At 69.6% G+C, this 57,671-nt stretch carries 45 protein-coding genes and 3 pseudogenes (2 of these 48 only partly in view); 16 read left to right on the top strand and 32 right to left on the bottom strand.

All coding sequences use genetic code 11. From position 1 onward, the window contains the following. From pglY to ACWCP8_RS05630, 4 genes are all read right to left on the bottom strand, one after another. Positions 1 to 3,539, bottom strand: partial view of a BREX-2 system ATPase PglY gene (gene pglY / locus ACWCP8_RS05645; RefSeq protein WP_451114354.1) — the 5' portion only. 358 nt of this gene lie to the left of the window's left edge; 3,539 of the gene's 3,897 nt are visible here — the first part of the coding sequence; its start codon is at positions 3,537 to 3,539; the stop codon falls past the left edge of the window. 101 nt (positions 3,540 to 3,640) lie between these two features. Further along, positions 3,641 to 7,264: a BREX-2 system adenine-specific DNA-methyltransferase PglX gene (gene pglX, locus ACWCP8_RS05640; RefSeq protein WP_451114352.1), complete on the bottom strand. Its 3,624-nt coding sequence runs from the start codon at positions 7,262 to 7,264 to the stop codon at positions 3,641 to 3,643. Then, complete coding sequence (gene pglW, locus ACWCP8_RS05635; protein ID WP_451114350.1) at positions 7,261 to 11,922, bottom strand: BREX system serine/threonine kinase PglW; 4,662 nt, start codon at positions 11,920 to 11,922, stop codon at positions 7,261 to 7,263. The genes pglX and pglW overlap by 4 nt, the downstream gene beginning before the upstream one ends. Before the next feature lie 214 nt (positions 11,923 to 12,136). Further along, positions 12,137 to 12,724, bottom strand: a complete 588-nt coding sequence (locus tag ACWCP8_RS05630) for a hypothetical protein (RefSeq protein ID WP_451114348.1) — start codon at positions 12,722 to 12,724, stop codon at positions 12,137 to 12,139. Between the two features lie 224 nt (positions 12,725 to 12,948). Between ACWCP8_RS05630 and ACWCP8_RS05625 the strand changes: the two genes are divergently transcribed. After that, complete coding sequence (locus tag ACWCP8_RS05625; RefSeq protein ID WP_451114346.1) at positions 12,949 to 14,394, top strand: hypothetical protein; 1,446 nt, start codon at positions 12,949 to 12,951, stop codon at positions 14,392 to 14,394. 644 nt (positions 14,395 to 15,038) lie between these two features. On the opposite strand, the gene ACWCP8_RS05620 is transcribed toward ACWCP8_RS05625, so the two are convergent. The 4 genes from ACWCP8_RS05620 to ACWCP8_RS05605 all read right to left on the bottom strand — a co-directional run bounded on the left by ACWCP8_RS05620 (position 15,039) and on the right by ACWCP8_RS05605 (position 19,110). After that, positions 15,039 to 15,308 (bottom strand): hypothetical protein, encoded by a 270-nt coding sequence (locus ACWCP8_RS05620; protein WP_451114344.1) that lies wholly within the window; start codon positions 15,306 to 15,308, stop codon positions 15,039 to 15,041. 930 nt (positions 15,309 to 16,238) lie between these two features. Beyond that, complete coding sequence (locus tag ACWCP8_RS05615; protein WP_451114342.1) at positions 16,239 to 17,462, bottom strand: cytochrome P450; 1,224 nt, start codon at positions 17,460 to 17,462, stop codon at positions 16,239 to 16,241. A 36-nt stretch (positions 17,463 to 17,498) separates the two neighbouring features. Next, positions 17,499 to 18,893: an NAD(P)/FAD-dependent oxidoreductase gene (locus tag ACWCP8_RS05610; protein ID WP_451114340.1), complete on the bottom strand. Its 1,395-nt coding sequence runs from the start codon at positions 18,891 to 18,893 to the stop codon at positions 17,499 to 17,501. After that, entirely contained in the window at positions 18,883 to 19,110 is a 228-nt protein-coding gene (locus ACWCP8_RS05605) for a ferredoxin (RefSeq protein ID WP_382837050.1), read from the bottom strand. The genes ACWCP8_RS05610 and ACWCP8_RS05605 overlap by 11 nt, the downstream gene beginning before the upstream one ends. A gap of 343 nt (positions 19,111 to 19,453) precedes the next feature. On the opposite strand from ACWCP8_RS05605, the gene ACWCP8_RS05600 reads away from it, so the two are divergent. Next, the gene (locus ACWCP8_RS05600; protein WP_451114337.1) at positions 19,454 to 21,409 is read left to right on the top strand and encodes a glycoside hydrolase family 15 protein; all 1,956 of its coding nucleotides are present in this window, start codon (positions 19,454 to 19,456) and stop codon (positions 21,407 to 21,409) included. Between the two features lie 137 nt (positions 21,410 to 21,546). Here the strand turns inward: ACWCP8_RS05600 and ACWCP8_RS05595 are convergent, their stop codons facing one another. The 5 genes from ACWCP8_RS05595 to ACWCP8_RS05575 all read right to left on the bottom strand — a co-directional run bounded on the left by ACWCP8_RS05595 (position 21,547) and on the right by ACWCP8_RS05575 (position 25,890). Continuing rightward, positions 21,547 to 23,628: an FUSC family protein gene (locus tag ACWCP8_RS05595; RefSeq protein ID WP_451114335.1), complete on the bottom strand. Its 2,082-nt coding sequence runs from the start codon at positions 23,626 to 23,628 to the stop codon at positions 21,547 to 21,549. A 12-nt stretch (positions 23,629 to 23,640) separates the two neighbouring features. Continuing rightward, positions 23,641 to 24,237, bottom strand: a complete 597-nt coding sequence (locus tag ACWCP8_RS05590; RefSeq protein ID WP_451114334.1) for a GxGYxYP domain-containing protein — start codon at positions 24,235 to 24,237, stop codon at positions 23,641 to 23,643. Then, on the bottom strand, positions 24,234 to 24,395 hold the full coding sequence (locus ACWCP8_RS05585) for a hypothetical protein (RefSeq protein WP_451114332.1): 162 nt from the start codon (positions 24,393 to 24,395) through the stop codon (positions 24,234 to 24,236). The genes ACWCP8_RS05590 and ACWCP8_RS05585 overlap by 4 nt, the downstream gene beginning before the upstream one ends. A gap of 243 nt (positions 24,396 to 24,638) precedes the next feature. Beyond that, positions 24,639 to 25,121, bottom strand: a complete 483-nt coding sequence (locus tag ACWCP8_RS05580) for a DUF6114 domain-containing protein (RefSeq protein WP_382837062.1) — start codon at positions 25,119 to 25,121, stop codon at positions 24,639 to 24,641. A 151-nt stretch (positions 25,122 to 25,272) separates the two neighbouring features. Then, complete coding sequence (locus ACWCP8_RS05575) at positions 25,273 to 25,890, bottom strand: DUF6230 family protein (RefSeq protein ID WP_451114330.1); 618 nt, start codon at positions 25,888 to 25,890, stop codon at positions 25,273 to 25,275. 748 nt (positions 25,891 to 26,638) lie between these two features. Here ACWCP8_RS05575 and ACWCP8_RS05570 point away from each other — a divergent pair. Both ACWCP8_RS05570 and ACWCP8_RS05565 read left to right on the top strand, forming a co-directional pair. Beyond that, positions 26,639 to 27,283 (top strand): HAD family hydrolase, encoded by a 645-nt coding sequence (locus ACWCP8_RS05570; protein ID WP_451114328.1) that lies wholly within the window; start codon positions 26,639 to 26,641, stop codon positions 27,281 to 27,283. 38 nt (positions 27,284 to 27,321) lie between these two features. Then, positions 27,322 to 27,414: pseudogene (locus ACWCP8_RS05565) on the top strand (IS5/IS1182 family transposase); the annotation flags it as partial. Between the two features lie 151 nt (positions 27,415 to 27,565). Here the strand turns inward: ACWCP8_RS05565 and ACWCP8_RS05560 are convergent. Beyond that, complete coding sequence (locus ACWCP8_RS05560) at positions 27,566 to 28,336, bottom strand: hypothetical protein (RefSeq protein ID WP_451114326.1); 771 nt, start codon at positions 28,334 to 28,336, stop codon at positions 27,566 to 27,568. Positions 28,337 to 28,667: 331 nt separating this feature from the next. Here ACWCP8_RS05560 and ACWCP8_RS05555 point away from each other — a divergent pair. The 6 genes and pseudogenes from ACWCP8_RS05555 to ACWCP8_RS05530 all read left to right on the top strand — a co-directional run. Next, positions 28,668 to 29,286: pseudogene (locus ACWCP8_RS05555) on the top strand (SPFH domain-containing protein); the annotation flags it as partial. 126 nt (positions 29,287 to 29,412) lie between these two features. After that, complete coding sequence (locus tag ACWCP8_RS05550) at positions 29,413 to 29,940, top strand: universal stress protein (protein WP_352268374.1); 528 nt, start codon at positions 29,413 to 29,415, stop codon at positions 29,938 to 29,940. A gap of 909 nt (positions 29,941 to 30,849) precedes the next feature. Further along, positions 30,850 to 31,573 (top strand): annotated as a pseudogene (locus tag ACWCP8_RS05545) (SDR family NAD(P)-dependent oxidoreductase). A gap of 171 nt (positions 31,574 to 31,744) precedes the next feature. Then, on the top strand, positions 31,745 to 32,533 hold the full coding sequence (locus ACWCP8_RS05540; protein WP_451114324.1) for a GNAT family N-acetyltransferase: 789 nt from the start codon (positions 31,745 to 31,747) through the stop codon (positions 32,531 to 32,533). Between the two features lie 329 nt (positions 32,534 to 32,862). Next, positions 32,863 to 33,057 carry an antitoxin gene (locus ACWCP8_RS05535; protein ID WP_352268379.1) on the top strand — a complete coding sequence of 65 codons (195 nt, stop codon included), beginning with the start codon at positions 32,863 to 32,865 and terminating at the stop codon, positions 33,055 to 33,057. A gap of 78 nt (positions 33,058 to 33,135) precedes the next feature. Then, positions 33,136 to 33,483: a DUF427 domain-containing protein gene (locus ACWCP8_RS05530; protein WP_451114322.1), complete on the top strand. Its 348-nt coding sequence runs from the start codon at positions 33,136 to 33,138 to the stop codon at positions 33,481 to 33,483. A gap of 263 nt (positions 33,484 to 33,746) precedes the next feature. On the opposite strand, the gene hypE is transcribed toward ACWCP8_RS05530, so the two are convergent. The 16 genes from hypE to ACWCP8_RS05450 form a co-directional block, all read right to left on the bottom strand. Continuing rightward, a complete protein-coding gene (gene hypE / locus ACWCP8_RS05525; protein ID WP_451114883.1) occupies positions 33,747 to 34,847 on the bottom strand; it encodes a hydrogenase expression/formation protein HypE in 1,101 nt (366 codons plus the stop codon). Between the two features lie 13 nt (positions 34,848 to 34,860). Next, positions 34,861 to 35,985 carry a hydrogenase formation protein HypD gene (gene hypD, locus ACWCP8_RS05520; RefSeq protein ID WP_352268380.1) on the bottom strand — a complete coding sequence of 375 codons (1,125 nt, stop codon included), beginning with the start codon at positions 35,983 to 35,985 and terminating at the stop codon, positions 34,861 to 34,863. After that, entirely contained in the window at positions 35,982 to 36,302 is a 321-nt protein-coding gene (locus ACWCP8_RS05515; RefSeq protein WP_451114320.1) for a HypC/HybG/HupF family hydrogenase formation chaperone, read from the bottom strand. Before ACWCP8_RS05515 ends, hypD begins: the two co-directional genes overlap by 4 nt. A 49-nt stretch (positions 36,303 to 36,351) precedes the next feature. Then, complete coding sequence (gene hypF, locus ACWCP8_RS05510; RefSeq protein WP_451114318.1) at positions 36,352 to 38,763, bottom strand: carbamoyltransferase HypF; 2,412 nt, start codon at positions 38,761 to 38,763, stop codon at positions 36,352 to 36,354. After that, entirely contained in the window at positions 38,760 to 39,680 is a 921-nt protein-coding gene (hypB, locus tag ACWCP8_RS05505) for a hydrogenase nickel incorporation protein HypB (RefSeq protein ID WP_451114316.1), read from the bottom strand. Before hypB ends, hypF begins: the two co-directional genes overlap by 4 nt. Before the next feature lie 3 nt (positions 39,681 to 39,683). Continuing rightward, positions 39,684 to 40,076: a hydrogenase maturation nickel metallochaperone HypA/HybF gene (locus ACWCP8_RS05500; RefSeq protein ID WP_352268384.1), complete on the bottom strand. Its 393-nt coding sequence runs from the start codon at positions 40,074 to 40,076 to the stop codon at positions 39,684 to 39,686. A 129-nt stretch (positions 40,077 to 40,205) separates the two neighbouring features. Beyond that, positions 40,206 to 40,310 (bottom strand): DUF6893 family small protein, encoded by a 105-nt coding sequence (locus ACWCP8_RS05495; RefSeq protein ID WP_382837099.1) that lies wholly within the window; start codon positions 40,308 to 40,310, stop codon positions 40,206 to 40,208. A gap of 19 nt (positions 40,311 to 40,329) precedes the next feature. Then, positions 40,330 to 40,878 (bottom strand): hydrogenase maturation protease, encoded by a 549-nt coding sequence (locus tag ACWCP8_RS05490; RefSeq protein WP_352268386.1) that lies wholly within the window; start codon positions 40,876 to 40,878, stop codon positions 40,330 to 40,332. Further along, the gene (locus ACWCP8_RS05485; protein WP_451114313.1) at positions 40,875 to 42,323 is read right to left on the bottom strand and encodes a hypothetical protein; all 1,449 of its coding nucleotides are present in this window, start codon (positions 42,321 to 42,323) and stop codon (positions 40,875 to 40,877) included. The genes ACWCP8_RS05490 and ACWCP8_RS05485 overlap by 4 nt, the downstream gene beginning before the upstream one ends. Next, entirely contained in the window at positions 42,320 to 43,021 is a 702-nt protein-coding gene (locus tag ACWCP8_RS05480) for a DUF6084 family protein (protein ID WP_355996678.1), read from the bottom strand. Before ACWCP8_RS05480 ends, ACWCP8_RS05485 begins: the two co-directional genes overlap by 4 nt. Next, positions 43,018 to 43,689 carry a DUF5947 family protein gene (locus tag ACWCP8_RS05475; protein ID WP_451114310.1) on the bottom strand — a complete coding sequence of 224 codons (672 nt, stop codon included), beginning with the start codon at positions 43,687 to 43,689 and terminating at the stop codon, positions 43,018 to 43,020. Before ACWCP8_RS05475 ends, ACWCP8_RS05480 begins: the two co-directional genes overlap by 4 nt. Then, positions 43,686 to 44,309 (bottom strand): hypothetical protein, encoded by a 624-nt coding sequence (locus tag ACWCP8_RS05470; RefSeq protein ID WP_451114308.1) that lies wholly within the window; start codon positions 44,307 to 44,309, stop codon positions 43,686 to 43,688. Before ACWCP8_RS05470 ends, ACWCP8_RS05475 begins: the two co-directional genes overlap by 4 nt. Further along, positions 44,306 to 46,090, bottom strand: coding sequence for a nickel-dependent hydrogenase large subunit (locus ACWCP8_RS05465; RefSeq protein WP_352268393.1), 1,785 nt, complete (start codon positions 46,088 to 46,090; stop codon positions 44,306 to 44,308). The genes ACWCP8_RS05470 and ACWCP8_RS05465 overlap by 4 nt, the downstream gene beginning before the upstream one ends. 102 nt (positions 46,091 to 46,192) lie before the next feature. After that, a complete protein-coding gene (locus ACWCP8_RS05460) occupies positions 46,193 to 47,278 on the bottom strand; it encodes an NADH-quinone oxidoreductase subunit B family protein (protein WP_352268394.1) in 1,086 nt (361 codons plus the stop codon). Between the two features lie 59 nt (positions 47,279 to 47,337). Then, positions 47,338 to 49,122, bottom strand: coding sequence for an enoyl-CoA hydratase-related protein (locus ACWCP8_RS05455; protein ID WP_451114306.1), 1,785 nt, complete (start codon positions 49,120 to 49,122; stop codon positions 47,338 to 47,340). A 214-nt stretch (positions 49,123 to 49,336) separates the two neighbouring features. After that, positions 49,337 to 49,861 (bottom strand): DoxX family protein, encoded by a 525-nt coding sequence (locus ACWCP8_RS05450; RefSeq protein ID WP_352268396.1) that lies wholly within the window; start codon positions 49,859 to 49,861, stop codon positions 49,337 to 49,339. A gap of 205 nt (positions 49,862 to 50,066) precedes the next feature. Between ACWCP8_RS05450 and ACWCP8_RS05445 the strand changes: the two genes are divergently transcribed. Then, complete coding sequence (locus ACWCP8_RS05445; protein ID WP_451114303.1) at positions 50,067 to 52,088, top strand: oxidoreductase; 2,022 nt, start codon at positions 50,067 to 50,069, stop codon at positions 52,086 to 52,088. Between the two features lie 65 nt (positions 52,089 to 52,153). After that, positions 52,154 to 52,714 carry a PadR family transcriptional regulator gene (locus tag ACWCP8_RS05440; protein WP_451114301.1) on the top strand — a complete coding sequence of 187 codons (561 nt, stop codon included), beginning with the start codon at positions 52,154 to 52,156 and terminating at the stop codon, positions 52,712 to 52,714. Here the strand turns inward: ACWCP8_RS05440 and ACWCP8_RS05435 are convergent. Then, positions 52,682 to 53,782 (bottom strand): DMT family protein, encoded by a 1,101-nt coding sequence (locus ACWCP8_RS05435; RefSeq protein ID WP_355996700.1) that lies wholly within the window; start codon positions 53,780 to 53,782, stop codon positions 52,682 to 52,684. The genes ACWCP8_RS05440 and ACWCP8_RS05435 overlap by 33 nt on opposite strands. Then, positions 53,779 to 54,639 (bottom strand): phosphatase PAP2 family protein, encoded by an 861-nt coding sequence (locus tag ACWCP8_RS05430; RefSeq protein WP_451114299.1) that lies wholly within the window; start codon positions 54,637 to 54,639, stop codon positions 53,779 to 53,781. Before ACWCP8_RS05430 ends, ACWCP8_RS05435 begins: the two co-directional genes overlap by 4 nt. 158 nt (positions 54,640 to 54,797) lie before the next feature. Here ACWCP8_RS05430 and ACWCP8_RS05425 point away from each other — a divergent pair, with 158 nt between their 5' ends. The 4 genes from ACWCP8_RS05425 to ACWCP8_RS05410 all read left to right on the top strand — a co-directional run. After that, entirely contained in the window at positions 54,798 to 55,427 is a 630-nt protein-coding gene (locus tag ACWCP8_RS05425; protein WP_451114297.1) for a TetR/AcrR family transcriptional regulator, read from the top strand. Positions 55,428 to 55,662: 235 nt separating this feature from the next. Then, positions 55,663 to 56,478, top strand: coding sequence for an SDR family oxidoreductase (locus ACWCP8_RS05420; RefSeq protein ID WP_451114295.1), 816 nt, complete (start codon positions 55,663 to 55,665; stop codon positions 56,476 to 56,478). Positions 56,479 to 56,533: 55 nt separating this feature from the next. Next, complete coding sequence (locus tag ACWCP8_RS05415) at positions 56,534 to 57,547, top strand: SPFH domain-containing protein (RefSeq protein WP_451114293.1); 1,014 nt, start codon at positions 56,534 to 56,536, stop codon at positions 57,545 to 57,547. Next, positions 57,544 to 57,671, top strand: the start of a protein-coding gene (locus ACWCP8_RS05410) for a hypothetical protein (RefSeq protein ID WP_451114292.1). Its footprint extends 772 nt past the window's final position; 128 of the gene's 900 nt are visible here — the first part of the coding sequence; the start codon lies at positions 57,544 to 57,546; the stop codon falls past the right edge of the window. The genes ACWCP8_RS05415 and ACWCP8_RS05410 overlap by 4 nt, the downstream gene beginning before the upstream one ends.

Below are 57,671 nucleotides of genomic sequence, written 5' to 3'. Positions count from 1 at the left end.
CCGCGGGCCACGTTGCGCAGCGAGTCGAGCAAGGCCGCGCCCTCCGCTCCGAGCCCGATGCCGAGTTCCAGAGTGTGCCAGGACGCCTCGGTCACGGCCCGCGCAACGCTGCCGGCCTGCTTGACGGAGGTGCCGTACCGGTCGGCGCTGACCTCACCCAGATCGAAGGCGGCGAGGGCCTCCACGGTCTTCTTGGCCCCGGCTCCGCCCTGCGCCGCGCCGCCGGTGAGCGTCTCCAGGAACTGGAGGGAGCGCCGGGCGAGGGCGAGGCGTCCGGTGTCGTCGGTCTCGTCGAGGCCCAGGAAGGTGGCGTGCTCCTCCAGCCGTCGGACGAGTTCGGCGGCGTCCTCCTTGAGGGAGCGGGCGGACTCGACGATCTGGCGGGCGAACTGGTTGACCATGCGCCCTCGGCGCAGGGTAGGCGCCTTCTGCCCGAAGATCGTCTCGTAGCGCTGCCGTGCGGTGGTCCAGTCGTCCTCGCTGGGCAGGGGCTGGCTGCGCAGCGCGTCGTGGTCCTTGATCGCGGAGAGTTCGGGCGCGGGATCGAGGACGGTGCCGCCGCGCACCCACACCCGGTCGTCCATCTCGGCGAACGAGGCGACGACGAGCCGGGCGAGGAAGTCGGGCAGGCCGCGCGGTTCGGGCTGGTCGGTCCAGTCGGTGAGCGTGATCAGCGTGAGGTCGCCGGTGGCGCCCTGGGCGCTGGCGAGCTGCCGGAAGTGGTCGGCCCAGTAGCGGGACAGTTCGAAGTACGCCTCCTTCTGCTGTCCGAGACGCAGCGGCCCGGCGACGCGCTGCATCAGCTTGCGGTCGCCCGCCGGGATTTCGACACGTCCGTCGCGCGCCTCGGCGGCGGCCCGTACGTGGGTGAACACCTTGCGTGAGTCGATGGGCTTGACGGCGGTGCCGGTCGCGTCGGGGTCGAGGTTGGGGTGGGCCGGGTACTGGTGGGCGAGCAGCTTCCCCGCCACGTGCCGGATGCCGTCGTGCAGGGACTGCCCGAAGGACAGGGTGAGGTCGTCGACGTCGGGCAGGGCCACCAGGTGGTCGTCGAAGTCGACCACCACGTCGGCAGCCTGCTTCTGCGCGAGACCGTACGCCTGCTTGAACGCGCCCTTGACCTGCTTGAGCAGGGCGTCCCGCTGGGTCTCCAACAGGCCCTTGGCGCGGCTGCGGTTGTCGGCGTTGAGGTGGCCGGCGTACTGGGTGTCGAAGCGGTGTTCGTCGGCGAGGGCCTTGTCGATGACGACGAGCCGCCGGAAGTCGGCGAGGCGTTGCGCGGACAGGTGCGCGGGCAGCCAGGCGATGCTGCGGGACCGCTCGCCCTGCTGGCGTTCACGCAGCCGCTGCATACGGTTAGCGTCCTCGACGGGCCCCCACTCGCCCTCGTCGAAGGGGAGGTCTATGGCGATCCGCCAGCAGCCGTCCTGCTGCGGCATCAAGTCGTGGTCGGGCAGCTCGTCCTCGTCGGCGACGTTGCCGAAGACGACCTCGGCGGTACGGGCGGTACCGCGCCAGACGAAGCTCAGCTCGTCGGCGAAGTGACCGTGTTCGACGCCGAGTTCCTCCGACAGCAGTCGTCGGGCGAGGGCGACGCGGTTGCCGGGGTTGTCGTTGACCTGTGCGTTGGCGATGACGGAGTCGACGTCGACGCCGGACAGCTCCAGCCTGACACCGGGGTTGGTGTCGGTGCCGGTCTCCTTGATCTCGGGGAACCGGGCCGCCCACTCAGCGACCTTGTTCTTGATGATGCCGACCTCGCTGCCTGGGATCGGCGCCATGACCGACCCGTGGTTCAGCGCGCCGAGCCGGCGGATCGTCAGCTCGGACAGGGCGGGCACGCTGGGGGCGAGCGCGGACAGCAGCAGAGTGCACACGAGCCGGTTATCGCCTACGAACAGGCGGCAGCGGTTGGTCAGTTGCGGGTCGCCCAGGGTGTCGGGCCGGTTCACGTACTGCTCGACGTCGTCCTCGGTGATGTCGTACGAGCTGAGCAGGTACGGCCGGAGCTTCGTCTTGTACAGCTTGTCGGCGGCCTCGAAGACCACCTTGAGGCTGTCGGTGAACGGCTTGTCGCCGCCCTCCGCGATCACCGGGTACAGGTCGCCGACCGGGATGAGCTGGCCGAGCCGGATCTCGTCGCGGTGGTCGGCGAGGAGCTGACCCATCAGCTTCAGACCGGTACGGGAGCGCTGCAGCGCGGACGAGATGTGGACGAGGGTGTCCATGAAGGCCGGCGAGAACGGGTACGTCAGCCGGAACGACTCCGCGTCCGCACCGGTCGTGCCCTTGTCGGAGCCGAGGAGCGTGTCCCACACCTGGGTGCCGACCCGCTTGGTCTGCTCGAAGGCCGCGTCGATGAGCCGGTCCGCCTCATCGCTCTTCGGCTTGAGGAGACGGGCGTGGGCGATCTGCGGGAGGTTGCGGTCCTCAAGGGTGATCTTGTCGAACCGACCGGAGGCCAGGTTGAGGGTGTCCTGGATGGACGACTCGGCCGCGCCGGACACCTCCTCGCCGACCAACTCGCGCAGGTCGCGCTGACGGGCGATGAACGACACGACCGGGATGGCGCGGCGGGCGTCGCCGCCCTCCACGAAGTTCGTGATCTTGCTGGCCTCGCGGGCCACGAACTTCTCGTCGTGGATGAGGGTGGCGAGCCACAGGATCAGCTCGTCCATGAAGAGGATCAGGCCGTCGTAGCCGAGCGACTTGGCGTGCTCGGCAATGACGGAGAGACCGGCGTCAAGGGAGATGAACCCGTGCTCGTCCTCGGCGGCGTTCTTGGCGAAGCTGGGCGAGAGGCGCGTGATCGCATCCTGAACGAGGCGGGCTCGCAGTTCGGAGGGAGTGGAGGGGTTGACCAGGTTGAGTACCTCACCGGCCTCGTGCACCTCCTCTGCGGCCAACGCCGTGTCGAGGAGGTCCGGGGTCCAAGTGAAGCTTTCGCCCCACTCGTCCTCATCACCGTCGTCGGAGTCTCCAGAGCTGAGGCGGTGGATGACGGCCGCATCGCTGTAGCTGGCGCGGTCGGCCCGGATGTCGTCGAACAGGCCGTCCGTCCGGTACACCTGCGGAGTGGACGCCTCGGGGTGCAGCCGCTTGACGTGACGTACGTAGCCGCCGAGCACGCGCTGTTCGAGGGCCTTGGCACCGAGCATATGGTACGGCACGAGCAGGAACTTCTTGCCGTCCGTGCCGAGCCACTCGTGCTTGGTGAGTACGGAGTCGAACTCGGTACGAGCACGGGCGGCCGGGTTGCCGCTGAGCAACGCGTACAGCACGGCCATGAAGTGCGACTTACCGGAACCGAAGGAACCGTGCAGGTAGGCGGCCTTCGAACGGTCCCCGTCCAGAGCGGCCTTGATGAGGTCGAGGGCCTCGTCGAAGTTCTCCAGCAGCCGCTCCGTGACGACGTAGTCCTTGAGGGCGTGTTCAGCGCCCTCGGGAGTCGTGGCCTCTGCGAGGGACAGCACGAAGTCCGAGGTGGAAATGGACTCCTTGATGTCGATGACATCGCGGAGGAGCGGCTGCTGGGCCATGGTGTGTCTCGCTCTCCTTACGGGTGCGGCGCGGGACGGGACTGCGGATGGGCGGGTGGTGAGAGGCGGCGACCGAGGATCGGTGGCCGCCTCCTCCTCGACTACTTCTTCGGGGCGGCGCGGCGGCCTCGGGTGGCGGCCGGGGGACGCCAGGCACGCAGGTCGTCGTCGGTGAGACCGTGCTCGCCCTGCTGGGTCTGGCGGTAACCGGCGAAGAAGGCCGCCGGAGAACCGCTGTAGAGCATGTCGAACTCGCTGTGCCACTGGTACAGCCACGGCTGCAGTTCCAGCAGGCCGGCGAGGAACGGCGTGATCTCCTCGGTGGTAAGCGCCGTGTTGGTGAAGTACGTAGCCAGGGCCTGAGCCTGCTCGCGGTGGTCCCAGCCGGCCCAGCCGTACAGCTCGGGAGTGGCGGCGTTGGTCTGCCCGTAGGAGATGAACCGCTCCTTGGGTACGTCCAGCTTGCCGCGAGCCTTCCAGTAGGAGGCGCGGAGGAAGTCGGCCGAGGTGTACTTCGGCGGTACGGGGATGGAGTCCCGGATCTTCCGCTTGGCTGGCTCGTCGGGAGCGGCGTCCTCCTTGCGCTGGAGGTCCCACACCTCCTCCCAGTCCGCGCGCTTCTTCAGCCCAGCGAGCTTGTAGCGCAGGGCGGAAAGGAACGGCACGTGCTCGTCGGTGATCAACTCCGCGACGACCTTGGGGAGGTCCTTGCGGGGCGCGTAGAGCTTGGCCACGGAGACAAAGTCTTCGTCACGGGAGAGGGCGTCGGTGAGGCGGGAGAGCGTGAGGATGGTCGGCTGACCGTTCTCGTCGAACCAGAGTTCGCGGTTCTCCATGCGGTCGAGCAGCCAGGAGCGCAGGGCCTTCTCCTGAAGCGCGTCCCAGCCCTCGGTGGCCCAACGTCGCTTGCACTCGGGCCGCTCGATCATGCCGATGGCCCGGTTCGACTCGATCGCGTCGATCCGTTTCTGGACAACCTCGCGGTAGAGGGCGGGCCAGTGGGCGGGGATATCTGTGATGGGCTTGGAGTTGTGCCGCTTGAACCACTCGCCACTGGCCTCGCCTGCGGCTACGCGGCGTGCGAGGACGATCTCGAAGGCGCGCTCGCCAAGGGCGAGTTCGGGGATGTTGGGGTCGTCGGGGTCCTCGGAGACGCGAAGGTCTTCAGGGTGAAGGTTGTAGAGGGAGTAAACCTGCCAGTCCAGTTCCTCTTGAAGGGCGATCATTCGGGCGCGGCTTGAACGCCAGGTCTGCTCTGCTGCGCGGAAAGCGGCAGCATGAGGCGTGATACTCGCCGCTTCTGCGGATGGACCCACCGCCGACAATAGCTGAGCATACTTGTCGAGTTCAGCGGCGATGGAGGTCGGGTAGGCCGAAGGCAACGGCATTCTCTCGACGTTACCACCATTGAACTGATAGAAATCTTCGAAAGGCACTGTACTCTGGCGGGCTCCCTGCATGTCCACCGTACTGCCAGCATTATGACTAACCTGCTTCAGCCAGAAGCACGCAGTTGAACTGTTCAGCACTCCAAGCAGCGCCAGGTGATCTTCCTCACTGGCACCGGAATGCAACTTCACGATCGGCGCAGAGCGATTGAACACCTTTCCGGAACGGTCGAGAACGAAGTGATTATGCGTGGCAACGAAGGCGTACGGGATCGCCCATTCGTGCGAACCCTCGTCCTTGGGGAGCTGATGCCATTCCCACCACATCCGGTTCGAATTGAGATATGTGCCACCAGCCCCGGCCGTACGACGCCACAAGAACGTTCGCATCGGCCAAAAGTGCGACAGAAATGTCGAATTCAACTTGTCAACCGGAAGCAATTTCCGACGCGAGTCATACGGCATGACCATGTACTCATGGTCGATGAACGTCCACTCCCGTGCGTGGTCACCTCGATGACTGCTCACGGCATGGAGTCCCGCGGCATGTGCCGCCAGGGGCCCCGCAGAGGGAAAGGTGAAAGCCTCGTCCGCGTGGGTGTCACCATCGAACCCGATGCGCAGGACAGCACTCCGAAGGGTCGCGCCAGAAGCACTTTCCAACACCTTCCGCACTTCGGTCGCCCCGCCTCCGGTGAGGCTCCAGGGATGCGACGCGAAGTCTCCCCGAGGCACGTCCTGGCAGCTGACCCACTGCGAATCCGTACCCGGAAGGTCGATCTGGCTCTTGATCGCACGCCAAACCAAACCCTGTGCGGGGTTGCGTGGAGTGGACGGCTCCCCCTGGACGCCGAGGACCGCACGAATCGACGGCGAGCGACTCGCTCCACCTCGAGGACGACCAACGAGAATGACCGTAGGAGTTCCATGGCCCGGAATATATGCACCCGAAGTGTCGATCACTTCTGTCAGTTCGACCCCATTGGCAAAGAACGACTCGATCAGACGCTTACCGAACTTCCGCTTCATGAATGAGCTGGCAGTGATCTGCCCAACGAATCCCCAGCCTCTGCGGTCAGGATTCCCCCGAATGGCAAGCTCGAAGAACCGTTGAGCGAATGGCACCGAGAAGCTGTAAAGTCCGAAACAGCTACTATACAGATCCCGGTAGACTTCGTTAAGCACTTTGTCGGTGACCTGAATGTATGGAGGGTTTCCAACCACCACGTGATAGCGCCCCTGTTGCAGAATTCCCGGGTGCTCGTGCACGTCCTCCGTGGCATAAGAGAATGAGGCCAGCGGATCATCCGCCTCCTCCTCACTTAGTGTCAGCTCCAACTGCCGAGCCTTGATGAGTGAGTCCCCCACCGCCAGATGGATCGGCCACTCATACTTAGCCGCCTCCCCCAGCGTCCGCACCCCGCTGGCCGCCATGGCCGCGACCAGCAGCCGAAACCGCGCGATAGCCACCGCGAACGGGTTGATGTCCACGCCGTGCACCGAGTCCAGCGCTTCCCGCACTCGCTCGTACACATCGCGCCCCGGCTGTCCCTCCGCCCACAGCCGAACCAGCCGCCGGAACGCGCCCAGCACGAAGTGCCCCGACCCACACGTAGGGTCGATCATCTTCAGACCCTCGTAGCCGAACTCCCGCACCGCCGGGTTCATCGTCCGGTCGAGGATGAACTCCTCCACGAACTCCGGCGTCTGGAGCAGCGCATACGTCTTCCGCGCGGCCTCGCTCAAGTCCTGGTACAGGTCACCCAGGAACCGCGTGTCCCAGCCCTCTGTACCGTCCTCGTTGAGCGGGTCCGTGAAGTCGTGGACGAGGACGCCCGCCTCGTCCCTGTGCCGCCAGAACTCCACCAACTCCCGTGCACCGTCATGCGACAGCGGAATCTGGTACAGCGGATTGTGCCGCTTGTCGAACAACAGCCGACCCGCCTGGCCCGCGCCCAGTTCATCGAACGCCTTCTCCAGCCACCCACGGTAGGTCGGGTCCTCCTCCGCCTCCACGTACGCGTCGTACCGCGCCCCAGCCAGTTCCCGCCGGTCACCATCCGCACCCGTCAGGTAGGACTCCGGGATCAGCCGGTTGTCCTCGCAGAAGCGGACGAACACCGTGCCCAGCACCCACGCCACCGCAACCTGGGTGACGCGCTCATCGAGCCACGAGGTCCACGTCGCCGCCGTACGCCCCAGCTTGCGCGCCTGGTCGTACTCAGCACGGAGCCGCGCCCCGACACCCACTAGCGCCTTCACCTGCTTGCCGAGGTCGGTCTCGACCGCCTTGACCTGCTGCTTCAGGTCGTCCAACAGAGCCTTGCGGTCGATCACTTCGCGTCTCCCTCGACACTACGCACCACTACCTTGCCGGACCCACGGTGGACGTTGTCCACCCACGTGTCCGGAAGCTGAATCCACTCCCCCAGGCCGGCCTGGTACGGCACGGCCACCTGCCCGAGCCTCGGCTCGCGCGCGGGGTCACTCTGGGGAACGAGCAACCACAGTCCGCGGCCGCCCCGACGAGCAGCCGAAGCAAGCCGGTGCAGGACGCCCATCGCGTCGTACCGGGCGAACACCCCGGCCTCCGTCAGCAGTACCGGGCCGCTTCCGGCGCCAAGTCGTTCCTCGATGCGCGGCGCGACCGCGCCCCACGCCGTCTGCGCGTAGTCAGCGAACCGCAGGGCACCCGTCGAGCCCGGCTTGGCGACGTCCGCCTTGAGCAGCGTCTCCCACGTCGGTTTGGTGCCCGGCGTGACCTGGGCGTGCAGGGCCTCGATGAACAGCTCGGTCACCGAGACGGCCTCGGCGCCCAGCCGTTCGGCGCCAAGTTCCCGTATGGCGTCCCGCACGAGCCGCTGGCTCACGGTCAGCACCCGGTAGCCGTCTCGCCGCGCGGACGTGGCCAGCCGCTCCTCCGTGCGCACCGCGCTCGCGAGCAGCGGGTCGTCGGCGTACCGCGTCACCGCGCCCGTGCGCGTGGACTGCCGCCAGGCACCCGTCGTGAGGTAGCTGGAAGCGTCGTCCACCCGGGTCGGCAGGTAGCGGAGCGTCTTCGTGTCCTCGCGCGTGCCGAGCGACAGCTCGAAGCCGGCCTCGCGCAGCGCCTTGGTCAGCGGGCCGGCGGTCGGCAGGTCGTGGGTCAGCCCGCCGCGACCGTCGGGCACCGCCAGCTCGGGGAAGCGCGCCCGCAACCGCTCGTGCACGTCCTCGCCGGTCAGGCCCGGCTGGCGGCCCTCCGGAACGCCCGGGATCCAGCGCACCAGACCGGCCTGGGTGAGCCGCAGTGCTCGTACTAGCGACAGGTCGCGCGGGTAGATCTCCAGGCGCGGGGTCGCCGCCGCGTTCACCGAGGCCGCGGCGGCCAGTTCGACCATGCGGCGCTCGTCCCAGTCGACGGTGCCGGGCGGCATCTCCAGCGCGCCCAGCTCCGCCAGTACGGTAGCGGCCGTCGGCAGGGTGTCCAGCCGGGCCAGGCGGTCCGCCGTACGGCCCAGACGGCTCGCGTAGTCCAGCAGGCCCGGCGCGGTCGGGGTGTCCGGGGCGTCGTCCTCGCGGACGTCCAGGGCCAGCAGGCCTGCTCCCAGCGACTCCTCCGTCGCCTTGCGGTTGGGCTGATGCTGGAACTCGGCCTCGTCCGGGACGAGTTGCTCGACCTCGACCACGGCCCGTACTGCGGCCAGCGCCAGCGCCCGGCGCTGCTCACGCCCCGCGAGCTGGCTGCCGCGCCGGACGGCGAGAGCATCCGCTATCTCGACAGCGGACGCAACCCGGCCCATGCCCGCGAGCAGTTCGAGGATCTCGGAGCGCAGGGCCTGGACCACCCGGTCGGCCTTCCAGCGCTTGCGCTCCTCCTTGAGCATCTGCGGAATGCGGCCCGCGCTCAGGTTCAGCGCCGCGGCGGCGTCCTTCTGCTTGGGCCAGACACCGATCTCCGGCAGCAGTCCGTGCTCGTCGGGCAGGCGCAGCAGCAGCCGGACCATCTCGGCCTTGTTGCGGTTGGAGCCGTTGTTGTTGACGACCGGGACGAAGATCGTGGCGAGGGCGTCGAGGCTGATGGAGCGCAGGGCTCGCGCGGACAGGCCGCCGGCCGTGTCGCTCGTCGCCAGGGTGTCGGCGAGGGCCGACTCGGCGGCGGTGAGCTGGTTCAGCTCCTCCTGGGCCTCGGCCCGGCCCTCGGGTGTGAGTGGCGAGGCGGGCGTCTCGCGCAGCTTCTCGCCCCACTCCCGCTGGCGCTTCTGCACCTCGTTGCGGGTCTTGGCGCCCAGGCCTGGGGCGTTGACGAGCTTGCGGCGGCTGTAGTCCAGGAGCCCGCCGACCGTGGTGATGCCGAGGCCGTAGAGGAAGGACTGAGCGGCGCCCGTAAGGCCGGAGACGCTCAACGGGGTGTCGAGGGCAACCTCGGCGGCCAGGCGGTCACGCTGCTGCTCAGCGGTCTCCGGTTCGGCGTCCGCGATGGCCCCGCGCTGCACCGCCTCGCCGTCGGCCCCCGCCTCGGAGGACGTCGCCGTATGGCGCGTGCGGTGGCTGGAGGGGACGGTCTCTGAGGCGTCGAGGAAGATCTTGCGCCAGGCGTCCCGCATGGGCTTCAGCTCGGGGAACCGCTTGCTTGCGTCGCGGTGCAGTGCCTTCTGGAAGAAGGCGACGAGCCCGTCCCGTACGGCCGGGTCGAACGCCTCGGCGGCGATCGTCGGGTACGGCCACTCCTTCGAGTCCGTCATCCGAGGCAGCACGCTGCCGTCGCCCCACTTGGGCAGCTCGCGGCTGGCCATCTGGTGCAGGGTGACGGCGACGGCGTACCGCTCGGCGTGGGAGTCGTAAGAGCCGCGGGTGATGACGTCGACGAACGGGTCGAGGTAGCCCTCGGTGCCCGCGTCGGTGTGCTTGGCGGGGTAGCCGGCGAGCGAGAAGTCGATCAGGACCAGTTCGCGTGTGCGGTTGGGGCGGATGCGGATGGCGATGTTGTCCGGCTTGATGTCGCGGTGCCAGACGCCCTCGCCCTCCAGGAAGTCGACGGCGCCGAAGAGGTAGTCGCCGTACGCCTCCAGCTGGTCGACCGGGAGCCGGCCGTCGTCGCGGAGCTGGCGGGCCACCGTCTCCTCGCGGCGGCGCGGGGCCTTCCGCTCGCCCGCCGCGTCCGCGCTGTCGTCGCGCTCGTCACCGACGTACTCCAGTGCGAGGACGGTACGGCCCGCGATGCTCAGCGGTTCCGGTTCGGCGAGGCGGATGATGCCCGAGTGGGGGCGCAGGCGGCCCATCACGTCGGCCTCGCGGATGAGGATGTCGCCCCGGTTGTCGGACAGGGCGATCTTCAGCACGGCCAGCGGGCGCGTCCTGCGTGCCTCCGCTTCCAGGTCACGGACGAGGAAGGCGCGGCTGGTGGAGCCGGTGCCGAGGCGGCGGCGGACCTCCCAGCGGCCGGCGAGCACGTCGCCGGGGACGGCGTCCAGCGGGTCCTTCTCCGGGGCGTCGGCCGCCTCGGCGGCGGTCTCGGCGGCCGGGGCGGTGAGGGAGTCCTCTACGACCTCCAGCATCTCCAGGAAGTCGTCGACGCTGTGCAGGCGCTGGTCCGGGTTGTACGCGGTGGCCGCCTGCACCAGCTCGTCGACGTCCTCCGACAAGCCGTCCACCAGGGAGCTGGGGCGCAGCCCCTCCCCCGCCTCCAGGCGGGCGCGCAGCTCGGCCTGGCTGGCGGCCGGGGCCTTGCCCGTGGCCAGCAGGTAGGTGAGGACGCCGAGGCCGTAGACGTCGAGGGAGACCGGGTCGGGGCGCAGCGCGGTCAGCTCGGGGGCAAGATAAGGGTCCTCGTCGTCGGCGAGGTGCATCGCGGACAGGGCGGTCGGCGCGAGTCGCGTCGCACCCTGCCCTTGAGAGGAGTCCCCGGTGCGTTGGGTGGCGATCTGCCAGTCGGAGATCTTCAGCCGGGGGCTGAGCCAGGCGGCCTCCTCGCCGACAGCCTTGCCGGGACCGCCATCGGGGCGGGGCAGGACGTGGATGGAGCGGGCGGCCAGGGCACGGTGGTGGATACGGCGGGCGTGCGCGGAGCGCATGGTCTCGGCGAGCTGGCGAACCAGGGCCGTCCGTCCGAGGATGTCGAGCTTCTCCCCGTACTGGACCAGGTACTCATCCAGCTTCATGGTGCGGTCGTCGTAGTCGAAGACGAGGGCGGGGCCGGAAGGGTGGCCGGTCGGGAAGTACTGCCGGTAGGAAACGGCCCCGGGGTGCCGGAAGCGCTGCAGGACGGCCGCCTCGCGGCGGGCGGCGTTCTCCACGGACTGCCGCAGCGAGGCGTCCGAGCCGCGCTCGCTGAGGTAGACGCGGACGCGGGCCCGCTCGGGCAAATCGGTGTGGGTGGCCTTGTAGTCGGCCCAGGTCTGGCCGGAGTCGAAGGGGGTGCGCTCCAGCTCGTAGGGGCCGACCTTGTACTGAGCCTCGCTGCGACGGATGCCGATGCGGTCCAGCGCGGTCTTGATCGCGCGCGAGTCGATTGCGGTGATGCGGCGCCGTTCGTCGCGCGGGGGCTGTTTGAGCATGTCGATCAGCTCGGCGACGGTGTAGACGCCGTTCTGGTCATGGGCGGGCAGGCGTACGCGCAGGGCGTCATCGGTGAAGCAGACGGCCTCGCCGACCCACACCCGGCGGGCGCCGTGGCCCTGGCCGAGCAGGCCCGCCAGCTCCTTGGCCTTCTTGTTGACCAGGTGCAGGGGGTTGCCGTGGGTCCGCCGACGACCGCCGGGGGTGGTCTGCACCCAGGTGCCGTTCTCGGACGTGACCGAGCCGTGCCAGTCCTTCAGCTCGATCATGTACATTCCGCCGGGCGCGACGACCAGCAGGTCGACCTCACGGACATGCCCGGTGTTCGCGGTGAACGTGAAGTTCGACCAGGCCCGCCAGGGGTCGGAGTCCGGCAGCTTCTCCCGGATCGCCTCCAGGCCGCGGTGTTCGTGATCGAACTCGGACTCGGTGACCGTGACCCACCGGCCTTCCCGCATGCCTGACCCCACTCGTTCCGTTCCTCTCAGGCCCGCCGTTCCCCTAGGTCGAGCCTGTTGCAGATCCTAGTGGTTGCTTGGTACATGGGAAGAGTCCGTGAAGGACGGGACTATAGGACATTCGACCCATACGAAAGAAATGGCTCGTTCCGCCTCCCGTCGATGCGGGCGACAAGAGCCGCCTGGTCAACGACATGTACGGGCAAACCATCCGTTACGTCGCGCTGTAGGCGAGTTCAGCCAAGGCGAGCGCCTGCTTCAGGGTCTTTTCATCGCGGATCTGGATGCTCACCCTGTATTGGCGATGGCCGGTGGTGAGCGGATAGACGTCCGGTGCCAGCTCCGCGATCTCATCGCTGTGCTTCAGGCGAAAGTTGATCAAGCCCGTGGACGCGAAGGCATAGGCGAAACCGCCGTACTGGCTGCCCTTGCGTCGGAGGCGGAGGTACCCGGAATAGTCGAGGGGATCGCCCTCCTGCCACGTCTTGCGCTTGATGCCGTGCACTCCGACGCTCTCCCAGGAGCCGGCTTCCGCCATGAAGTCGATGAACTGCTGCGCAGCGGGGTTGAAGGCGAGCTGCGCCTTCACCGTCTCCTGCCCCTCGTCCGCAACACCCGGGACGTCACCCTCGACGCGCCATCCGAAGTCCGCGATGTCATCGCTGTCGGGGTCGGCGACCACTCGGGGCGTCCGGCGCGCGGTGTCGACCGTGCCGGGCTGCTGCTGGACGAGTTCGCGGACCACCTCGGACGCTTCGAGTTCCTGCGGCGTGCCCTCGAAGCAGAAGTAGGTGAGCTTCACGGGTCCCCTCCCTATTATACGAACCGTGTCCGAGCGGACACACTACGCCTGACGACAAGCCCAACAACACCGCCGCCGGTACCCGTACGGATCAGACCTCGGCCGCGAACTCGGCCCAGCCGTCCCGCCCCCGAACTGGACCCGGCTCAGGCCCGCGTGCTCGCGCAGCGCCTGCCGGATCGGGTGGGCGCTTGCTGTCCTGGCGGTGTCGATAGGGTCCGCTCGTGACGTACATAGTGACCCTCACCTCGGTCCATATGGCAGAGAACGAATCCGACTGGCTCATCACGGAACGCTTCACGAAAGGGCTGCCCACAGGGCTCGACACGACAGACACCGGTACCCGGTTAGCGTTTCTGGTGTGCGACAACCGGACGCATCCCGCGAACAACAGCCGTAAGGAATTCTCCGAACACGGCCGCTTCATCACCTGGGTCGGATCGGTTCAGCGCTTCAACACCGTGGGGCCGGTCGACAGCAGCATCACCATCGAGCCCATGCGCAGATGTCCGAGGCCGGTGCCTCTGGACGGCCCCGACGGGATCTTGGCCTCCCTTTCCTCGACGCACCGAGCACACGTGGAGCAGGCCCTCTCCGGAAGCGCGGGACACTGCGGCATGACAACCTGGCAGGCTCTCCAGGAAGCGCTCCTGAGGAGTCACCCCGAGTTGGCCCGGTACATCGAGTGGCTGCTCGCCAATCTCAACCCGGTCCGCTTCGACGTCGAGGACGCGGCGGACCGTGCGTGGCAGGAACAGAGGGACGCGGCTCAGTCCCTCACTCGGGTGACCGATTTCCCTCACTCCGCGCTGTCGGCCTGGGGACGCCCTGCCTCACGGGACGCGCCGTACCTCGCGGGGCTCATCCCGGACCCTGTGGAGAACAGCCTGATCGACCACGACGTACGGGCCGGCCTGGGCAGCGAGGCGCCCCTTTTCGACGACTGGCGACGCCTCAGTGACGTGCGATGTGACATTCACGTGCTGGAGGACTCCACCGGACGCCGCCTCGAGGTCGTCAACGTCAATGCCACTCCGGTCGAGAGCCGACTGGGCACGGACATGATCTACTACCACCACCCCACCCACAGCTTCGTCCTCGTCCAGTACAAACGACTGGGCTCCCGGAACAAGGAATACCGGGTGAACAAGCAACTCCTGGACCAGATGGACCGCTTGGAGCAGGTTGCAGAGCTCAGTGTGAAGCCTGCACGCTCCCACGAGTGGCGCCTCTCGCAGGACTCGTGCTTCCTGAAGTTCGCACACTGGCGGGACGCAGCAGCTCCCACCTCCGAGCTGGCCCACGGCATGTACATCCCGCTCTCGTACGCCCGCGTTCTCCTGAACGACGACTGCACGCTCGGAAGTAGGGGTGGGCGCATCTTCAGCTACGAAAGGGTGGGCCGCTACCTCGTCGGCTCAGAGTTCGCGGAGTTGGTGAAGCACGGCCTGGTCGGAACAGTGGGAACCAGTGTCGAGCAGTTGCGGGACTTCGGGCTGCAGCGTGCCCGCGAGGGGTACAGCGTCATGCTGGGGTTCGAGACGAGCGAGGAGACGCCCCGTACACGGGCCACACGCAGCCGCAGCCGCAGCGCGAAGAAGAGGCCGAAGGTCGAATCGTACTCCCCGTCCGACTCGCAGCCACCGAAGTTCGACGTTCCGGGATCCTGATCCACGGCGGATCAACAGCGGCTGCTCACGTTCCCGTTCCGCCGGAGCGGCCGCTTGGGGCACCCTCCTCCTGGACGTACGCGGGACGACCAGCGACGGCACGCAGCTGGACGGAACGGCGCCGTACCACCGACGGAACCCGTCCGCACGGTGACACTGCGTACGCAGCGAGCTGCTGGCACTGAGCACCTCACGCCCGTCACCGTGCCCCAATGAACGCAGCAACACCTCACCTCCCGTTCGCAGTAAGGACGTCCACGCTCCGGGGTGCGGCCCGCCCTGCCCGGCTCCTCCTCCCAGCCGTGCCCGCGTCCGTCCAGTGGGACGTGGCGAGGTCCACCCGCACCATCGAGTTGTAGTCACCGTTCCTCGACCGTCGGCCGGTCCGCACCTGATCGGCACGCTCACCCGTCGACGCAGCCGCTGCGTCCTCTGCCCGAGATCGACCAGGACCAGGCGGGTCCGTCTCGGGTGCGGCCGGGCCCTCCGCAGGGAGCTCCCGGGCACTCGCAGGCGCCTCGGTCTCACGCCGGGTGGCGACCCCTCAGGTCCGCGCCTGCGGTGCCCGCGGGCAGCCGTGGGCGCCTGTCCGCCGAGGGATTCGGCCGCGTGCTCGGCCGCGGCCGTACGGGCCTACGCATCCGTCAGCCCAAGTGCCGAATGTGGTCGGCGCTGAGGGTCGCCGACCTGGTCACGGCGTTCGCTGAGACCGCGAGACCGAACCAGTGCTCCGCCACCTCACCCTGCACTTCGTCCAGCCCACGGTTCGAATTCCGCGAGCGCCCGGCGGTGGATCCCGCACGGACCTCCGCCCCCAGGTACTCGGCGGTCCGCTTGGCATGGCGGCTGCGGGCGATGCCGAGCCTCCACGAGCCGTCGGCGCCGACCGCGGTGTGTGGCTCCGCGTTCGCCATCCCTCGTTGCCGTCCGGGATGGCGTCACCGGTCAGGGCCATCGGCTCCAGCAGGCACTCGGAGTGCTTCCCCATGTGTCCGGCGACCCGGCCGTTGACCGGGTAAAGGCTAGATGTCCACTCGCGTACGGCAGCCGCAGCACCCTGGCCACCTCCGCGGCGGCACGCCGTACCTGGCCAGCAAGCCGGGACGCCTCCGCGTCCCATGCTGAGCACTTGCTGACCCCAGCGGCTCCATCGCGCTTCTGACGTGCACAGATGACCAAACGCTAGATCTTCGACTTGAACATGGTACGAAGCATTGAGCGCTCCCAGAATTCGGCTCCCTGCCTGGTCTTGCAGGTCAAGGGCGTTTCCTTGACTCTACAACGGCCGGATTTCCGGCTGGATTCCGGGCTGTTGTCCCGCATAGACACTGACTGATCACTGAGCTCTCTGACGCCGTGCCAGACAGACGCGGAGGGCCTGATGGGCCTTCCGCTCCACGGCCACGGCCGGCAGGCGGAGCCAGGCTACGGAACCGTGCTCCCGATCGCACCGAGATCCTTGTCACTGTGGCTGTCGCGTGGACGGATCAGCCGTTGTCCGGGGCTCGCCGGGCTGCGGCTACGACGAGGAGCGGGTCGCCGCAGCCGCGCTTGCCGCCGGCCCTTTCGGCATCGTCATCAACAGCGCCGGGTGGCCGGTGGCCCGTACCGGCTCGAGGGTCGTTCGACGGTGTCCGGAGCGAGATGGAGGTCACCTTGAGCGACGCGTCTACGCAGTGCGCCGCCGCAGTGGCGAGTTGGGCGTGACTGGCACGCAGTCGGCAGCCGCACCCCGGTCGGCGGCGTCACTGGAGCCGGGTCGCTGCGGCGAGGATGCGCAGCACCAGGTCGTGGAGTCCGAAGGGCCCAAGGCGTCCGGCTGCCGAGGTGTCACCGCAGTGGCGTCAGGTGGCGAGGCCGTCGATCACCACGGGAAGGTGGCGGGGACCGCGCAGGACGGGGTTGGCGCGGTAGGGCGGCGGGTCCGCCAGTAGCCGTGGGTTTCTGATCCGGCGGAAGAGCTCGGGCAGGGCGAGCTGCGCCTCCATCCGGGCCAACGGGGCGCCGAAGCAGTAGTGGATGCCGGTGTAGAACCCGAGGTGCTGGTTGTCCTCACGGTCGGGATCGAACCGGTCGGGGCCCTCGAAGCGCTTCGGGTCGCGGTTGGCCGACGCCAGCATCAGCCGGACCGACGAACCCTTGGGGATGGTGGTGCCGGCGATGTCTATGTCGGCCAGCGCGGCGGTGAACGGTATGAACTGGACCGGCGGCTCGTATCGCAGCACCTCCTCAATGAGCGGAACGACCAGATCCGGTTCCTTCCGGAACCGCTCGAGGACGTCCGGGTGGCGCAGCAGTGTGAGCGTCGCGTTGCTGATCAGGTTGACGGTTGTCTCATGGCCTGCGATCAGGAGCAGTATCGCGGTGGTCACCACCTCCGTGGCCGACATGCTGCCGCCGGGGCCCGTCTCGCGGGCGAGGGGGCCGAGGATCCCGCTTCCGGGGTGGCGGCGCTTGGTGTCGATCAGGCCGGACAGGTAGGTACCCAGCTCGCGGCGCGCCTTCTGGGCCTTTTCCTGGCCGCTTTCCCCGCCGCTGGGATCGAGCCCGGACGCCACGGTGTCGGCCCAGCCGTGGAAGCGTGGTTCGTCCTCGCGCGGCACGCCCAGGACCTTGCAGATGGCTGTGACGGGAAGGGGGTAGGCGAAGTCGTCGACGACGTCGATCTCGTCCTTGCCTTCGAGCGCGTCGAGCAGGTCGGCGACGACCTTGGCCAGCTCTCCGCGCATGTCGTGGAGAAATCTGGGGCTGTGCGGGGGTCCGAACGGCCGCATCGCCGCATTGCGCAGCCGGTCGTGTCCCGGCGGGTCCTGCAACAGGAAGCTGGGCGGCAGATTCGTGTCCTCCTCGGCGACATCGGGGCCGTCGGCGCCGGGGGTGCAGTTGCGCGGGTCGTTGCTGAGCCGCGGGTCGTTGGCCAGACTCCGCACCTCGTAATAGGTGCTGACCAGGTACGATCCGTCGTCCTGACGGGTGACCGGCGACTTGCGCAGTGCGGCGTAGAGCGGGTACGGATCGGCGCGATTCGCATAGTCGGTGATCTGCTCGAACATGGTGCCCAGAGTCATGGTGTCTCCTGAGGGGCAGACGGTCGGAGGCGTTGGTCAGGCGCGCGCCGGGAGGAACTGGACACTCTGCTCGGTCGGTGAGTGGCCGGTCAGGGTGACGGTCGGCCCGTGGGAGGGCAGGTGAGGGTCGGGGAACGCCGGATCGACGGGCTGCAGAGCGTCGGCGCGGCTGTCCACCACGGGGTGGTCCGGCGGAAACGACGCTCCGGTCTCGATCTGCTGCTGGTAGTACCCCAGCCACTTCCCCGCGTCGAAGGAAGCCGCGGCGATGACCCGGCCGCGATACCCGTACACCGCGACGAACCGCTCCTCGGCGAGTGCACCCTGGGCCACGACCAACTGATCGCCCAGCGTGGGCACACCCACCGACTTGATGTTGACGCCGAACTGGACCGACCAGAACATCGGTACCCACAGGTGCGGGCGGCGGTCGGGACCTGCACTGATCATGTTGTGGGCGGCGATCCGGGCCTGTTCGACCGCGTTGCCCCAGTGCTCCAGCGAGAGGAACTGGTACCCGAACAGCGGATGAGGGCTGCGGGCGACGTCGCCGGCGGCATAGATGTCGTCGGTGACGATGCCGTTGACGTCGAACACCCGGCATCCCGCGTCGCAGGCGATTCCCCTGGGGCCGGCGGCCACTCCGGAGCCGGCGAGCCATTCGGTGTTCCGGATGGCGCCGAGACAGACCACCGCCACGTCCACGTCGATCGCCGATCCGTCGGACAGGTGGGCGCGCCGGAGCCGTCCGGCCTGATCGCCCTCCAGTGCGGTAATGCTGATACCACAGCGCAGATCCACCCCGTGATCGCGCTGGAGCCGGGCCGCCACAGCCGCGAGCACCCCGCCGAGGGCACCGACCAACGGCGCCGGGCCGCGTTCGGCGACCGTCACCTCCAGGCCCCGCTCACGACAGACGGAGGCGATCTCGGATCCTGTGAAACCGGCGCCGATCACCAGGACCCGGTGGGGGCCGGCGGCGAGTTTCCGGGACAGCCGTGCGGAGTCGTCGCGGGTGCGCAGCACGAAGACCCCGTCCAGCGCCGCCTGTTCCGGATGGAACCAGGGTCGGGCCTTCGTACCGGTGGTGATCAGCAGGCGGTCGTAGGGAACGGTGTCGCCGTCCGCCAGGATCACGTGCCTGGCGGCTCGGTCCAGGCCCGCGGCGGCCACGCCCAGACGCCATTCGGCGTCGATGTCACGTCTGCGCGGCAGCGCGGTCGCCTCGGCGTGCTCCAGCCCCAGCAGCACCTGCTTGGACAGCGGGGGCCGGTCGTACGGCTCGTAGGGCTCGTCCCCGATCAGGGTGAGCGTCCCGGTGAAGCCCTTGTCGCGCAGGGTCTCCGCCGCCCGCAGTCCGGCCAGCGAGGCACCTACGACAACGATGCGGCCCTCCCGCCGGAGGGCCTCGACACCGGTGTCAGCCGACACTGCCGTCCACCCCCTTCGTCGGTTCGTCGGAGAAGTCGACGAGAATGGCCTGGACCGGACAAGCGGCCGCGGCCTGCTCCACCTGTTCGCGCAGTGCCTCGTCGAAGCGGGAGGTGAAGAGCAGGGCCTCCCCGCCGTGCAGAGCGAAGACGTCCGGGGCCAGAAAGGCGCACTGCGCGAATCCCTGACACTGGTTGAGATCGACGACAAGCCTCATCTGGAACCCGCTCCTTGCTCGGGCCACGACGACCGCAGGCCCCGTAGCCCCCATGCGTCCGGTTCACTCGAATGGTTGACGTGCCTCCTCTTCAGGATCAGCTCGGCAAGAGGGCCTCGCAACGCGAGAGCCGTGCAGTCGGCGGCCCACCGGACGTCCGTCCCGAGTCGCTTCGGAAGGTGGCAACGGCAGCGGCCTGCCCATGCCCCGACGGGTGGCTCCGGGAGTGATGCGAACCCGGGGCATGCCGCGCAGTCTGGGGGTGGGGGCACATGGTGTCCGCAAGCGGCGGCCGGCAGCAGCGACGTCACCGCTGACGCCGGGCAAGACGGGAAGAGATCCCATGAACGAACATCCGCTGATCGAGGACCACGGACTCATCGGTGATCTGCAGACGGCCGCACTGGTCTCCACCGAGGGAACGGTCGACTGGTTCTGCAGCCCACGATTCGACTCGCCGAGTATCTTCGGAGCACTGCTCGACGGTGAGAACGGCGGTCACTGGACGATTGCTCCCCAGACGCCGACGTACGCGACCAAGCAGCTCTACTACCCGGACACCTGCGCGCTGCTCACCAGATTCATGACCGATCAAGGCGTCGGATCGGTCGTGGATTTCATGCCGCCCGCCTCACCACGCAATCCGACGAGCAATCACCGGCTGGTCCGTATGCTGCGGTGCACGCGCGGCGAGATCTCGTTCGACATCGAGATCGCCCCTCGCTTCGACTACGGGCAGCAACCACATGAGGTCACCGCGAGCATGGGCGGCTGGCATTTTGTCAGCCGGGACACAGATCTGACGCTACATATGGTGGACGCACTCGGCGACGAGTGCATGCGCGACCGGAGGATTCGCGGCGGTGACGTTTGCATGACTGTGGGGCTGCGCGCCGGTATGGTCCGTGGCCTGGTGCTGGAGACGTTCGCCGACGGTCCGCCACGTATCGTTCCGCCGGGGGAATGCGATCGACTCCTCGAGGACACCATCACTTTCTGGCACCACTGGCTGGCGCGTTCCCGTTACACCGGACGGTGGCGGGAGATGGTCAACCGCTCCGCCATGACCCTCAAACTCATGACGTACGCCCCGTCCGGGGCCATGGTTGCGGCTCCTACCACCAGCCTCCCGGAACAGGTCGGAGGCGAACGCAACTGGGACTACCGCTACGCGTGGGTACGCGATGCCTCCTTGTCCCTTCACGCGCTGCTCGGGCTGGGGTTCACCGAGGAAGCCATGGCGTTCACCGAGTGGCTGGGCGACCGCGTCCAGGAATACACCGGGCCGGGCGAGCACCCTCTGAAGGTCATGTATCGCGTCGACGGCTCCTCCGACCTGGCGGAGCAGACCCTGGGTCACTGGGAAGGCTACCGACGCTCCGCTCCGGTGCGGGTCGGCAACGGTGCCGCTGACCAGTTGCAGCTCGACACCTACGGATCGGCACTGGAGTGCCTCCATTTCGCCGACCAGCAGGGTCTGCCGACAACCTGCCGCATCTGGCAGACGCTGATCGACACGGTGGACTGGGTGTGCGAGAACTGGGACCGTCCCGAAGCCGGTATTTGGGAAACGCGGGGCGGTGACAAGGACTTCACCTATGGACGGCTCATGAGCTGGATCGCGCTGGACAGGGCCATCCGCATGGCCACCCGGAGCGGTCGCCCCGCCGAGGTGCAGCGCTGGACGAAGGAACGCGACGCCATCTACTGGCAGATCCTGCAGCGAGGGTGGAGTCCGGGGCGTGCCGCGTTCACGCAGTACCTGGGCAGCGACGTCCTGGACTCCGCGCTTCTCCGGATGCCCGCGGTAGGGTTCATCCCGCCGCAGGATCCGCGGTGGCTCTCGACCTTGGACGCGATCAGGAAAGATCTCGTGTCCGACGGCCTCGTATACCGGTACGACCCCTCTGCCTCTCCCGACGGGCTTCTCGGTTCCGAGGGCACCTTCTCGGCGTGTACTTTCTGGTACGTCGAAGCGCTGGCTCGCGCCGGTCATCTGCGTGAGGGTCGACTCGTCTTCGAGAAGATGCTCACCTACGCCAACCATCTCGGCCTGTACTCCGAGGAGATCGGGCTGACCGGCGAACAACTCGGCAACTTCCCCCAGGCATTGACCCACCTCGCCCTCGTCACCGCCGCGCTGAGCCTGGATGACCACCTCGACGCCGCCAGGCCGGGCTTCCCTCCCACCTCTGCGGTTCCTGCTCCGTTTCTCTACGCGCAACCGATGGCGGCGGCCGGAGGTCCACCCGTCACGCCGACCACCCCATATCCGTCGGACCACGTCATCCGCAGGTGAGCGCACCATCCGTTCTGGCGTCGATCACCAGGGCCTACCCGGCTCCGGCCCGTCACCACCCCGGTGCACGGAGACCTCATAGTCAGGGCGGACGGCGACGCTGCGGCGTTTCAGGCTGCCGCGTGGCGGCGAGGGCGCTAGCGGGAGGCGATGGTGGCGGTCAGGGCCTCGACGGCGTCGACCGTTGCGGTGCTCAGGGCGACGGCGCGGCTGGTCGTGGCGCTGCTGGAACCTTCGGACGTCTCGGCCGGCAGGCCGGAGCGGGCGGTGAAGGAGTCGAAGACCGACCGCAGTGCCCCCGGGGCCACGGTCTCGGCTCCGGCGGCGGCGCGGGCCAGGGCGGTGAGGTGTTCGTGCAGCGGATCGACCAGTTCGGTCAGCTCCGGCACGGTGTCCTGCGGGGTACGCGGCAGGTGTTCGCCCAGCAGGGTGGCGCATCCGGCGACCATGGACACCTGCGTCCGGATCTGCTCCAGCTGCACACTCGACCAGGGGCCGCGGTGCTCGGCCGGCTCGGCGTACGACTGCTCCACCGCCGCCTCCAGGTGCTCCCTGACCTGCCGTGACCGCGCCCGCAGTGCGTCGACGGCTGCCGGGTCGGTCGCCCCGACGTCGGCGTAGCCGGTCAGCAGCTCGGGCAGCAGCCGGTCCTGCACCCGCAGCCACTCCGCGAGCAGGCCCGGCACCCGCCGGGTGGACCAGGTCGGCCAGACCAGGAAGATGAACACGGCGAGCGCTGCGCCGACCACGGTGTCGGCGGCGCGCGCCCACGCCGTGGGCCCGGGCAGCCCGCCGACGTGGTGGATCAGGAAGACGATCCAGGTGGTCAGCCACAGGTTGAGCATCAGCTGCCCGGTCCGCAGGGTCACGAACGATGCCGCGGCCAGCACCACCGCCACGACCGCGAGGCCGGCGGGCGACCAGTGCGGCAGGGACAGCACCCAGGCGAAGAGGCCGCCCAGGACGGCCCCGGCCGCCCGTCCCCAGCCGCGGGCCATGGTGTGTCCGTACTCGGGGAAGAGCACCAGCATGGTGGTCAGGGCCACCCAGAAGCCGTGCGCGGAGATGCCCAGCCCGCCCCAACCGCCGATCGACCGGCCGATGACCTCGGCCACCACCACGCCCACTGCGAGCCGCACCGCATGGCGGAAGATCGGCGACTGGGGCTGCAGCTGTGCCCGGATCCGCCGGGCGGTGCGTGCTACGGAGGGGGTGCCCGCGTACAGGCCCGGCACCTCGGTGTGGGGTTCCAGTACATCGCCCAGGCGGTCGTCGGTCGAGCGCCGGGCCAGCTGATCGGCCGACCGCAGTCGGGCGGCCAGGTCGCGCGGGCCGCGCACGGGCGAGGCGGCCGCCCACGACTCCAGGAGGGACCAGACTTCCTCGGGGGTGCGGTGCGCGCGACCGGAGGCCACCGTACGGGAGATGTTGCCCAGCACCTGCGCCGCGGCGGCCGACGCCTCCTGGTTCCCGTCCGCCGGGACCGTCAGCCGCACCGTGTGCAGCGCGCGGCGGATGCGCTCGGCCTCTCCCAGCAGTCCGAACATCGCCGCCGCCGCCGGCCGGCTGAACTGCGGCAGCAGGTCCAGTGCCTGCCGGGCCGCGGTGAACGGAGCTGGCCCGCCCAGGGCGGCGGAGTCCGCCGCGACCGAAGCTTCGGCCAGCGACTTGTACAGGGCTGCAAGGGCACGGCGCTGGGCGGCGAAGCGCGGACCGTACGGCGGGAGCAGTCGCACCATCACGACGAGTCCGGTCCCGACCGCGATCCACCCGGCCATCACCAGGCCGCCCCGTACGTCGGGAGCGAGATCAGCCGTGATCATCAGCCCGATGACCGCGAGGCAGCCCCGGATGCCGGGCGCGACGCCCATCGTCCGCCACAGCCCGGTGGCGAACGCCGCGACCGCGAGCAGCAGCAGGAACAGCCAGGTGGTGCCGTGCACCAAAGCCCCCAGCACCGCCATTGCGCTGAAGGCGGCCGCCATCCCGATCGCGTTCACCACAGGGTGTCGCAGCGGGCTCAGCAGCGTACCGATGCCACAGATGAACGCACCGACGCTGGCCATGGCCCCGGCCACCGGGTCGTCCAGCAGCAGGCCGAGGACCGTGGCGAGCAGCACGCCCAGTACGGCCCGTGCGATCGCCGAGGGGGCGGCGAACGCCCGTTGAATGCGCAGCCCGTCCCGGCCGATCGTGATCAGCAACGACCACCAACGCATGTCCGGGCCTCCTTAGCGGCACGGCGCGGGAGCAGCGCTCTCATCCTCTACCGGCCCCGCCGTGGCTGCCACTCGCTGCACCTGGACGGCGCCGCTCAGGCTGATGGGACACGGCGGTGACGGTGCGCTCATCCGAACAGCTCCGGGCCCGGAGCTGTCGCACCGGATCAGGCCTGTCCTGGTGGGCGGCAGCCCGGCCAGCAGTGTGTGGGCGCAGCGGGGGAAAAGGTTGTCCAGTTGCCAGCGGTAGACCGCCTGCGGGTCGTCGGCGAAACGGCCCCGCAGATCGGCGACGACCTTCAGGCCGTACCGGCTCGCTTGTTCGGCGGTGGCCGCGACGGCGTTCTCCAGACCGGCGAGGGTGGTGGCGACGTTGACCGAGTCGGGGACCTCGGGGTCGTGCAGGACGGCGCCGCGGACCTCGCCGCGATAGCGGCCGATCAGGTCGAGGGCGTTGTCGTGGCGGGTGACATCGGCGCCGGTGCCGGCCAGCCAGCGCAGGTCGACGCCGCCGGCGTCGTAGTTGAAGTAGAGACGAGGGCGGCGCCGGTTGACGACCCCCTGCAGGGTGGTCAGCAGCAGCTGATCGTCCCCGTGGAGGCTGCTCACGTCGGCGACGTCGAGCGTGGTGGCGTGGCCGAAGGACGGCAGCAGAGGGTGTGGCTGTCGCGTTCGGCGGCGGCGGCCCGACCGGGGAGGCCGAAGCCCAGTCCGGCTGCCGCCAGGATCGTTCCGTTGGTCAGCAAGAAGTCTCTTCGTGACACCATGGACGATCACTCCTCCTCGGATGCGGAGTTGACATCGTTGTCACCAGCCAGTGAAGCTAGCGACGCATGGGTCACGTGTAAAGAGTGCGGACGCCTCCTTCGGCCAAGTCGGCGCCGCGGTCCGGACGAATGACAGCCCGCAGCACGGTGAGCGCTCACGGTGCGCCGCGAGCATCGGGCGCGTTCTCGCCCCGGCGACAAGATCCGGCATCCGGGCCGCACCCGACTTGACCCGTCAGGTTGTCAGTTGCCCTGTGGGCCATCGCTCCCAGGAACGGTCACAGGTGGCAAGGCTGCCGTGTGCTGCGGCTCGGCCTCCGGCGGGCAGGGGTCCCAGGCACAGGCCAGGGAACCGCCCACAAGGCCGAAGAAGAGTCCGAAAAGCAGTCCCCCGAAGTTGGCGAGGGGGAAGGAGACGAGGGTGAGCAACAGGCCCGCGATCCCGGCGAAGACGCGCACCTGCTGATGGAACCAGAGCGTGATGCCCAGGGTCATGAGCAGGATCCCGATGATCAGTGATGCGGCGCCGGCCGTGGTGGACAGCGCGACAGCGACGCCCTTCAGCGTGATGTGGACGTAAGGGAAGTAGATGATGGGCGCCCCCGCCAGGAGCAGGAACAGGCCGGCCCAGAACGGACGCCCACCACGCCAGATTCTGAATCTGCGTCGTGTGCCGTCGATCCTGTCGCGTAGTCCTGGGAGGGTGCCGAAAGGCTCGTTGATCACGTGCGGCTTCCAGGGTGAAGGGGTGGGTATCCGCCTGCGATAACGCGGTACGTGGAGTCGGCGCGGGCTGGTGCTCGGCTGAACGAGTACGGATGGGTCGGTCCATGACCGCGTCGGCACGGTGTCCGGGGCCATAGCGGTGTGCATGGAGTCAGAAGCAGCGGTGGTTGCCCTGCTTGAGACTCACTTCGAGGTCAGGGACGCTGAGGGTGGCAGCCGAGATCGCAACCGCGTTGATGCGCACGTCGGTGAGGGTGGTCGACACCGCCTGCTGTGCAAAGCCGTTGGGATCGAAGAGCCCCGAGTTCCGGTCGCCCGGGTCGATCGGACCCTTGGTGACCGAGCCCGCGGCGACACCGATGTCCAGGTCGTTCAAGATCGCCCGACCAGCCGTCAGGGACGTCGCGTCGATGAAGATGTCCCGCGCCTCGGCCTGGTCGCCGCCGGTGAGCCGCAGTGTGTACAGGCCCAGAACCGGGATCTCGACCGCTACGGACTCGCACAGTCTCTTGATCGTCGCCTGCCTGGCACCCGTGACCACGACGGGCACACGGCGGCCCTCTCTGGTCACGTCCACCACGCCGTAGATACTCGTACCGCGAGTGGTCAGTGTGTCTGCGGCAAACTGGAACCGGTCGCCGGAGATGAAGAACGACGCGGCCAGTGCACCTTGCGCCATGCCGATACCCAGCGCCGCGGCAGCCACCGTGCTCGGAACCAGGACAAGGGCGAAACGCTTCCACCGCGTCCTGCCGCAGCCGTGCGACATGCCGTGCCTCTCTCCTGTGAAGTGCAGGACGCCCCCGAACACCGTGCCCTCGGACGTCCGCCAGGCAGGACGGCGGGCATTCCGGTCGTGACGCAGGCCTTGCAGGTACCGGCGGTCCGGCGTGGACCACTGCCCTGCGCCTCTGATGGACTCTAGAGTGCGGACAGGGAAACCTGTCGGCACGCCAGCCCGCCCAGACGGGTGAAACAGGGGCACCGGCGAAGGTCCTCTTCGAGGGATCGCGGTGGTCGACGAGCCGGGTGAAAGTCAGTGTGCGGTACGGGAAGCCTCCCTTGTCCGCGACGGGCGGGGTCCGTGAAGGCCTGGGGCGCCCTGGGGCGCCGAAACCGTGACGCCGCGCCCGGCACCGGACCGGCCGGGGACGCCACGACAACCCGGCGGACCGTGCGAAGTGGCACAGCGATCAGACCGGACCCGTCCGGGCCCGGCTCGATTTCTGGCAGGAGGGGTGCGGGCCGGATGACCGAGCCGACGGCACGCTGTCGGCTCGGCCCGGTCCGGGCGGCCGCACGTACCGACTGACCTTCCGTGACTATGCGTTGACCGTGCACCGCGGCGAGCCGAGGAGAGTCGATCTCCGGAGGTCCGCGTCAACGGCAACGACACCGGCCGACCACCGTAGGTGGACCGGAGCCATGTTCAGGACAGTTCCTACGCAGCCCCGGGCCCAACGCCCCAAGGTCGTCCGACAAGTTCTTGCGCGGTGCGCCGATGGCATGATCAAGGCGTGACCAGTGAACTCACTCGATCTGTTCCCGGGAAGTATGTCCTGTTCGATGTCGACGGCACGTTGATCGACGCAGTGGAGAATCAACGGCAGGTGTGGGGGACTTGGTCGGCTCAATACGGACTGGACCCTGATGAGGTCTACAGGGTGGCGCTGCGGACGAGGCCGATGGAGACCTTCGCGACGGTCGCTCCTGATCGGGATCCGCGGGAGTGCCTGGCGGCATTGCATGAGCTGGAGGACGAGGACGTACGGTCCGGTGTCTACTCCGCCTTCGAAGGTGCGACGAAGTTGCTGTCGGCTCTGCCCTCGGGGCGCTGGGGTCTGGTGACATCCAACTACGAGCACCGGGTGCGCGGGCGGTTCACCCGGACCGGTCTGCCGGTTCCCGGCGTGCTTGTGGATGCCGCTGCCGTCACGGAGGGCAAGCCGTCACCGGTGCCCTATCTGCTCGCTGCTGAGCTACTCGGGGCCGGGCCGGAGGACTGCCTGGTCATTGAAGACGCGCCGTCCGGTGTGAAGTCCGGGTTGCGTGCCGGCATGACGGTGTGGGGAGTCAACGCTCCTGTTGCGGTGGACGGCGTGCACCGCCATTTCGGGAGCCTGCGCGAAGCAGTACCCGAAATCCTGGCTTACGCGACGTGAGCACGCGGGGATTCTGCGGTCCGAGCCACCCGCCATCAGCCGCGCGAAGGCGGACGAACCTGACGGTGCGCCGGTCGGCGCCGCTGTCCGGGGTTTCGAAGTCCGCGGCCGACCGCATCGTCCAACACCTAGTATGGCGCAGCAGGTGTACGGGACACCGGGCCTGTGTCGCACGCGCGTGCGTCCGCCCGGAGCCGGGCATGCGTCGAGAGGCGTCCCCATGCCGGAAACCCCGGCCCGATTCCGACGGGCCGGGGTTTCCATGTGATGCGGGTGGAGCTGTTACCACTTGTTGCCGTAGTGGTCCCTGACCACTCGGAAGCTGCCCACGACGCCATTGCGAACCTTCACGCCACCGTGGACCTGGCGGGTGAAGACGCCGTTGCTGGTGCTCCAGGGGCCGACAGTGGCGACCGGAGAACCGTTGTCGCAGGTCGCCCCGCGGAAGAGCTCTACGGACCTGCGGCTGTCGTTGCGGACGTTGAAGCTCCGCGAGCCCAGGCCGCTGACCACGGTGATGCAGCCGTCCGGCTGGGCGGAGTACGACCGCTCGTTGATCTGGATCCGCCCCTTGCCGTAGCCGTCGTCACCGCCGTAGCCACCGTCGTCACCGCCGTAGCCACCGCCGCCGCCGCCGTAGCCACCGCCGCCGCCACCGCCGTAGCCACCGCCGCCGCCGCCACGGCCACCGCCGCCGCCACCGCCGTAGCCACCGCTGTCGCCGCCACGGCCACCGCCGCCGCCACCGCCGTAGCCACCGCCGCCACCGCCGTAGCCACCGCTGTCGCCGCCACGGCCACCGCCGCCGCCGCCACCGCCGTAGCCACCGCTGTCGCCGCCACGGCCACCGCCGCCACCACCACGACCTCCGTTTCCGTTTCCGTTTCCGTTTCCGTTCCCGTCGCCGGCAGCCGGGCCCGGGGCGGGGGCGGCCTGTTGGACGGATGGGGCGGCCGGAGCGGATCCGGCGGCCGAGGCATAAGTAATGCCGGTTGTCGCGAGGACCGCGGCGCCTACTACGGCGGCGGTCACAGCGACGGTACGCGTCGTCATGTCACTTCTCCCTGTCTCAGAGACGTCGGCCGGGAAGCCGACCTGTGATGAACGTACTAATAGTCCCTTTAGCTGTCATATCGGACATACCCATGGTGTGACACGAAGGGGCCGACCGGGTGTACGAACGACAGGTTTCAGGCGCCGATGCAACATCTGATGGACCGTGAAAGCGCAGGAAAATGGGCATATCTGGCGCACCGTTGGGCTTTCCGGGCGACATACTGCGGCCCGCTCACCCTGTCGGCAGCATGCCGCCGATTCCAGCACGGCGAGAACGCACTCCCGCCCCCGTCCCGACGCCTACGCGTCACGTGTCCGGTCAAATCTCCCCGGGTTCAGCGCCCTCATGGTGAGTCGCGCAGACCGAATGGCCACGGGCCCGGCGCGGAAGGTGAACGTACAGGTGGTGACGCTGCCCGTGCCGACGCAGGAGGGCATAACCCGGGACACGTGTCGGTGAAGGTCGATGCCGTCGTCCACTTCAAGGTCGTCGACTTGGACGATCTGCTCTCGGACCGCGAACGGCTGCACGAAGGGCTGGCCTTGATGATCGACAGCCGGCGGCCGGCTGGGGTGTGCACATCGACCGGGTCGAGATCAAGGACGTACAGCTGCCGGAGTCTCTGAAGCGTTCCATGTCGCGGCAGGCCGAGGCCGAGCGGGAGCGGCGCGCCCGGGTGATCACCGCGGACGGTGAGTTCCAGGCGGCACAGCAGCTCGCCAACGCTTCGCGAATCATGGCCGACACGCCGGAGGCGATGCAGCTGAGGCTGCTGCAGACGGTGGTCGAGGTGGCAGCCGAGAAGAACTCCACGCTGGTCATGCCGTTCCCGGTAGAACTGCTGCGGTACTTCGACCGGGCGGCTCGCCAGTTCGGGACGGGCAGCGACGTCGCGACACCGGTTCCGGCCCCGCACGGCGAAACAGTGCCCGACGCTTGCGCGTAGCGCCGTCATGAGTCCGTCAGGGTCTGCTGCCCCGACGTCAGGGATTCGCCAACACACCATGATCGCCGCAGCCCTTGGGCCTTCCATGAGGTCAGGACCTGAGGTGTGGCAAGGAGTGGTGACGAAATGGAGCAAGCGGGCGAGCGGTGTGTGGTGGCCGGTGTGAGCGGCACCCTGGGCAGTCTGACAGCGCTGCACCGGGCCGCGGCCGAGGCCCGGCGCACCGATGCCGTACTGCGGGCCATCCTGGCTTGGTCACCTCCCGGCGGTGAGCTCGGGCAGCGCAATCAACCGTGGCCCGAGCTGCTGACCGAGTGCCGCCGGGTGGCGGGCGACCGGCTGCTCCGGGCGGTGGACACCGCCTTCGGCCCGGCAGGGCCCGGGGTGCCGATGGAGGCTCTGGTCGTACGGGGCACACCGGGCCTCGCGCTGATCGCTGCAACGAACGGCCCCGACGACCTGCTGGTCGTCGGGGCCGGCGCGCGCGGGGGGCTGCGGAGGGCCCTGCGTCCTTCGGTCGCCCGGTACTGCCTCGCGCACGCGACCTGCCCCGTGCTCGCTGTACCGCCCTCTCCGTTGCAGGACGACATCGCCGCCGTCCACCGCCGGATTTCCTGGCACATACCGCTGGACACCCGGGAGTTGGCGGACTGACGCGCTGCGTCCGTGCGCGTGAGGACGGTCGCCATGAAGTGGTCGTGTCCCCGCCGACCCGAGGGGAAAGAACAGCGGAACGTTGCATGCCGATCGGGGGAAACCATGCCGATCGCAGCCAATGCATCGAGGCAACTCGTTCGGCGGCGCGGCGTATTCTCCGCACCGCGTCCGCGCACGGCCTTTCCGGTACCGGGGCCCCGGTACCGGAAAGGCTCAGCGTCGCTCCTGGCCGACTCATCCGGTGCTCGCGCTGCGGGCGGCCCGCCACAAGGTCTTCCGCAAAGTTTCCCGCCACCCCCAGCAGGCCCGTACCGGTTCGGCCCCAGCGGCCCGCCGCCGAGGAGACCCGACGGCGCGATCATGCCGGCCGGGCTCGCCTCCGCGCATCCGGGGATCGGCGCGCTGACCAGTCGAGGCCTGCACAGCCCCTCGCCGGTCATCACATCGTCGATCATCTTCGGCACCCTGAATCATCTGGCTCTGGTCCCGCTCGCCCTGCGAAGCGTCCGCTGCGCGTCCGCCACCGCCTGGCCGACTCATATCAGAGGGTCGTCAGGGATTTGTGGGCCCGCTTGAGACGGGGCACTCGAAGGAGTGGGATAGGTGACGTGAACAGCGGTCTGCGACATGACGACCGGCCACCGAATACGGTGCCGCCGGTGATGCGCGTTGTTCACCCCCGGATGCGTTGACGCATTCGCCCGTGCTTCGGCACATGGTGCTCCTGCGCACCGCTCGCCGGCGGCCGCCCGATCAATGAAGCGGCCGCTTCTCCATTTCTCTTTCCTCCATCCTCTGTACACGCCTTGCCACATGCATCCCTGTATCTCAATTCGCAGGCGGCTGGGGGAGTTCCCTCGCATCAGCCCGACCCCGGGCCCCCACCCACGACAACAGGAATCCACGATGCCTTCTGCTTCCCTGTCCGGACGGACCGTGCTGATCACCGGGGCCACTTCCGGTATCGGCTGGGAAACCGCCCGGATCCTCGCCGAGCGCGGCGCGCTCGTGCTCGTCCACGGCCGCACCGACGAGGAGGCTCGGGCCGCGGCCGACAGGCTCATCGCCACCGCCGGGATCAGTGAGTCCCAACTTTGCTCCTACGCCGCCGACTTCACGCACTTCGACGAGGTGGAGGCGATGGCCCGACAGGTCGTCGGGACCCACCCGCACCTGGACGTACTGGTCAACAACGCGGGCATGGCGGCGCCCGAGCGACACACGGTCACCGCCGACGGCAACGAGATCGCCTTTCAGGTGAACTTCCTCGCCCACTACCTCCTCACCCACCTCCTCGAGCCCGCGCTCACGAGCGACCCGGGCGGCCGCGTGGTCAACGTGTCATCGTCGCTGCACCGCACCGGCTCCATCCAGTGGAGCGACCCGAACCGGGTCCGCCGCTACTCGCGACTCGCCGCCTATGCGCAGTCCCAGCTGGCCCTCACCGTCTTCGCCGCCGACCCGCGGGTCACTGCCGTCTCCCTCCACCCCGGGATCTGCGAGACCGAACTCCTTTCCCTCTACGGCCACCACGGGGCATCCCCTGCCGAGGGCGCCGCCAGCCACCGAGGAACGCACCGTTCAGCGCCTCAACAAGCTCGCCACCGCGCTCACCAGCCATGAAGCCTGAAGGAACACCGCGCATGTCGAAGCACGCCGCAGGAAGAAGGACCGCCGCAAGAAGAAGGCCGACCACGGCATCAAAGCCGCCGACTAGCGGCTGAACCGCCCGTAGGGGCGGCCTGAACCCGTCGTACAGGCCGCCCCTTTCCCGTACACCCGGCCCCGGAAGGAACCAGCCGTGATCGAACTCCTGCCGCACCAACTTCCCGCACACTCACGCTGGTTCCCTGCCGGAGCGCCGGGACCGGCGGCCCTGGCCGAGCATGTCCTGACCACCGGGATCGGCCGCTTCTGTGCCGACCACGCCGTCCAGCCGCGTGCGATCGCCGTCGACTGCGCCGCCCATGTACTGCTGCGTGGCGATCCCGGCGCACTCGTCCCCGCGGAACTCGCACCGCTCGGCTCGCGCTACATCGAGGCACCTGCCCGATTCCTTCCCGTCCTCGGTGCTTCCTTCGACCGGATCATGCCGTGGGAGCGCATGGTCTACATACAGCAGGAGGAGCCGACCTCCCTTGCGCGCACCCCCAAGGGTGTGGCCGTACGCCGCATCACCGCCGCCGATGCCGGCGCACTCGTCGCGCTCGGCCCGGGTGCTGCCTGGATACATGCCAGCTGGGGCGGCCCGGCCGGGCTCGCCGCCTCCGGGCACGCCTGGGGCGCCTTCCGTCAAGGCGAAGCCCTCGCCGTGGCGTGCACGTACTTTCTCGGCAGCGCGTACGAGGACCTCGCCGTCTTCACCACCCCCGACCACCGCCGCCGGCAGCTCGCCCTCAGTTGTGTCACCGCACTCTGCGCCGACGTCACGGCACGCGGCCACACCCCCAGCTGGAGCTGCTCCCGCCACAACAGGGCCAGCCGGCTGCTCGCCTGGAACGCCGGCTTCCGCCTGGTACGCGAGTACGTCCACCACGCCACCGGTGCACCGGCCGTCCGCGGGATATCGGGGACGAGAATTCCCGCGTGATGCCCCACCCGGCACTGCGGCAGCTCGCGGCACGGGTCCACCGCGAGACGCCCCGCACGGTCTTCAGGGTCTCCGATCCGGGGGGAGCCTGCCCGACTGCGCCGGATGCCGGCTCGGTCGACCCGCGGGGCGCGCCGTCGTCGGCGTGCGGCGAGTCAAGGCGTACGGCACACCGGCGGGCGGTGCAGGGAGGACGCTCGCGCCGCATCCGGGCGGCACGAAATGTGTACAGGCGGCCGTCATGGCGTGCGCGCGGTCCCATGCGGATGCGAAGTGCGGCACAAGTGGCGACGCTGGAAGTGTCAGGGTGAACGCACCGAGGAGGACCCATGTCCATGATGGACAAGATCAAGCACATGCTGAAGGGCCACGAGGACCAGGCGGGCAAGGGCATCGACAAGGCGGGTGACACCATCGACGACAGGACCCAGGGCAAGTACACCGGCCCGGTCGACACCGCTCAGGACAAGCTCAAGGGCCAGCTCGGTTCGGACCGCGGCCAGGACCAGCCGCCGCAGACCTGACCCTCGCCAGGCCGTTGCACCGTCAACAGGCCACTGCCGCCTCGCCTGCTCATGTCGTGAGCAGGCAGGGGCGGCCGGATGTCCGGTCGATTCCCCACGCGGTGTGGTCGAGACCCCTGCCGTGCCGCTCTGCGTCTTTCCCCGGGACGATGTCCGCACCGATCTGCTCCGACCGGCGGCCGCACCCGACACAGGAGCGCACTCCGGTTCCACACTCTTCTACGACCTCCCCCGCGAGGACGTCCGCGATCTTTTCGCCTCGACCTTTTCGCCGCGACCGGGCTGCGTACGGGATGCCCGTACAAGGGGACGGTCGAGTACTGGTCCGTGGCCGATACGGACAGCGACGCACCGGCGAATGTGGCGTGGAGCTATCCCGATCCCGCCCCCGCCGCGGGGGCGGTCAAGGACCTCATCGCGTTCTAAAACGAAGCCGTCGACATCATCGTGGACGGAGAGCGGCTGGAACGCCCCACCACCGGCTTCACGCGGCGTCCGGTCGGCTGACGACGCGCCGTATCGGGCTCGTACGAGCCCGATACGGCGTCCTCGCCCTTGCGCCGGTGCCCGCGCACGCCTCGTACGCATGGTCAACGGGAAGCGGGCATGGCCATGCGAGTCGCCCTTCATCCCAGGGTCGCCACACGTCCTGGCTTCGCATCCGAGCGCCGCGAACGGGGGGCGACGGCTCAGCAGATCCGGGGCAGCTGCTCCCCGATCGGCAGGTCGACCACGCGCGTCCCGCCGAGCCCGGTGCGGGCAACGACCATGCCTGGATGCGCCTCCACCGCCTCGCCGATGACGGCCGCCTCCGCTCCCAGCGGATGCGCCCGCATCGCCTCCAGAACGGCTTCGGCGTGCTCTCGGGGGACGAACGCGACGAGCTTTCCCTCGTTGGCCACGTACATCGGGTCCAGGCCCAGGATGGCGCAGGCGTTGGCCACGGCAGGCGGGACCGGGATGTCGCGTTCCTGGAGGACGACACCGGTGCCGGAGGCCGTCGCGATCTCGTTGAGCGCCGCGGCCAGCCCCCCTCGTGTGGGATCGCGCAGGACATGGAGGTCGGGGGTGACCGCGAGCATGGTCTCCACCAGCCCGCCCAGGGCCGCGCAGTCGCTCTCGATCTCCACGCCGAACTCCAGGCCCTCGCGCACACTCATGATCGCCACGCCGTGCATGCCGATCGCACCGCTGACGATCACGACGTCGCCGGGGACCACCCGCTGAGGACGGAGGTCGACGCCGGCCGGGACCAGTCCGATCCCGGCGGTGTTGATGAAGATGCCGTCGCCGTGACCGGCGTCCACGACCTTGGTGTCGCCGGTCGCCACCTCGACGCCCGCCGCGCGCGCGGCTGCGCCCAGCGCGTTGGCCACGCGTGCGACGACCGAGACCTCTACGCCTTCCTCCAGGATGAAACCGCACGAGAGATAGGCGGCCCGGGCGCCGCTCATGGCCAGGTCGTTGACCGTGCCGTTGACCGCGAGGTCGCCGATGCTGCCGCCGGGGAAGAACAGCGGCCGCACGACGTACGAGTCCGTGGAGAAGGCCAGTCGGGCGCCGCCCAGCGATACCACGGCCGAGTCGGTCAGTTGCGCAAGCACGTCGCCCCCGTAGCCGGGCGCGAAGACGTGCTGGACCAGTTCGGCCGAGAGTGCCCCGCCGCCGCCGTGGCCCATCACCACCCGCGGCTGGTCGCGCAGCGGTGCCGGGCAGGTCCATGCCGTCAGGTCGAGTACGGGCGGCTCGCCGGGGGTGGCCGTGGCCGTGGCGGTGCCGGTGGTGTTCAGTGCTTCGGTCGTCTCAGGCAACGGGGCTCGTCTCCCTGGCTGCGGTGGTGATGTCCAGTCGCCGGTAGAGGTAGTACGCGGCACAGGCGCCCTCGCTGGAGACCATGGTGGCCCCGAGCGGGTTGCGCGGAGTGCAGGTGGTGCCGAACGCCTCGCACTCGTGGGGCTTCAGCAGTCCTTGCAGGACCTCACCGCTGCGGCATGCGGCGGGCTCCTTTGTGTCGATGCCGGTGACGGAGAAGCGGTACTCGGCGTCGTAGTCCCGGTAGCGCGTGGAGAGCCGCCAGCCACTGTCGGGGATGGTGCCGATGCCGCGCCAGGCGCGGTCGGTGACTTCGAAGACGTCGTCCAGCATGGCAAGCGCCGCGGGGTTCCCGTCCGGGTGCACAGCGCGCGGGTAAGCGTTTTCCACGGTGTGCTCGCCGCGCTCCAGTTGCAGGACGGTGCGCCGTACGCCTTCGAGGATGTCCAGCGGTTCGAAACCGGTGACCACGATGGGCACCCGGAACCGTTCGGCCAGCTCCGGGTACTCCCGCGTGCCCATCACGCTGCACACGTGACCGGCGGCGAGGAAGCCCTGCACCCGGCAGCTCGGCGACTGCATGATCGCCTCGATGGCCGGGGGGACCCGCACATGGGACACCAGGAGGCTGAAGTTCGCGATGCCGAGTCTGCGTGCCTGATACACCGTCATGGCGTTGGGCGGTGCGGTGGTCTCGAATCCGATCCCGAAGAAGACCACCTCGCGGTCGGGGTTCTGCTGGGCGATCTTCAGGGCATCGAGTGGCGAGTACACGACCCGCACGTCGCCGCCCTCGCTGCGGACCCGGAACAGGTCACGGCCGGTTCCGGGGACCCGGAGCATGTCCCCGAACGAGCAGAAGATCACCTCGGGGCGCGAGGCGATGGCCAGCGCCTTGTCGATGACCTCCAGTGGCGTGACGCAGACGGGGCAGCCCGGACCATGGATCAGTTCGACCTGTTCCGGCAGGAGTTGATCGATGCCGTGCCGGATGATGGTGTGCGTCTGTCCGCCGCAGACCTCCATCAGCGCCCAGGGCCGGGTCACGACGGAGTGGATGTCGTCGAGCAGTCGGCGCGCCAGATCCGGGTTCTGGAACTCTTCGATGTACTTCACTGCTGAACCTCCTGCGGTGCGTCGGCGCCACCGGACCCGGACGTCGGACCGGCCTCCGCGACCCGTTCCCATGAGTCCCCGAACTCCTCCTGGAGCAGGCCAAGTTCGGCGAAGAGTTCCAGCGTCTTCCTGGCCGACTCCTCGTCCAGCCGCTGCAGGGCGAACCCCACATGGACGATGGCGTATTCACCGACCTGGAGATCCGGCAGATACTCCAGGCACACTTCTTTGACCACACCGCCGAAGTCGACGGTGGCCATCCGGGTACCGTCACGCTCCTCGATGTCCATCACTCTGCCGGGTACTGCCAGGCACATGGCTGCTCCTTGCTGTGGGGGGCGTTGCCCGGCTCCGCCGGGCCGGACGTCAGTCGGCGGCTGCGCTGGTGCGCGCCGCTGCGTTGCGGGTGGCCACCATGAGCTGGCCGAGCGCCAGTCCGCCGTCGTTCGGGGGGACCTCGCGGTGGCGCAGGACGGTGAAGCCGTTCTCGTTCAGCGTCCGGGCGCACCGGGAGGAGAGCAGGGTGTTGGCGAACACGCCGCCGGTCAGGGCTACTTCGTGCAGGCTGTGCTGCTCGCGGGCTGCGCGGCACACCTGGAGCACGACGTCCGCGACGGCCGCGTGGAAGTGTGCGGCGACCAGTGTCGGCTTCGCACCGGCACGCACGTCGTCGACGACGGCTGCGAGTACCGGCGAGGGGTCCATGATCAACGGCTGCCCGTCGCCCGAGTCCGCCGGGCGCAGCGCGAAACCGTAACCGGGCCCGGGGTCCGCGGCGGCGCCGACCGCGGCGGCCTCCAGTTCGACGGCCGCCTGGGCTTCGTACCCGGCGCGGTGGCAGACGCCCGCCAGCGAGGAGACTGCGTCGAACAGCCGACCCATGCTGGAGGTGGGGACGCAGTTGAGGTTGCGCTCCAACTGGCGGAGCAGCACACGTCGTTCGTCCGGTGGGCAGGCTGCTGTGCAGGGCAGATCGTCCGTCCAGCCGATGCCTGCCGCGTACAGATGTGCCAGCGCCATCCGGTAGGGCCGGTGCACGGCGGCGTCGCCGCCGGGCAGCGGCGCGTACGCGAGGTGTGCGAAGCGGTGACAGGCGTCGTAGTCGGCCAGCATGATCTCGCCGCCCCACACTGCCCCGTCGTCCCCGTATCCGGTGCCGTCGAACGCGACGCCGATCACTCGGCGGCTGCCGTCCCGGCCGTGCTCGGCCATCGCGGCGGCGATATGGGCGTGGTGGTGCTGTACGCGCACGACCGGTCGGCCGTCGGCCCGGCGCAGCGCCCACTGGCCGGTGCGGTAGCCCGGATGCCGGTCGGTGGCCAGGATGCCGGGCCGCACGCCGGTGAGGGTCTCCAGGTGCTGTTCGGCACGTGCGAAGGCGTGCTGCGTGTCCAGGTCGTCCATGTCGCCGACATGGGCGGACAGCCAGGCCCTGCGCTCCTCGGCGAGGCAGAAGGTGTTTTTCAGGTCGCCGCCGGTGGCGAGGGTCGCAGGCACCGGGTGGGGCAGGGACAGCGGCAGCGGGGCGTAGCCGCGTGAGCGGCGTACGACCAGCCGCTCCCCGTCGCAGACGCGCACCACGGAGTCGTCGCAGGGCACATGGATCGGGCGGTCGTGCGTGAGCCAGGCGTCGGCCAGACTGGCGAGCCGCTCCAGCGCCTCGTCGTCGTCCGTGACGATCGGTTCACCAGCCACGTTGCCGCTGGTCATGACGAGCAGGCGCGGTCCCGGCGGGTCACCGGGCAGGCCGAGCAGCAGGTGGTGCAGCGGGGTGTACGGGAGCATGACGCCGAGGTCGGGGCTGCGTGGGGCGACGGCATCGGACGGCCAGGGGGTGCGGGGGTCCGGGCGGGCGTCGGCGCGCCGCCGCAGCAGGACGACGGGCCGGACACCGCCGGTGAGCAGGGCCCGCTCCTCGCCGCCCACATGCACGAGGTGCGCGACGTCGTCGATGTCCCGGGCCATGATGGCGAACGGTTTGTCGCCTCGGGCCTTCCGGCGGCGCAGCAGGGACACCGCGGCGGAGTTCTCGGCATCGCAGGCGAGGTGGTAGCCGCCGAGCCCCTTGACCGCGAGGACCGCACCGTCCGACAGCAGCCGGCGTGCCTCGGCGACCGGGTCGCGTCCGGCTGCGCACTGCGCGGGCGTGGTGTGGTCCGGCCGCCCGACGAGCAGTCTCAGCCGGGGCCCGCAGGCGGGGCAGGCGACCGGCTGGGCGTGAAAGCGCCGGTCCGCGGGGTCGGCGTACTCACGGGCGCAGTCGGCGCACATCGGGAAGCGGGCCATGGTCGTGTGCGCGCGGTCGTACGGCACTGCGGTGACGATCGTGAACCGGGGCCCGCAGTGCGTACAGGTGATGAACGGGTGGCGGTGGCGCCGGTCGGCCGGATCGGCCAGTTCGGTGAGACAGTCGGCGCAGGTGGCCGCGTCCGGGGAAACCAGTGTGCGGGCCGGTCCGTCGGTGTGGGAGTCCACGATGCTGAAGCGGGATCCGCCCGCGGCCGGGACCTCCGTGTGGTCGACGGAGTCCACCCGGGCGAGCGGGGGTGCCTCCGCTGCGATCCGGTCGCAGAACAGGGCCACGGCGGCCGGGGCGCCCTCGACCTCGGCGACGACCCCTTCGGTGGTGTTGGTGACGTGTCCGGCCAGGCCCAGTCCGGTGGCCCGGGCGTAGAGGTAGGGCCGGAATCCGACACCCTGCACGACGCCGCGGACCACGACCCGTCGGCGCTCCACGGCTCCCGCGAGGGCGGCGGCACCGGGCTGTGGGGTCGTCACGAGCGGTACTGCTCCGCGGAGTCGGGTGCTGTCGTCATGACGAGCGGCTCGTCGGGGTGCGCGTGGGCGTGGGGCCCGGTGTGCGGGTGTTCGTGGGTACCCAGGTCCGGATGTGTGTGCGTATGCATGCCGGTGTGCGCGTGGGTGTGGGTGTGCGAGCCGTGGTCAGGATGGGTGTGGGTGTCGTCGTGCGTGCTCATGTCGCCGTGGGTGTGCTGCTGGTACGGGTGCTGCCGGGCCATCACCGGTGTGTGGACCGGGGCGCCTTCACCGGCGGCCAGGGCCCGGTCGAGCAACGTGCCTACCCCTTCACCGCGGCGGGCGGCGGTGAGCACCACTTCCACACCGGGGTTGACCTGCTGGACATGGGCACGGAACGCGGCCTCGTCGAAGTCGACGGCCTCTGCGATGTCGGTCTTGGTGACCACGACGAGCTGGGCCAGTCCGAATGCGGTGGGGTACTTCAGCGGTTTGTCCTCGCCTTCCGTCACGGAGGCGAGGACGACCCTGAGCGTCTCCCCCAGGTCGTACGAGGCGGGGCAGACCAGGTTGCCCACGTTCTCCACGAAGAGGATCCGGGTCCCGTCGGGCAGCCAGTTGTCGAGATGGCGGCCGAGCATGCCGGCCTCCAGGTGGCAGAGTCCGTCGGTGAGTACCTGCTTGACGGGGGCGCCTGACCGGGCCAGGCGTACGGCGTCGTTCTCGGTGGCGAGGTCTGCGGTGAGTGCGGCGACCGGCACTCCTCTTTCGCGGGCCCGACCGAGTTCGCGTTCCAGCAGTTCGGTCTTGCCGCTGCCGGGGCTGGAGAGCAGGTTGACGACGGTGGTGCCGCGGGCCGTGAGCCCGGCTCGCAGGCTGTGCGCCGTCGCGTCGTTCTTGGCGAGTACCGCCTGCTGCAGGTCGACTTCACGGCACATCGTTCAGTGCTCCTGGGAGATCGGTTCGCGGGTGTGTTCGGGTGCGGGGCCGTCCTGCCAGTGCACGCTGAGGATCTGCAGCTCGCGGCCCGACAGGAGTTCGGCGGTCGCCTCGCCGCAGACCGGACAGCACAGCTGCGGCGGCATGCCGACCGCCCATTCGTCCGCGCAGGGCACGCACCGCGCGCGGGCCGCCACGGAATCGATGACGAGTTCGGCTCCGTCAAGGACGGTGCCGGCGCAGGCGAGTCCGAAGCAGAAGGACAGGGCGTCGGGGACGACTCCGGCCAGTTCGCCGACCTGGAGCCGAACGGACCCGACCGAGGTGGCTCCTCCTGCCTGAGCCGCCTCTTCCACCTGGTCGACGACGGCCATGGCGATCGACATCTCGTGCATTGGTTCTCCGTCCTGCACTGCGTCATTACAGCGGCGGGTCACGGGGGCCGGCGGACCGGCTCGCCGGTACCCGTGCGGCACATGCACCATTCGGTGCAGCCATGGGCCGGGCCCGGGCGGCAGGTGGCGTCACATGCTGCGCATCCGCAGATAGCGCCTGACGTCGGGCAGGATCTGCGCGACGACGACGGCGACAACGGCGGCGCTCAGGCCGCAGACAATGATCTTCTTCATGGTGGTGGGTTCCTTCTGCTCAGTTCATGACGGGTCCGGCCGCCGTCCGCCGGGCTTCGGCCGGACGGTCGGCTGCTTGTACGAGGTCCAGGACCATCCGTACGGCGTGTGGCACCGCTGCGGTCACGGGGGCGCTCAGCCCGATCCCTTCGTCGACACTGCCGGGTTCGCAGCCGACGACGAACGTGCGCCTCGGCGGTACGGCTCCGGTGCCCGCGCACAGGGTGCCGAGCAGTGCCAGGACGGCGTCGGGGGACATCCGGTGGCCGTCGAGCAGCGCGTTCTGCGGTTCGACGGCCCCGGGTTCGTCAGCCTCGATCAGATACAGGGTTCCGGGGCTGCCACCGCGTGCGGTGGCGTCGATCAGGACGAGGGTGTCGTATCCGTCGAGGAGCTGATAGGCGAGATGGACGCCCCGTACGCCGATGTCGACCATCTCGACGTGGTCGGGGAGCCGGTGCGAGGACAGTGCGCGCACCGTCTCGACGCCGAAGCCGTCGTCGCCGAGGAAGATGTTCCCGATCCCGGCAATGAGAGTTCTCGCGTGCTTCGGCGCAAGGGCGTTCACGCGTCCTCCAGGGGGGCGATCTCGTCCGGCTGGAAGTACAGGAAACGTCCCTGCTCGCGGCGGATGTCCGCGCCCGGGTCGCCCTCCACGGTGACCGCGAGGTGCACTCCGCCGTCGACGTCGTGGAGCACTGCTTCGACCTGTGCGCTGCGGCCCTTGAGAAACAGGTCCTGGGCGTCGGTCCGCCGCAGCCCCGGTCGCAGGAGAACCCGGCTGCCCACGCCCACGGACCGTCCGTCCACCAGGATCCGGTCCCGGGCCGGGTCGGCGGTGTCGTCGCTCGCCGGGTCCCACCACGGGGTGTCGGGCCGGAGTACGCCACGGGTGTCGATCAGGTCCACTCCGTCCGGGACGGGGTCCTGCGAGGCGGGCGAGGGCGTGTCGGGGCCGGTGATCTCCCGCAGGGCCCGTACCGCTCCGTGCAACCGCTCCAGGACCTCGGGGGGCATCGACTCGGCCAGGTCGATGACAGCTGCCGCCCGGGGATCGGTGCCACGTGCCTCGCGCTTCTCCTGGTCGGTCAGAGCCGCCGTGCGCAGGGCGAGGATCTCGTCGATCTCCGTGGCGTCGTAGAGCGTACCCGGGCTCTCGGGGGCGATGGCCGGATGGTCCTCCAGGATGATCGGGGACGACAGCATCAGGTCGGCGCGCCCGGGTTCCCCGGCGAGCACCGGCCAGGTGTGCAGGTTGCGGCAGGCCGCGACCGCACCCTTGGCCCATTCGGGCGGGTCCGTCATCGAAAGGAACGATCCCGCGCTGAGACCCAGCAGCAGGTGCGCGGCGACCAGCGACCGTGGGAGCGCGGCGTCCCGGTCGACCTCGGCGGAGTCGGGCGTCCAGGCGGTGGTGTTCTCCACCACGGTGGTGAGCCTCATGACCCGGTAGGGGCCGTCGAGTTCGCGGGCGGACAGCCGCACAGCACCGCTGATCTCCTCGCAGCGGCGGACCAGGCGGCCCACCGTCCGCCCGTCCGCGTCCAGGACGGGTTCGATCTCCTCGCGGGCGGGCCGGGTGAAAGGGACGGTGACTCCGTCCCCGGCCAGTTCGGCGACGTCCACGACCACTTCGACGCGATCCTCGGCGCCCTCGTCCCACGGGACCAGCACCCGGTCTGCCAGGTCGAGTCGGGTCACGGTCTCGAACGTGCCGTCGTCGAGGACCTGTTGCACCGTCCGTCGCTGGGCGTGCAGGAACCGTGCCTCGACGGCGAGCGTCGCGCCGGGCTTCGGCTCCATCAGGCACTCGGTGTGCTGGAAGTCGTGCTCCTCGCGGTCGGCGCCCCAGCCGGGCGGTACGAGCACCCCGAACTGCCAGCGCAGCCGGTTCTTGGCCGCGGAGGCCCGGTACGGGTACAGCACATAGCCCTCGAAGAGGACGGTGTCGGCGACCTGCCGGGCGGTGGCGAACCGGGACTCCAGTGCGGGCGTGAACAGTGATGCGGTCACGGCGCCGTCCTCTCGGTGACACGGGGCAGTACGGGCCGGCGCACCGGGCGCTCGGGGGGCGGCGTCCCGGCGGCTCCGGCCAGGTCGATCAGTGCCTGGACGGTCGCCTCCCAGGACGGCAGGGCCTGCCGCGAGCGGAAGGCGAGCAGCGCCTTCATGGCGTCGCGCGGCAGCCGGATCCAGCCGCAGCCCGGGAAGTGCTGCTCGATCATGTCCTTCCACACCGCCACCGGCATCCGGCAGGAAGCCTCGCGGTCCCAGGGCACCGGCTCGACGTTGAAGCCGCTGTCCCCGGTGAAGGCGGTGCCGGAGAAGAGCAGGAGGAGCGGCACCTCGCCGTCCTGGAGCGCGTCGAAGTACCGTGCCGCGGCGACGTCCAGGTCGTAGGTGCAGGGCACGACGAGGTCCACCTCGGTCTCGGTCGTGAAGGACGGGACCATGAGGGAGACCTGGGCGAACTGCACGGGCTGGAGCGTGTTTCCCCAGCGTGAGCGGTCACCGAAGAGGTCGTGCAGTCCGTCCGCCTCGGCCTGCTCGTAGCCGCGCCGGGCAGGTTCGATACGGATCTGGCAGCGTAGCGCGAGGGCATGCACCCGGGCTTCCGCAGACGCGGTGATGCGCAGCCGGAAGACCAGCGTGGGGCCCGCCGCGTACGGGTCGGCGCGGACTCCGGTGCAGGTGAAGGCGAATTCCGTCACCGCGGCTGCCCCTTCTCCTGGGTCCGGGCAGCGCGTTCCTCGACGTGCGCGAAGAACGCCTTGAGGTCGGCCCTCGCCTCGGCTCCGCCGTCGAAGCCCTGCCAGAGGAGGCGCATGCGTCCCACCAGCTCGTAGCAGATGTCGATCGGTACGAGGTAGCACTCGGCCCGGCCCTCCGTGCGGCGCATCAGCAGCGCCTCGACGTCGGGTTCGAGCAGTGCGGCGAGGCGAGTGGTGCCGAGCACGGTCTGCCAGGTCTCCGGGTCGAGTTCGCTCTCGGTGGCTCCGGCCGGGCTCGGGTAGAGCGCGACCAGCCGGTCCAGCGCGGCGTTGCGGAAGAAGAACGCGACGCCGACCGGAATCTGCAGGAGTTCCCACGCACCGTCGTCGAGACGGTGGTCCGGATCGGACAGATAGCGGTCCGGGACCGTTCTGAAGCGTCCGTGGGCTGCGCCCGGCCGCTCGAAGAGCAGGGCGCACGGGGTGCACGCGCAGGCCAGCGCCCGCTTCTCGGTGTCCACGAGATGCCGATGGCCGCCCTCGGTCACGGGCACGCCGCACAGCTCGCAGCGCTCCTGCCGGGGTTCCGGCGGCATGGTGAACCTGCGCAGGCCTCGGGGGCGGGCAACCGGCGCCGGGCGCCCGGCGAGCGCCTGAGGTGCGATCATGGCGCCTTCGCCTCAACAGCCTGCCCGGCTCCGGAAGTTCCGGCCGGCGGGCGAGTGGCGATCTGGAGCAGCGGTGGCTCCCGGTCGGTGGTCGAGGACTCCATCTCCACCTGGTTCACTTCCGGTACGAAGCAGGCCAGCGCGTCCTCGACGCTGCGCCGGGTCGCCGCCCCCGTGCTCGGGCAGCCGCAGCCACCGCCACCGCCGTCACCGGCTTCGGACGAGGGGCGCAGCCGAAGAATGCCGGTCTCCTCGTCGAAGCCGACGACCTCGACAGGGTCACGGACGGAGTCGAGGGCGCGCGCGATGCGCGCGCCGATGTCCTCCGGGTGCAGGTCGTGCAGGGCCAACAGGCTCGACACGAGTTCGTCGTCGAGCAGTGCGGCGAGCGGTCCGTTGCCGGTACCGCGATCCGCGGGGGTGCTGAGGCGGTCGACGATACGGGCCAGGCCGGCGCCGTAGAAGTCCATCAGGACCCGCACCAGATCCTCGGCCGCGGCACCCACTTCCTGGTCTCCGATGGCGGTCAGACGGTCGAGCAGCTCTTCGACCCGCTGTCCGGCCTCCACGGCGTCGACGGCTCGCGGCGGTTCGACGGCCGACGGGGCTGCGGCGCTCATCCGGCCAGTCCGCTCAGTCCGGTGGGAACATGCATCTGCTTGACGGTCCTGCCGTCGCCCACGTACATGTGGACGCCGCACGGCAGACAGGGGTCGAAGCTGCGGACTGTCCGCATGATGTCGATGCCCTTGAAGTTCTCCGGGGTGTTCTCCTCGAAGATCGGTGTGTTCTGCACCGCGTCCTCATAGGGGCCGGGGGTGCCGAACGTATCCCGGGTGCTGGCGTTCCACGGAGTGGGCGGATAAGGGTGGTAATTGGCGATCTTGCCGTCCCTGATCACCATGTGGTGGGAGAGCACCCCCCGTACGGCCTCCGTGAAACCGACGCCGATGCTCTCGTCCGGCACGTCGAACTTCTCCCAGGTCTGGGTGCGTCCGGCGCGGACCTCTTCGAGCCCCTTCTCGGCGCAGTGCAGCGCGATCGCGGCGGCGTACGCCTGGAAGTAGGTGCGGGCGCGGTTGCGTTCCAGCGCGTTGCTCCACTTCGGGATCTTCCACTCGAAGGTGGTCTCGGGCTTGGTCATCGTGCGCGGCAGGTTGATGACGACGCTGTGCCCGGTGGCCTTCACATAGCCGACGTCGACGAGCCCGGACAGGGCGGTGGACCAGAGGCGGGCGATGGGGCCGCCGCCGGTGTCCAGTGCCAGGTGGTCCTTGCCGTCGAACCAGCGGGGCGACATCACCCAGCTGTACTTGTCGTCGAAGTTCCGCTTCTGCGGGGCGGGGATGGTGTGCTGGTTCCACGGGTGGCGGGGGTCCACCGGGTTGCCCAGCGGGTCGTGGGTGACGAACTGTTCCCGGCCCTGCCAGTCGTCGTAGTACGAACTGCCGAGCAGGATCCGGATGCCGAGGTTGATCTCGGTGAGGTCGTTGGTGACCAGTTTGCCGTCCACGATCACGCCGGGGGTGACGAACATCTTCCGTCCCCAGTCCGTCATGTTGGCGTACGTGAAGTCGCAGTACTCGGGGTCGTTGAGCGCTCCCCAGCAGCCGAGCAGCACCCGTCGGCGGCCGACCTCCTCGTACCCGGGCAGCGCCTCGTAGAAGAAGTCGAACAGGTCGTCGTGCAGGGGAACGACCCGCTTCATGAACTCCACGTACCGCATGAGGCGGCTGAGGTAGTCCGTGAAGAGCTGGACGGACGCGATCGTTCCCACACCGCCCGGGTAGAGCGTGGAGGGGTGCACATGGCGCCCCTCCATCAGGCAGAACATCTCCCGCGTGTAGCGGCTCACTTGAAGAGCCTCGCGGTAGAACTCCCCCTCGATGGGGTTGAGGGAGCGCATGATGTCGGCGATCGTGCGGTAGCCGTGCTCTCCGGCGTGCGGCGCCTCGGTGCGCTCGGCGAGCTCCAGGACTCCGGGGTTGGTCTCGCGGACCATCTTCTCGCAGTAGTCGACCCCGACCAGGTTCTCCTGGAAGATGTTGTGGTCGAACATGTACTCCGCCGACTCGCCCAGGTTGATGATCCACTCACCGAGGTGCGGCGGCTTCACCCCGTAGGCCATGTTCTGCGTGTACACGGAACATGTGGCGTGGTTGTCGCCGCAGATCCCGCAGATGCGGCTGGTGATGAAGTGGGCGTCCCGGGGGTCCTTGCCCCGCATGAAGACGCTGTAGCCACGGAAGACCGACGAAGTGCTGTAGCACTCCGCGACCCGCTTCTGCTTGAAGTCGATCTTCGTGTGGATGCCGAGACTGCCTACGATCCGGGTGATCGGATCCCAGGCCATCTCGACGAGGCCACTGCCGTCACCGGCCACCTTCGTCGTGGGTGCCATTGTGTGTGCCATAACCCTTCTGGGAAGCGGGAGTTGAGGGAGGGGGAGCGGGGCGCAGGTGGGCGGTCCGTCGATCGCGGGGCGGTGGCGCCGGGCGGTCGGTCACCAGGGCGGGCGGTACCCGGTGGTCAGCTTCTTGCCCGTGTGACGCCACTTCGGTTCCTTGTCCACAGTCCTGGCCGTGACCGACCGGAGTCTGCGGATCACCGCCCCGTACGCTCCGCTGGCGCCGACGGAGACCTTGCCGCCGGGCGGTTCGTCCATGAACGGCATGAACTTGTCGGGGAAGCCCGGCATGGTGCAGGCAATACAGATGCCGCCGACGTTCGGGCAGCCGCCGATGCCGTTCATCCAGCCGCGCTTGGGGACGTTGCACTTGACGACGGGGCCCCAGCAGCCGAGCTTGACCAGGCACTTGGGCGAGTCGTACGTGGTGGCGAACTGGCCCTGCTCGTAGTAACCGGCCCGGTCGCACCCCTCGTGCACGGTGGCGCCGAAGAGCCAGGTCGGGCGCAACTTGTCGTCCAGCGGAATCATCGGAGCGGAGCCCGCCGCCTGGTAGAGCAGGTAGGTGAGGGTCTCCGAGAAGTTGTCCGGCTGGATCGGGCAGCCGGGCACGCACACGATCGGAATGCCGGCCTTCGAGGTCCAGTCCCAGCCCAGGTAGTCGGGCACGCCCATGGCACCCGTCGGGTTGCCGGCCATCGCATGGATGCCGCCGTAGGTGGCGCAGGTTCCGATGGCGACGACCGCCAGGGCCTTGGGCGCCAGCCGGTCGATCCATTCACTGGTCGTGATCGGCTGGCCGGTCTCCGGGTTGTCGCCGAAGCCGCACCAGTACCCCTCCTGCTTGATCGACTCGTTGGGGATGGACCCCTCGACGACCAGCACAAAGGGATCGATCTCGCCGCGTTCGCCCTTGAAGAACCACTCGATGAAGGTGTCCGCACCGCCCACCGGACCGCTTTCGAAGTCGATCAGGGGCCAGTGGACCTGGATCTTCGGAAGGCCCGGCAGCACGCCGAGGACGATTTCCTCGATGCTCGGCTGCATCGCCGCCGTCAGCGACACCGAGTCGCCGTCACAGCTCAACCCCGCGTTGATCCAGAGGATGTGGATCGGGGACTCCTCGTCGGCGGCCGCACCGTCTGCCCGGTCGCCGACCGTGTTCGCTGTTGCTGCATCCATAGGGATGTCTCCTTGGGGAGCTCTGCGCCGAAAGCCCACTTTTCGGCCTTCATGTCCAGCTAACCGTCAGTCGGTCCAGGTACATCGGCGAGCGCCGCCGTTGCGGTGACGGCGCGGTCCCGGACGGCGGACGGATGTGCCGTGCGCCTTCCGGGTACGCCGATGCCGAGGTGGGGCGGCGTCCGGGTCGGGGGTTCCTTGCGTACGAAGGCACGGCGCAGGCGGTGGTACGGCGCGTCCGGGTCGAAGAAGATGGACCGCATCGCGGCCAGTTCCTCCTGCCGGTAGACGGCCAGCGGCTTGAGCGCCTCCTGGCGCTCGAGCGCCGTCTTCTTCCGGGCGATCCGTGTCTGTGCGGCGGTCGACGAGGCCAGCCGGACGGCCAGTCGGACGGTCTCGCCCGGGAAGTCCTGGGGCCGGCAGGCGATGGTCCGGTCCACCAGGCCGAGCCGCTCGGCGGCTTCGGCGCCGAGCGGCAGCGCTTCGCCGACGAGCCGCTCGGCCGTCTCGGGCCCCACCCTGCTCGGCAGGGTGCGGGTCCAGTACTCCGAGCCGGACAGTCCCATCAGCCGGTAGTGCGGGTTGAGCACCGAGCCCCGGCGGCACCAGACCTCGTCTGCGGCCAGCGCGAGCATCGCTCCGCCGGCGGCGGCGTTGCCGCCCACGGCGGCGACCACCAGTCGGTCGGTGGTGGCCAGCACGGCCTCCACCAGGTCGTTCATGGCGTTGATGTTGACCCAGGACTCCTCGGCGGGGTCGGCCGCTGCCTCGATGACGTTCAGGTGGATGCCGTTGGAGAAGAAGTCCCGGCCGCCGCCCAGCACCAGGACCGAGGTGGGCCGGGAGCAGGCGGTCCGGTAGGCGTCCAGGAGGCGCGTGCACTGCGTGGTGCTCATCGCCCCGCCGGGGAACGAGAACGTGAGACGTCCGACGGCGCCGGTCTCCTTGTAGCGAATGTCGGTCCAGGTTCCGCGGCGCCCGGGTGCGTCCGGCGGGACCGGGTCCGCGGGCAGCGGCGGCAGCCGGTCGCCGAGTGCCAGGACGGCGGGGAGCTTGAACGGGGCGGGCTGTCCCGGCTGCCGCCTGGCGCGCAGCTCCGGGATCCATACGGCGCCGTCGACGGTGGCCCGGCAGACCCCGCCGGCCCGCGTGGCCAGCAGCTCTCCGGGGCGGCCGCGCAGCCGGTCCTCGGGGTGCCCCCCGTGCAGGAACCACTCGCCGCCGAGCAGTTCGTCCAGCGCGCCGGGGTGCGAGTCGGCCGCCCGCAGCTTTCGCAGCACCGTCTCGGTGGAGTCGGACCGCCAGTCGATCCGCCGGAGTTCCTGACGGAAATACGGCCGGGTGCCGTCCGTGGCACGTGCGCTGACCTGGGGCCGGGGGGTGTACATCCCCGAGGCGAACCGGTCGACGGCCCGCAGCACCGCCGTCAGCGCCGCGTCGGAGACCTCGTTGCGGTACAGGTCGCTCTTGCCCACCGGCGGTACGGAGAATTCCACCGACGCCCAGACGTCTCCGGCGTCCATCTCCTGGTCGGCCTGCAGAACCGTTACCCCCCAACGGGTGACGCCCTCATGGATCGCCCAGTCGAGCGAGGACGGTCCGCGGTCGCCGACGGGTCCTGGATGGACGATGAGGCAGGTGTGCGCCGACCACACGTCGCGCGGGATGGCGGTCCTGAGCATCGGAGCCACGATCAGGTCCGGTGCGAACCCTCGGACCGCGTCCCGCAGATGGCCGTCGGAGAGTGCGAGTCCGACCGCCACGGTGTGGCCCCGGTCCCGCAGCTCCGCGTGGACGCGCTGAGTAAGGCTGTTGAACGCACTCGCGACAAGAAGGATGTGCACGGCGGACTCCCAGCGGCTCTGAGGTTCTGCGGCTCCCGACCGGAGCGGGTCCGGCCGCCTGCAAGCCTCGGACACACCCGACGGGCTCCGTCATCACCGGGCAGCGGAGTCACTCGAAAGGAGGAACGTCCTGCGGCCACCCGACGGCCGAAAACGCAGCCATGGGGGCGACGGTGCGTCAGGGCGGCCAGGGCGGCCCTGACGCACCGTCGGCTCAGTTGTCGGCCGCGCTCTTCCTCAGCCCCCTGGACCGCTTCCCGACGACGGCCACGACCCCGGCCGCACTGCCCGCGAAGGCGAGGGCGACGATCCAAGGCCGGTTGAGGAGGTGATAGGTCGCGTGGTCGAGGGAGTACCGGCCGGGGCCGGTCAGGCCGATCGCGGCGGCGGTGAAGCCGAGGAAGGCCGGGTATTCGTACCCGCCGCCCTGCGCGAAGAAGCCCGCGGGCGCATGGACGGCGACGGCGGCCGACATGGCACCCGCCGCGGCCGCTCCGGCGGCGGGGGTGGCGAGGCCGAGGGCCAGCAGCACGCCACTGCCCGCCTCACCGAGTCCGGCGGCGACGGCGCTGTGCCTGGGCGGATGGAATCCCATGGCCTCCATGCCCGCAATGGTTGCCTCCATGCCTCCGCCGCCGAACCAGCCGAACAGCTTCTGACTGCCGTGCGCGGCCAGGACCGCGCCGGTGCCGACGCGCAGGACGAGCAGGCCGAGGTCACGCCGGTCGAGGCAGGGCATGGGGGTCTCCGTGGGGGTTCGGGTGTGTTCCGGGTTACGGATCCACTCTCCGCGCCGCGGCGGGTGGACGTGCCCTGGTGCTACTCCGTCCGGGGCCGCCGTCCGGTGGTGAGCAAATGCGACGCAGGTCATTGTGCAACTTGTTGCACAATGACGTTTCGGTGGTCTACAACTGGCGCAACGACACTGTGTGAGGAGCCGCCGGATGACCCCGTACCCGAACCTGCTGAGCCCGCTCGACCTCGGGTTCACCACCCTCCCCAACCGGGTGCTGATGGGATCGATGCATGTCGGCCTGGAGGAGGCGGAGCGCGGCTTCGAGCGCATGGCCGCGTTCTACGCGGCCCGTGCCCGCGGCGGTGTCGGCCTCATGGTCACCGGTGGCATCGCGCCGAACGACCGCGCCCGCCCGTATCCCGGCGGTGCCAAACTGACCACCGAGGCGGAGGCCGAGCAGCATGCTCAGGTCACCGCCGCGGTGCACGCGGCGGGCGGCCGGATCGCCATGCAGATCCTGCACTTCGGCCGGTACGCGCACCATCCGGACCTGGTGGCGCCGAGCGCGATCCAGGCCCCGATCAGCCCGTTCACACCGCACGCCCTGACCGACGACGAGGTCGAGGAGACCGTCGAGGACTTCGTGCGGACCGCGGAACTGGCGCGACGGGCGGGCTACGACGGTGTCGAGATCATGGGCTCCGAGGGCTATCTGATCAATGAGTTCATCGCCGCCGGAACCAACCACCGCACCGACCGCTGGGGCGGTTCGTACGAGAACCGCATCCGGTTCCCGGTCGAGATCGTGCGCCGGGTCCGCGAGCGGGTCGGCAGCGACTTCATCCTGATCTACCGGCTCTCGATGCTGGACCTGGTGCCGGGCGGCTCCTCGCTGGACGAGGTCGTGCAGCTCGCCCGGGCGATCGAGGCGGCCGGGGCCACGATCATCAACACCGGGATCGGCTGGCACGAGGCCCGCATCCCCACCATCGCGACGTCGGTGCCGCGCGGCGCCTACACCTGGGTCACCGAGAAGGTACGCGGGTCCGTCTCCGTACCGCTGGTGACCAGCAACCGGATCAACACCCCTGAAGTCGCCGAGGAGATTCTCGCGTCGGGCCGTGCGGACATGGTGTCGATGGCCCGGCCGTTCCTCGCCGACCCGGACTTCGTGACCAAGGCGGGCGCGGGCCGCGCCGACGCGATCAACACCTGCATCGGCTGCAACCAGGCGTGCCTGGACCACACGTTCAGCGGGAAGATCACCTCCTGTCTGGTCAATCCGCGCGCCTGCCACGAGACCGAGGCCGAGCTCACCCTGTCGCCGACCCGGACCCGTAAGCGCGTCGCGGTCGTCGGCGCCGGGCCCGCGGGTCTCGCGTGCGCCGTCTCGGCGTCCGAGCGCGGGCACGCGGTCACGCTCTTCGATGCGGCCGACGAGATCGGTGGCCAGCTCAATGTGGCGCGCCGTATCCCGGGCAAGGAGGAGTTCAACGAGACGCTGCGCTACTTCCGTACCCGGCTCGCGGAGCAGCAGGTCGAGCTCAGGCTCGGGACGAAGGCCACGCCGGACACCCTCGACGGCTTCGACGAGATCGTCCTCGCCACCGGTGTCACGCCCCGCTCCCCCGTGATCGAGGGCCTCGACCACCCCAGCGTGGTCAGCTACCTCGATGTCCTGCGGGACGGGGCGCCGGTCGGTGAGCGGGTCGCGATCATCGGTGCGGGCGGGATCGGATTCGACGTCGCCGAGTTCCTGACGGACGGCGGTGACGCGGCGAGCCTCGACCCCGAGGTGTTCTTCCGGCACTGGGGGGTCGACACCGGGTACCGGGAGCGCGGCGGTCTGCGCCTCCCCGAGCGCCCCAAGCCGCCGCGCACCGTCCACCTGCTGCAGCGCAAGGCGAGCAAGGTCGGCGCGGGGCTCGGGAAGACGACCGGGTGGATCCACCGCACGGAGCTGCGGCACCGCGGCGTGACGATGATCGCGGGCGTCGCGTACGACCGCATCGACGACGACGGTCTGCATCTGACGGTCGACGGCGAACAGCACCTCCTGCCGGTCGACACGGTGGTGCTCTGCGCCGGACAGGAACCCCGGCGCGAACTGCACGAGGAGCTGCTCGCGGCAGGCCGTACGGCGCACCTGATCGGCGGCGCCGACGTGGCCGCCGAGCTGGACGCCAAGCGGGCGATCCGCCAGGGCACGGAGCTCGCCGCCGCGCTGTGACAACGGGCCGCTCTGCGCCCGGGGCCCACGGCTCCGGGCGCGGCGCCGTCCTTAGGATGCGTCCCATGTCACTCCCGCACGCGATCCTCACCGCCCTGCTCGAGAAGCCGTCGTCGGGGCTGGAGCTGACCCGTAGGTTCGACCGGTCGATCGGCTACTTCTGGTCGTCCACGCACCAGCAGATCTATCGCGAACTCGGGAAGCTGGAGGAGGCCGGGCAGATCCGGGCCCTGCCGTCGACCCAGCCGGCCCGTGGCCGGAAGAAGGAGTACGAGGTGCTGCCCGCGGGCCGCGAGGCGCTGGCCGCCTGGGTGGCGCTCCCGGAGGACCCGAAACAGATCCGCGATCCGCTGCTGCTGCGGATGCGAGCGGCGGCGGTGGTCGGCGCGCCGGGCCTCACCGCGGAGCTGCGCCGCCACTTGGCGTTGCACGAGAAGCAGCTGGCCGAGTATCTGGCGATCGAGAAGCGGGACTTCCCACCCGGTCGGGACTCCGAGGGGGACCGGCTGCGGCATCTGGTGCTGCGCGGCGGAATCGATCTGGAGAACTTCTGGATCGGCTGGCTGACCCGGGCTCTGGCGCAGGACACCGGTTCAGCCGCCCCGGCGAGCCCTGCCGGCCCATGAGGGCCGCCCCGAGGACATCTGATCAGGACGGTCGACGAAGGCTGCCGATGAGGGCGGGGTGGCGGGCCGGGCGCGACCGGCCCGCCACCCCGCCTCGTCCCACCCGCGCGGCCCGCCGACCCGCGTGCCTCCCGGTTCCGGGCTGAGGACCAGCCGGTCGTCCCTCGTCCGGGGGCTGCCGATCACGACCCGGGACTGCGCGCTCGGCTCCGGTTCCGTCCTGGCCCGGTCCGCCAACGACATCGTCTCGCCCTGGGCGCGGCTGAGCAGAATGACCCCGCGTACCGCCGCGGCGGAACCCAGCAGTGCCGGGATCAGGGCGATCGTCCCGCCCTGGAGGCGTTCGCCGAGCAGGGCGAGGCCGATGACCGCGGCGGCGACCGGGTTGGCGAGGGTGACCACGGCGAGCGGCGCGCCGAGACCGCCCTGGTACGCGGTCTGGGCGAGGAGGAGGCCGCCCATCGCGAAGGCCGAGACGAGCAGTGCCACCGTCACCAGGCGCCAGCTGAACAGCGGGCCCGTGTGGTCCGTGACCGCCACCGTCAGGGTCTGGGTGAGCGCCGAGGCCACGCCGGACGTGATGCCGGACGCCGCCGCGTGCCGCAGCCCGGGACGGGCCCCGGGGCGGCTGAGTCCGGCGACGACCGCCATGGTCGCCGCACCGACTGCCAGCGCTTCGCCCAGGCTCAGCGTCTCGTGCGGGGCTGTGCCGCCCGCCGTCAGGAGCAGGGCGCCCAGGCCGAGCAAGGTGAGGATCGTGCCGTGCCATTCGGTGCCGGTGACCCGGCGTCCGGCGGCGCGTGCGCCCAGCGGAACGGCAGCGACCAGTGTGAGCGCGCCGAGCGGCTGGACGAGGGTGAGCGGGCCGTACTTCAGCGCCGCGACATGCAGCAGCGCTCCACCGGCGTTCAGTGCCACCGCCGACCACCAGGCCGCGCGCCCGAGTATCCGGAACACTCCGGCGCCCGGCTCGCTGCGCCCCGCGAGCCGGGCCTGCGCCACGGCGGCCGACGCATAGGCGACGGCGGAGACCAGGGACAGCGCGACGGCTGTCAGCGTGGCGTTCATGGCCGGCCTCCGGACGACGAGGCGTACACCTCGGACACGGCCGGATCGGGGATCATCGGCAGCGCGGTCCGGGCGGCGGTGGGCTCGGCCGCACCGGCGCCGGACGGCCACGGAGTGAGTACCCGGACCGGCGCCGTCCGCTCCAGCCGCAGCGCCGCGAGCGCGACGGCGAGCAGCGCGCTGACCACGATCGAGTCGAGCCAGTAGTGGTTGGCGGTGCCGACTATCACCAGCAGTGTGACCAGCGGGTGCAGCAGCCAGAGCCACCGCCACCGCGAACGCGTGGCGACGATCAGCCCGGCCGCGACCATCAGCGCCCAGCCGAAGTGCAGCGAGGGCATCGCGGCGAATTGGTTGGCCATCGAGTCGGTGGCCGGGGTGTCTCCGTACACCGTCGGCCCGTACACCTGGCCGGTGTCGACGAGGCCGGCGGCGGCCAGCATCCGCGGCGGGGCGAGCGGGAACAGCAGATGCAGGGCGAGCGCGGCCCCGGTGAGCACCGCGAGGATCCGGCGCGACCAGACGTAGTGCAGGGGCCGGCGCCAGTAGAGCCAGGCCAGGAAGAGCAGCGTGGCCGGGAAGTGCACGATCGCGTAGTAGGTGTTCGCGAGGTGGACCAGCGTCTCGCTGTGCAGCAGCGCGCCTTGTACGGCGCCCTCGCCCGGCAGGTGCACGGCGCGTTCGAAGTCCCAGACATGTCCGGCGTTGCGGTACGCCTCCTCGACGTGACCGCTCGCGGCCTGGCGGCCGAGTTTGTAGATCGCGAAGAGTCCTACGACGAGAAGGAGCTCGCGGACGAGGGGCGGTCGGGCAGAAGTGTCCGGCTCCCGATCTGCGGGCTCGCTGCGGGCGTACATCACCCGGTGCCCCTTTGCTGACGAAGCGGTGTTACGGCGGCATGGTCCAGTCCATGACGCATCGATACGCCAGTGTACCGATACGCGAACGTATCGGTACAGCGGCGTTTCGGTACACTGGTGTATCGATGGACCTCGTCGCAGAGAGGGAACAGCACATGTCGTCGCACGATTCCGTGCAGGAACCGGCTCACACGCCGCGCCGCTCGAAGATCACGCCGGAGCGGGCGCAAGAGTTCTATACGGCCGTGCTCGACCTGCTCCGGGAGAGCGGCTACGAGTCCCTCACCATGGAAGGGGTCGCGTCCCGCACCCGGTGCGGGAAGTCCACCCTCTACCGGCAGTGGGGCTCCAAGCCGGAGCTGGTCGTCGCGGCACTGCACAGCACCCGGCAGATGCTGCTGTCGCACATCGACACGGGCACGCTCGCCGGTGATCTGCGCGAGGCCGCGCGGGTCATCGGAGCGCGCTCCGGGCGTGACACGCCGCTGATGCACGCGCTGAGCCATGCCGCGCTGCAGAGCCCGGAGCTGCTCTGCGCACTGCGCGAAGCGCTGGTCCTGCCCGAGTTGGCGGCGATCGACGCCATGGTCCGGCGCGGCATGGAGCGCGGTGAGATCACCGCGGACAACACGGGTGCGGAGTTCGTCTCCGCGCAGCTGCTGGGCGTGATGCGCGCCAGGCCGCTGCTGGAGGCGAAGATCGCGGATGAGGCATATCTCACCCGTTTCGTGGAGAGCGCCGTTTTTCCGTCGCTCGGACTGGATCCGGCAACGACCGGGTCCTGATGAACGTGGGCCGTCGTCCGAGCGGATGACGAGGGCCCGCCTGCGCCGCACCGTGGGGACGGGGGCGGCGCACCGTCCGGTCGGCCGGTGACTTCTTCGGGAGTCACCGGCCGCCCGCGTTTCGCATGTCCGTCTCCCTCGACAGCCGTCCGGTCTCGACTACTAATCATCTAACAAACGATTGGTAGATTGCTGTCGCGATCGGCACGCACTTCGGCAACAGCAGGGGTGGACCATGGACATCGGCAATCCCATCGACTTCACGGGGCGAGCGGTCATCGTCACCGGCGGCACGAAGGGCATCGGCGCCGCGATCGCCGAGACGTTCCTCGCCGCGGGCGCAGAGGTCATGGTCTGTGGGCGCAACCAGCCGCCGGCACCACCCGAGGCCGGTGGGCGGACGGCTCACTTCCGATCGGTCGACGTCCGGGACCCGGCCGCGGCCGCCGGTCTTGTCGACGCCGCCGTGGAGCGGTTCGGACGGCTGGACGTCCTGGTCAACAATGCGGGCGGCTCCCCCGACGCCGATGCGGCCACCGTGTCGCCGCGGTTCGTCGAGAAGGTCGTCGCGCTCAATCTGCTGGCCCCGTTCTACGTTGCGCAGGCGGCGAACCGGATCATGCAGGGCCAGCAGGACGGCGGCTCCGTCGTCAACATCGGCAGCGTCTCCGCCCACACCCCCCAGCCGGGCACCGCCGCCTACACGGCGGCGAAGGCCGGACTGCTGGCGCTGACCCGGGCGCTGGCCCTGGAGTGGGCGCCGAAGGTGCGCGTCAACCACATCACGACGGGGCTGATCCGCACCGAGAGCGCGGCGTCGATGTACGGCGAGGACGGTGGTGCGGCGGTGGCGGGCGTCATTCCGATGGGGCGGATGGCCGTGCCCGACGATGTCGCGCGCGCCTGTCTCTATCTGGCCGGCGGCCTCGCTCCGTACGTCAACGGCGCCGATCTGGCGGTGCACGGTGGTGGCGAGGTGCCGGCCAGGTTCCTCGCCGCGAAGGGCGGTCGACGCCGAGGCTCGCACCATGAACCATTCTCGTCCTCTTGACGATATCAATGAGCCCCCTTATCGTCTCAATGACGAGAATCAAGGGGGATCCGACATGGCCGACATCACCAAGCGGTTCGGCTGGCGCCATCTGCGCTCCGCACCCACTGCCCACATCCGCCACCACAAACGCGGCCAACTGGCGCACGACGGGCCGGGGCTGAGCTTCTGGTACCGGTCACTGAGCGCCGCACTGTCCGAAGTTCCGGTCAGCGACCGGGAGTTGGCGATGGCCTTCCACGCCCGTACGTCCGACTTCCAGGACGTCACCGTGCAGGCCACCGTGACGTACCGGATCAGCGACCCGGCCGTGGCCGCCGCCCGGCTCGACTTCTCCGTCGACCCGGACACCGGCGTCTGGCGCGGTGCGCCACTGGAGCAGATCGCCACACTCCTCACCGAGACCGCCCAGCAGCACACCCTGGACGTGCTGGCACGCACCCCGCTGGCCGGGGCACTGGTCGACGGAGTCGCGCCGGTACGGAACCGGGTCGCCGAGGGACTTGCCGCCGAGCCCAGGCTGCCCGCCACCGGCATCGACGTGGTCGCCGTACGGGTCGTCGCGATCCGCCCCGAGGCCGAGGTGGAGCGCGCCCTTCGCACCCCCGCCCGGGAGCAGATCCAGCAGGAGGCCGACCGGGCCACGTACGAACGCCGGGCCGTGGCGGTCGAGCGCGAGCGGACCATCGCCGAGAACGAGCTCGCCAGTCAGATCGAACTCGCACGCCGCGAGGAGCAGTTGGTCGAGCAGCGGGGCACCAACACCCGCCGCGAGGCCGAGGAGCACGCGGCGGCCGACGGGGTGCGCGCCGAGGCCGAAGCGGAGCGCAAGGTGCGCCTGGCCCGCGCCGAGGCGGAAGCCGCCCGCGAAGTCGGCGCCGCACGCGCCCAGTCGCAGGCGGCCTGGCTGCGGGTGCACGCGGAGGTGGACACCGGGACGCTGCACGCCCTCGCCGCCACCCGGCTCGCCGAGAACCTGCCGCGTATCGACAGCGTCACCCTCTCGCCCGACATCCTCACCGGACTGCTCACCCGGCTCGGCCGGCCCGACCCGGAGACGCGCGCGTGAGCCTCGCCCCTCGCGCGGTCCTCGTGCACCGGACGACCGAGTACGAGGAGCTGCTCGCCCGACACGGCACGCACGGCCAGGCGGAGTTCTTCCTGTCCTCCCGCGGCCGGTCCATCGAGGAGGT

Source organism: Streptomyces sp. NPDC002206, assembly GCF_053593595.1.
The sequence above is the reverse complement of the archived record's forward strand: the minus strand, read 5'-3'. Positions and strand labels throughout refer to the sequence as shown.

Bases quoted from the DNA above. Each gene is read 5' to 3' on its own strand.
- pglW (WP_451114350.1), bottom strand. From the start codon at position 11,922: ATGCGGGAAGGCCGGTGGGTCACGGTCACCGAGTCCGAGTTCGATCAC.
- ACWCP8_RS05620 (WP_451114344.1), bottom strand. From the start codon at position 15,308: ATGGCGAACGCGGAGCCACACACCGCGGTCGGCGCCGACGGCTCGTGG.
- ACWCP8_RS05615 (WP_451114342.1), bottom strand. From the start codon at position 17,462: ATGACTCTGGGCACCATGTTCGAGCAGATCACCGACTATGCGAATCGC.
- ACWCP8_RS05605 (WP_382837050.1), bottom strand. From the start codon at position 19,110: ATGAGGCTTGTCGTCGATCTCAACCAGTGTCAGGGATTCGCGCAGTGC.
- ACWCP8_RS05600 (WP_451114337.1), top strand. From the start codon at position 19,454: ATGAACGAACATCCGCTGATCGAGGACCACGGACTCATCGGTGATCTG.
- ACWCP8_RS05595 (WP_451114335.1), bottom strand. From the start codon at position 23,628: ATGCGTTGGTGGTCGTTGCTGATCACGATCGGCCGGGACGGGCTGCGC.
- ACWCP8_RS05585 (WP_451114332.1), bottom strand. From the start codon at position 24,395: ATGGTGTCACGAAGAGACTTCTTGCTGACCAACGGAACGATCCTGGCG.
- ACWCP8_RS05575 (WP_451114330.1), bottom strand. From the start codon at position 25,890: ATGTCGCACGGCTGCGGCAGGACGCGGTGGAAGCGTTTCGCCCTTGTC.
- ACWCP8_RS05560 (WP_451114326.1), bottom strand. From the start codon at position 28,336: ATGACGACGCGTACCGTCGCTGTGACCGCCGCCGTAGTAGGCGCCGCG.
- ACWCP8_RS05550 (WP_352268374.1), top strand. From the start codon at position 29,413: ATGGAGCAAGCGGGCGAGCGGTGTGTGGTGGCCGGTGTGAGCGGCACC.
- ACWCP8_RS05535 (WP_352268379.1), top strand. From the start codon at position 32,863: ATGTCCATGATGGACAAGATCAAGCACATGCTGAAGGGCCACGAGGAC.
- ACWCP8_RS05530 (WP_451114322.1), top strand. From the start codon at position 33,136: ATGTCCGGTCGATTCCCCACGCGGTGTGGTCGAGACCCCTGCCGTGCC.
- ACWCP8_RS05515 (WP_451114320.1), bottom strand. From the start codon at position 36,302: ATGTGCCTGGCAGTACCCGGCAGAGTGATGGACATCGAGGAGCGTGAC.
- hypB (WP_451114316.1), bottom strand. From the start codon at position 39,680: ATGTGCCGTGAAGTCGACCTGCAGCAGGCGGTACTCGCCAAGAACGAC.
- ACWCP8_RS05500 (WP_352268384.1), bottom strand. From the start codon at position 40,076: ATGCACGAGATGTCGATCGCCATGGCCGTCGTCGACCAGGTGGAAGAG.
- ACWCP8_RS05495 (WP_382837099.1), bottom strand. From the start codon at position 40,310: ATGAAGAAGATCATTGTCTGCGGCCTGAGCGCCGCCGTTGTCGCCGTC.
- ACWCP8_RS05475 (WP_451114310.1), bottom strand. From the start codon at position 43,689: ATGATCGCACCTCAGGCGCTCGCCGGGCGCCCGGCGCCGGTTGCCCGC.
- ACWCP8_RS05470 (WP_451114308.1), bottom strand. From the start codon at position 44,309: ATGAGCGCCGCAGCCCCGTCGGCCGTCGAACCGCCGCGAGCCGTCGAC.
- ACWCP8_RS05465 (WP_352268393.1), bottom strand. From the start codon at position 46,090: ATGGCACCCACGACGAAGGTGGCCGGTGACGGCAGTGGCCTCGTCGAG.
- ACWCP8_RS05460 (WP_352268394.1), bottom strand. From the start codon at position 47,278: ATGGATGCAGCAACAGCGAACACGGTCGGCGACCGGGCAGACGGTGCG.
- ACWCP8_RS05450 (WP_352268396.1), bottom strand. From the start codon at position 49,861: ATGCCCTGCCTCGACCGGCGTGACCTCGGCCTGCTCGTCCTGCGCGTC.
- ACWCP8_RS05445 (WP_451114303.1), top strand. From the start codon at position 50,067: ATGACCCCGTACCCGAACCTGCTGAGCCCGCTCGACCTCGGGTTCACC.
- ACWCP8_RS05440 (WP_451114301.1), top strand. From the start codon at position 52,154: ATGTCACTCCCGCACGCGATCCTCACCGCCCTGCTCGAGAAGCCGTCG.
- ACWCP8_RS05435 (WP_355996700.1), bottom strand. From the start codon at position 53,782: ATGAACGCCACGCTGACAGCCGTCGCGCTGTCCCTGGTCTCCGCCGTC.
- ACWCP8_RS05430 (WP_451114299.1), bottom strand. From the start codon at position 54,639: ATGTACGCCCGCAGCGAGCCCGCAGATCGGGAGCCGGACACTTCTGCC.
- ACWCP8_RS05425 (WP_451114297.1), top strand. From the start codon at position 54,798: ATGTCGTCGCACGATTCCGTGCAGGAACCGGCTCACACGCCGCGCCGC.
- ACWCP8_RS05420 (WP_451114295.1), top strand. From the start codon at position 55,663: ATGGACATCGGCAATCCCATCGACTTCACGGGGCGAGCGGTCATCGTC.
- ACWCP8_RS05415 (WP_451114293.1), top strand. From the start codon at position 56,534: ATGGCCGACATCACCAAGCGGTTCGGCTGGCGCCATCTGCGCTCCGCA.